This window comes from Microbispora bryophytorum, assembly GCF_043197435.1.
GTDB lineage: Bacteria > Actinomycetota > Actinomycetes > Streptosporangiales > Streptosporangiaceae > Microbispora > Microbispora bryophytorum.
Genome location: NZ_JBICTF010000003.1, coordinates 604,315 through 661,985 on the forward strand (window position 1 = coordinate 604,315; position 57,671 = coordinate 661,985).

The 57,671-nt window shown below is 72.7% G+C and carries 43 protein-coding genes (2 of these 43 only partly in view); 23 read left to right on the forward strand and 20 right to left on the reverse strand.

The window, feature by feature from the left end; all coding sequences use genetic code 11:
- Positions 1 to 71, forward strand: the final stretch of a protein-coding gene (locus tag ACGFIB_RS12090) for a ThuA domain-containing protein (RefSeq protein ID WP_393370968.1). The gene continues 721 nt to the left of window position 1, outside the view; only the last 71 of its 792 coding nucleotides appear in the window; its start codon lies off the left edge, out of view; its stop codon occupies positions 69 to 71.
- 161 nt (positions 72 to 232) lie between these two features.
- Here the strand turns inward: ACGFIB_RS12090 and ACGFIB_RS12095 are convergent, their stop codons facing one another.
- Positions 233 to 1,738, reverse strand: coding sequence for an aldehyde dehydrogenase family protein (locus tag ACGFIB_RS12095; protein ID WP_393370971.1), 1,506 nt, complete (start codon positions 1,736 to 1,738; stop codon positions 233 to 235).
- A 38-nt stretch (positions 1,739 to 1,776) separates the two neighbouring features.
- Positions 1,777 to 4,767, reverse strand: coding sequence for a helix-turn-helix transcriptional regulator (locus ACGFIB_RS12100; RefSeq protein ID WP_393370974.1), 2,991 nt, complete (start codon positions 4,765 to 4,767; stop codon positions 1,777 to 1,779).
- A 383-nt stretch (positions 4,768 to 5,150) separates the two neighbouring features.
- Between ACGFIB_RS12100 and ACGFIB_RS12105 the strand changes: the two genes are divergently transcribed.
- Positions 5,151 to 6,287: a glycoside hydrolase family 11 protein gene (locus ACGFIB_RS12105; RefSeq protein ID WP_393370978.1), complete on the forward strand. Its 1,137-nt coding sequence runs from the start codon at positions 5,151 to 5,153 to the stop codon at positions 6,285 to 6,287.
- 217 nt (positions 6,288 to 6,504) lie between these two features.
- Positions 6,505 to 6,948 carry a fumarylacetoacetate hydrolase family protein gene (locus ACGFIB_RS12110; protein ID WP_393370981.1) on the forward strand — a complete coding sequence of 148 codons (444 nt, stop codon included), beginning with the start codon at positions 6,505 to 6,507 and terminating at the stop codon, positions 6,946 to 6,948.
- A 378-nt stretch (positions 6,949 to 7,326) separates the two neighbouring features.
- Here the strand turns inward: ACGFIB_RS12110 and ACGFIB_RS12115 are convergent, their stop codons facing one another.
- From ACGFIB_RS12115 to ACGFIB_RS12125, 3 genes are all read right to left on the reverse strand, one after another.
- Positions 7,327 to 10,110, reverse strand: coding sequence for an arabinofuranosidase catalytic domain-containing protein (locus ACGFIB_RS12115; protein ID WP_393370984.1), 2,784 nt, complete (start codon positions 10,108 to 10,110; stop codon positions 7,327 to 7,329).
- A gap of 411 nt (positions 10,111 to 10,521) precedes the next feature.
- Positions 10,522 to 11,145, reverse strand: coding sequence for an NADPH-dependent F420 reductase (locus tag ACGFIB_RS12120; protein ID WP_393370987.1), 624 nt, complete (start codon positions 11,143 to 11,145; stop codon positions 10,522 to 10,524).
- A 315-nt stretch (positions 11,146 to 11,460) separates the two neighbouring features.
- Positions 11,461 to 12,195 (reverse strand): SDR family NAD(P)-dependent oxidoreductase, encoded by a 735-nt coding sequence (locus ACGFIB_RS12125; protein ID WP_142570130.1) that lies wholly within the window; start codon positions 12,193 to 12,195, stop codon positions 11,461 to 11,463.
- A gap of 138 nt (positions 12,196 to 12,333) precedes the next feature.
- On the opposite strand from ACGFIB_RS12125, the gene ACGFIB_RS12130 reads away from it, so the two are divergent.
- Positions 12,334 to 12,975: a TetR/AcrR family transcriptional regulator gene (locus ACGFIB_RS12130; protein WP_393370991.1), complete on the forward strand. Its 642-nt coding sequence runs from the start codon at positions 12,334 to 12,336 to the stop codon at positions 12,973 to 12,975.
- Between the two features lie 51 nt (positions 12,976 to 13,026).
- Here the strand turns inward: ACGFIB_RS12130 and ACGFIB_RS12135 are convergent, their stop codons facing one another.
- Positions 13,027 to 13,191, reverse strand: coding sequence for a hypothetical protein (locus ACGFIB_RS12135; RefSeq protein WP_393370994.1), 165 nt, complete (start codon positions 13,189 to 13,191; stop codon positions 13,027 to 13,029).
- Positions 13,191 to 14,411 (reverse strand): MFS transporter, encoded by a 1,221-nt coding sequence (locus tag ACGFIB_RS12140; RefSeq protein WP_393370997.1) that lies wholly within the window; start codon positions 14,409 to 14,411, stop codon positions 13,191 to 13,193. The genes ACGFIB_RS12135 and ACGFIB_RS12140 overlap by 1 nt, the downstream gene beginning before the upstream one ends.
- A gap of 415 nt (positions 14,412 to 14,826) precedes the next feature.
- Between ACGFIB_RS12140 and ACGFIB_RS12145 the strand changes: the two genes are divergently transcribed.
- Both ACGFIB_RS12145 and ACGFIB_RS12150 read left to right on the forward strand, forming a co-directional pair.
- Positions 14,827 to 15,450, forward strand: a complete 624-nt coding sequence (locus tag ACGFIB_RS12145) for a helix-turn-helix domain-containing protein (RefSeq protein ID WP_393370999.1) — start codon at positions 14,827 to 14,829, stop codon at positions 15,448 to 15,450.
- A gap of 127 nt (positions 15,451 to 15,577) precedes the next feature.
- The gene (locus tag ACGFIB_RS12150) at positions 15,578 to 16,519 is read left to right on the forward strand and encodes a methyltransferase (RefSeq protein ID WP_393371002.1); all 942 of its coding nucleotides are present in this window, start codon (positions 15,578 to 15,580) and stop codon (positions 16,517 to 16,519) included.
- Positions 16,520 to 16,555: 36 nt separating this feature from the next.
- On the opposite strand, the gene ACGFIB_RS12155 is transcribed toward ACGFIB_RS12150, so the two are convergent.
- Positions 16,556 to 17,101, reverse strand: a complete 546-nt coding sequence (locus tag ACGFIB_RS12155; RefSeq protein ID WP_357244299.1) for a DinB family protein — start codon at positions 17,099 to 17,101, stop codon at positions 16,556 to 16,558.
- Between the two features lie 180 nt (positions 17,102 to 17,281).
- Here ACGFIB_RS12155 and ACGFIB_RS12160 point away from each other — a divergent pair, with 180 nt between their 5' ends.
- The 7 genes from ACGFIB_RS12160 (at position 17,282) to ACGFIB_RS12190 (ending at position 26,809) form a co-directional block, all read left to right on the forward strand.
- Positions 17,282 to 18,274: an SWIM zinc finger family protein gene (locus ACGFIB_RS12160; protein WP_223853298.1), complete on the forward strand. Its 993-nt coding sequence runs from the start codon at positions 17,282 to 17,284 to the stop codon at positions 18,272 to 18,274.
- Positions 18,271 to 19,656 (forward strand): DUF5691 domain-containing protein, encoded by a 1,386-nt coding sequence (locus ACGFIB_RS12165; protein WP_393371004.1) that lies wholly within the window; start codon positions 18,271 to 18,273, stop codon positions 19,654 to 19,656. Before ACGFIB_RS12160 ends, ACGFIB_RS12165 begins: the two co-directional genes overlap by 4 nt.
- The gene (locus ACGFIB_RS12170) at positions 19,653 to 20,720 is read left to right on the forward strand and encodes an ATP-binding protein (protein ID WP_191052246.1); all 1,068 of its coding nucleotides are present in this window, start codon (positions 19,653 to 19,655) and stop codon (positions 20,718 to 20,720) included. Before ACGFIB_RS12165 ends, ACGFIB_RS12170 begins: the two co-directional genes overlap by 4 nt.
- Positions 20,721 to 20,832: 112 nt before the next feature.
- Positions 20,833 to 23,190, forward strand: coding sequence for a DUF5682 family protein (locus tag ACGFIB_RS12175; protein ID WP_393371008.1), 2,358 nt, complete (start codon positions 20,833 to 20,835; stop codon positions 23,188 to 23,190).
- Positions 23,190 to 24,323 carry a VWA domain-containing protein gene (locus ACGFIB_RS12180; RefSeq protein WP_393371010.1) on the forward strand — a complete coding sequence of 378 codons (1,134 nt, stop codon included), beginning with the start codon at positions 23,190 to 23,192 and terminating at the stop codon, positions 24,321 to 24,323. Before ACGFIB_RS12175 ends, ACGFIB_RS12180 begins: the two co-directional genes overlap by 1 nt.
- 29 nt (positions 24,324 to 24,352) lie before the next feature.
- The gene (locus tag ACGFIB_RS12185; protein WP_357256715.1) at positions 24,353 to 25,705 is read left to right on the forward strand and encodes an MFS transporter; all 1,353 of its coding nucleotides are present in this window, start codon (positions 24,353 to 24,355) and stop codon (positions 25,703 to 25,705) included.
- 108 nt (positions 25,706 to 25,813) lie between these two features.
- Positions 25,814 to 26,809 (forward strand): enolase C-terminal domain-like protein, encoded by a 996-nt coding sequence (locus ACGFIB_RS12190; RefSeq protein ID WP_142570201.1) that lies wholly within the window; start codon positions 25,814 to 25,816, stop codon positions 26,807 to 26,809.
- Between the two features lie 152 nt (positions 26,810 to 26,961).
- Here the strand turns inward: ACGFIB_RS12190 and ACGFIB_RS12195 are convergent, their stop codons facing one another.
- Positions 26,962 to 28,548: an LCP family protein gene (locus ACGFIB_RS12195; protein WP_393371014.1), complete on the reverse strand. Its 1,587-nt coding sequence runs from the start codon at positions 28,546 to 28,548 to the stop codon at positions 26,962 to 26,964.
- 99 nt (positions 28,549 to 28,647) lie between these two features.
- On the reverse strand, positions 28,648 to 30,153 hold the full coding sequence (locus ACGFIB_RS12200) for an alpha/beta hydrolase family protein (protein ID WP_393371016.1): 1,506 nt from the start codon (positions 30,151 to 30,153) through the stop codon (positions 28,648 to 28,650).
- Between the two features lie 127 nt (positions 30,154 to 30,280).
- On the opposite strand from ACGFIB_RS12200, the gene ACGFIB_RS12205 reads away from it, so the two are divergent.
- Both ACGFIB_RS12205 and ACGFIB_RS12210 read left to right on the forward strand, forming a co-directional pair.
- Positions 30,281 to 31,381 carry an exonuclease SbcCD subunit D gene (locus tag ACGFIB_RS12205; RefSeq protein WP_393371018.1) on the forward strand — a complete coding sequence of 367 codons (1,101 nt, stop codon included), beginning with the start codon at positions 30,281 to 30,283 and terminating at the stop codon, positions 31,379 to 31,381.
- A gap of 37 nt (positions 31,382 to 31,418) precedes the next feature.
- On the forward strand, positions 31,419 to 34,922 hold the full coding sequence (locus ACGFIB_RS12210; protein WP_393371021.1) for an AAA family ATPase: 3,504 nt from the start codon (positions 31,419 to 31,421) through the stop codon (positions 34,920 to 34,922).
- A gap of 180 nt (positions 34,923 to 35,102) precedes the next feature.
- Here the strand turns inward: ACGFIB_RS12210 and ACGFIB_RS12215 are convergent, their stop codons facing one another.
- The 5 genes from ACGFIB_RS12215 to ACGFIB_RS12235 form a co-directional block, all read right to left on the reverse strand.
- Positions 35,103 to 36,098 (reverse strand): calpain family cysteine peptidase, encoded by a 996-nt coding sequence (locus tag ACGFIB_RS12215; RefSeq protein WP_393371024.1) that lies wholly within the window; start codon positions 36,096 to 36,098, stop codon positions 35,103 to 35,105.
- A gap of 170 nt (positions 36,099 to 36,268) precedes the next feature.
- Positions 36,269 to 37,570, reverse strand: a complete 1,302-nt coding sequence (locus tag ACGFIB_RS12220; RefSeq protein ID WP_393371027.1) for a hydroxyacid-oxoacid transhydrogenase — start codon at positions 37,568 to 37,570, stop codon at positions 36,269 to 36,271.
- Between the two features lie 119 nt (positions 37,571 to 37,689).
- On the reverse strand, positions 37,690 to 38,226 hold the full coding sequence (locus tag ACGFIB_RS12225; RefSeq protein WP_393371030.1) for a hypothetical protein: 537 nt from the start codon (positions 38,224 to 38,226) through the stop codon (positions 37,690 to 37,692).
- Between the two features lie 8 nt (positions 38,227 to 38,234).
- On the reverse strand, positions 38,235 to 38,993 hold the full coding sequence (locus ACGFIB_RS12230; RefSeq protein ID WP_393371033.1) for a MerR family transcriptional regulator: 759 nt from the start codon (positions 38,991 to 38,993) through the stop codon (positions 38,235 to 38,237).
- A gap of 41 nt (positions 38,994 to 39,034) precedes the next feature.
- Positions 39,035 to 39,754: a M50 family metallopeptidase gene (locus ACGFIB_RS12235; protein ID WP_393371037.1), complete on the reverse strand. Its 720-nt coding sequence runs from the start codon at positions 39,752 to 39,754 to the stop codon at positions 39,035 to 39,037.
- Between the two features lie 241 nt (positions 39,755 to 39,995).
- Here ACGFIB_RS12235 and ACGFIB_RS12240 point away from each other — a divergent pair, with 241 nt between their 5' ends.
- A complete protein-coding gene (locus ACGFIB_RS12240; protein WP_223853263.1) occupies positions 39,996 to 41,087 on the forward strand; it encodes a magnesium and cobalt transport protein CorA in 1,092 nt (363 codons plus the stop codon).
- 47 nt (positions 41,088 to 41,134) lie between these two features.
- On the opposite strand, the gene ACGFIB_RS12245 is transcribed toward ACGFIB_RS12240, so the two are convergent.
- Complete coding sequence (locus ACGFIB_RS12245; RefSeq protein ID WP_393371040.1) at positions 41,135 to 43,063, reverse strand: ABC1 kinase family protein; 1,929 nt, start codon at positions 43,061 to 43,063, stop codon at positions 41,135 to 41,137.
- 161 nt (positions 43,064 to 43,224) lie between these two features.
- A complete protein-coding gene (locus tag ACGFIB_RS12250) occupies positions 43,225 to 44,553 on the reverse strand; it encodes a hypothetical protein (protein WP_393371043.1) in 1,329 nt (442 codons plus the stop codon).
- A gap of 204 nt (positions 44,554 to 44,757) precedes the next feature.
- Between ACGFIB_RS12250 and ACGFIB_RS12255 the strand changes: the two genes are divergently transcribed.
- Positions 44,758 to 46,974, forward strand: coding sequence for a thiamine pyrophosphate-dependent enzyme (locus tag ACGFIB_RS12255; protein WP_393371046.1), 2,217 nt, complete (start codon positions 44,758 to 44,760; stop codon positions 46,972 to 46,974).
- A 272-nt stretch (positions 46,975 to 47,246) separates the two neighbouring features.
- On the opposite strand, the gene ACGFIB_RS12260 is transcribed toward ACGFIB_RS12255, so the two are convergent.
- Entirely contained in the window at positions 47,247 to 47,849 is a 603-nt protein-coding gene (locus ACGFIB_RS12260; RefSeq protein WP_229689672.1) for an SACE_7040 family transcriptional regulator, read from the reverse strand.
- 46 nt (positions 47,850 to 47,895) lie between these two features.
- Here ACGFIB_RS12260 and ACGFIB_RS12265 point away from each other — a divergent pair, with 46 nt between their 5' ends.
- The 4 genes from ACGFIB_RS12265 to ACGFIB_RS12280 all read left to right on the forward strand — a co-directional run bounded on the left by ACGFIB_RS12265 (position 47,896) and on the right by ACGFIB_RS12280 (position 53,693).
- Positions 47,896 to 49,470, forward strand: a complete 1,575-nt coding sequence (locus ACGFIB_RS12265; RefSeq protein WP_357256693.1) for a carboxyl transferase domain-containing protein — start codon at positions 47,896 to 47,898, stop codon at positions 49,468 to 49,470.
- Between the two features lie 74 nt (positions 49,471 to 49,544).
- Positions 49,545 to 51,500 carry an acetyl/propionyl/methylcrotonyl-CoA carboxylase subunit alpha gene (locus ACGFIB_RS12270; RefSeq protein WP_357257443.1) on the forward strand — a complete coding sequence of 652 codons (1,956 nt, stop codon included), beginning with the start codon at positions 49,545 to 49,547 and terminating at the stop codon, positions 51,498 to 51,500.
- A complete protein-coding gene (locus ACGFIB_RS12275) occupies positions 51,491 to 52,543 on the forward strand; it encodes a hydroxymethylglutaryl-CoA lyase (RefSeq protein ID WP_457852311.1) in 1,053 nt (350 codons plus the stop codon). The genes ACGFIB_RS12270 and ACGFIB_RS12275 overlap by 10 nt, the downstream gene beginning before the upstream one ends.
- A gap of 1 nt (position 52,544) precedes the next feature.
- Positions 52,545 to 53,693: an acyl-CoA dehydrogenase family protein gene (locus ACGFIB_RS12280; RefSeq protein WP_142570232.1), complete on the forward strand. Its 1,149-nt coding sequence runs from the start codon at positions 52,545 to 52,547 to the stop codon at positions 53,691 to 53,693.
- A 108-nt stretch (positions 53,694 to 53,801) separates the two neighbouring features.
- Here ACGFIB_RS12280 and ACGFIB_RS12285 read toward each other — a convergent pair whose 3' ends face one another.
- Complete coding sequence (locus ACGFIB_RS12285) at positions 53,802 to 54,167, reverse strand: YybH family protein (protein ID WP_142570234.1); 366 nt, start codon at positions 54,165 to 54,167, stop codon at positions 53,802 to 53,804.
- Between the two features lie 95 nt (positions 54,168 to 54,262).
- Between ACGFIB_RS12285 and ACGFIB_RS12290 the strand changes: the two genes are divergently transcribed.
- Together ACGFIB_RS12290 and ACGFIB_RS12295 are read left to right on the forward strand one after the other, a co-directional pair.
- A complete protein-coding gene (locus tag ACGFIB_RS12290) occupies positions 54,263 to 55,147 on the forward strand; it encodes a LysR family transcriptional regulator (protein WP_393371052.1) in 885 nt (294 codons plus the stop codon).
- Positions 55,148 to 55,229: 82 nt separating this feature from the next.
- Positions 55,230 to 55,673 (forward strand): GNAT family N-acetyltransferase, encoded by a 444-nt coding sequence (locus ACGFIB_RS12295; protein WP_357027291.1) that lies wholly within the window; start codon positions 55,230 to 55,232, stop codon positions 55,671 to 55,673.
- A 100-nt stretch (positions 55,674 to 55,773) separates the two neighbouring features.
- Here the strand turns inward: ACGFIB_RS12295 and ACGFIB_RS12300 are convergent, their stop codons facing one another.
- Positions 55,774 to 57,671: the 3' portion of a hypothetical protein gene (locus ACGFIB_RS12300; protein ID WP_393371056.1), read on the reverse strand. It continues 385 nt past the right edge of the window; the window shows 1,898 of its 2,283 coding nt (coding positions 386–2,283); its start codon lies off the right edge, out of view; the stop codon is at positions 55,774 to 55,776.

Consider the following 57,671-nt stretch of genomic DNA (forward strand, 5'->3'; position numbering starts at 1 on the left):
AGCACCTGCTCGGCGGCATCAAGATGACCGCTGGTGTGACGAACTTCCCCTGCGACCCCGACGGCGACTGACCGCTCGCGAGGAACGCCCCATCGCGTGACGGGCGCCGGGATGCCGATCATCTGAGGCGCCCGAGCGAGGCGGACGACGAGCGCGCCGTCCGGTGCCCGCACCGGACGGCACGCCCACGCGTTCAGGACCGCGGGCCGCCGGGCGGCGAGCGGTCCTCGGGTCAGAGCCGGAAGCCCAGGTCGGGCGTGATCTCCGTCACGTCCATCTGGGCCTTCTGCAGGCGGCCCGAGTAGTCCCAGTTCATCGCCTGCCAGCGGGTGAACTGGTCGAGTACCCACATGCCGCTCTGCCTGCTGCCGTTGCCCGACTTGCCGTTCCCGCCGAACGGCAGGTGGGCCTCCGCGCCGGAGGTGGAGTTGTTGACGCTGACCATGCCGGCCGACACGCCCTCGCAAAACCGGAACACCGCCTTCGGGTCGGTGGTGTAGATGGACGACGACAGGCCGTACCCCGGCCGGTTGGCCAGGTCGATGGCCTCGTCGAGGGTGGAGAACGTCGTCACGCCCACGATCGGGCCGAACGTCTCCTCCAGGAACAGCCGGTCGCCGGGGCGGACGCCGTCCACCACCACGGGGTGGTAGTAGAGGCCCTCGCCGTCCATCCGCCCGGCCGGACCCGGCAGCACGGTGTGGTGCGGCTGGATCCAGCCCAGATACTCCTCGTATCGCTCGGCGAACTTGTGGTCGAGCAGCGGGCCGTACAGCACGTCGCCGTTCGGGTCGCCGACCTTCGCGTCACGCACCGCCTCGGTGAACCGGCGCAGGAACTCGTCGTGGACGTCCTCGTGGACGATGACCGTGCCGAGGGAGGTGCACCGCTGACCGGCGGTGCCGAAGCCGGAGAACAGGGCGCCCTCGGCGGCGAGGTCGAGATCGGCGTCCGGCATGACGACCATCGGGTTCTTGCCGCCGAGTTCCAGACAGGGCGACTGCAGGTGCCGCCCGCACAGCTCGCCGACGGCCCGGCCGACCGCGCTCGATCCGGTGAAGCCGACCTTGTGCACGGTGCCCTCGCCGAGCGCGCGGTCGAGACCCGCGTACGTCTGATCGCCGTCGGCGAAGACCAGGTTGAGCACGCCGTCGGGCAGTCCGGCCGCCGCGAACAGCCGGTAGAGCGCGTGCGCGGAGGCCGCGGCGTATTCGGCGGGCTTCCACACCACCGCGTTGCCGCACAGCAGCGCCGGAACCAGATACCACGAGGGGACGGCCACCGGGAAGTTGCCCGCCGTCACGACCGCCGCCACGCCGACCGGGACACGGAAGGTGAACAGGCTCTTGTCCGGCATCTCCGACGGCACCGTCTGCCCGTAGAGGCGGCGGCCCTCGCCGAGGAAGAAGTCGCAGGTGTCCACGATCTCGCGGACCTCGCCCAGCGCCTCGGCGTACGGCTTGCCGATCTCCTCGGTCACCAGCCGGGCCAGCGCCTCGGTGTTGGCCTCGACCAGGCGGCCGATCGAGGCGATCACCCGTCCGCGCACCGGCGCGGGGACACGCGCCCACTCCCGCTGGGCCGCCGCCGCGGCGCGGCAGGCGCCGGCGAAGTCGTCCGCGCCGGCGAGCAGGACCGTCGCCACCGTCTGCGCGGGTCGCGCCGGGTTCACGGACTTGTACGGCGTGCCCGAAGGCAGCTCCTCACCCGCGACGACGGAAACGATCTGCAGAGCCACCGCTGACCTCCGGAATTGTTGCTGGTTCCAAGCCTCGATTACACAGTATTTCCGTCCGCGGCGCCCGGCGACAGGCCCTCCTGCAGTGCCACCGCGGCGGCCTGGGTGCGGCTGGTCACGCCGAGCTTGGCCAGGATGTTCGAGACGTGCACGCTGACCGTCTTCTGCGAGATGAACAGCCGCTCGCCGATCTCCCGGTTGGCCAGGCCGCCCGCGACGTGCGCCAGCACCTCCCGCTCGCGCGCGGTGAGCGCGGACAGCCGCGCCGGCTCCCGTGCCGCTCCCGGCTGCTCACCGGCGGCGCCGCCCCGCGTGTCTCCGGCGTGCGTGTCGCCGGCGCGGGCGTCACCGGCGTGGGTGTCTCCGGCGTGGGCGGCGGGGGAGGCGGCGGGAACGGTCGCCGTCGGGTCGGGGAATCCGGCCCGCGTTCCGACCGCTCTGAGCGTCTGGAGGAAGGGCCGGGCTCCCAGCGCGGCGGCTGTGTGCACTGCGCGCTCCCACTCGGCGCGGGCCGCCGCGCGGTCACCCGTCCGCAGCAGGCTCTCGGCCAGGCGCCACCGCGACCGCGCCTCCTCGTAGCGGAAGCCGAAGCCGAACGCCGCGGTCGCGCGCCGCCAGACCTGCGGATCCTCCGTGCCGTGCGCGCGGTGCCACTCGGCCTCGGCCCGGGCCAGCCAGGCCATTCCCTCCGGCCCCAGCCGGCCCCGAGGGCCGTTCGGCCCGTTCTCCGCCGCCCACCGCGCCCGGCGTAGCAGGTCGTCGCAGGGCTCGCCGGTCCGGCCGAGGTCGGCCAGCGCCCACAGGCCGGTGGCCGCGATGCGGATCACACTGGGATCGAATGGCTCCAGCGCCGCGACGACCGCGTCGACGTGGTCGAGTGCGGTGAGCGGGTCGCCGCGCCACAGCGCCTGCTCGGCCGCCATGCCGCGCGCCATGTAGCCGATCAGCTCGTCCGACCAGAAACGGGACAGCCACCGCAGCCGCTCGTCGGCCACCGGGCGCCCCCGGCCCACCTCGACGAAGAGGGCGAACGACGACAGTTGCGCCTCGGCCCTGGTGCCGACGCGGACGCCGAACCCTCCCGCCAGCCGCTCGGCGGCGTCCCAGTCGCCGTCGGCGTAGTGCACCAGGTAGTGCAGGAAGCGCAGGTCGGTGCCGAACGTGCTCCAGGTGAGCCCGGTCTCCCCGGCCAGCCGTACGCCGTCCTCGGTGATGCGGGCGGCCACCGCGAGGGCGCCGTTCTCGTACTGGATACGGGCGAGGTTGAAGCGTGCCCGCAGGTCGATGGACAGGTCGCCCGAGGCGCGGCGGGTGGCGCGCGTGAGCAGGTCGACGGCGTGCTCGACGCTGCTCCCGAACTCCTCCTCGATCAGGGCGAGCGAGACGAGGGCGCTGGCCTCCGCGTCGCGGGCGCCGGTCGCCTCCGCGACCTCCAGCGCCCTGGACGCCGTCGCCGCCGCCTCCTCCTCGTGGTACTGCCGGAAGATTGCGCGGGCGTAGGTGGCCAGGGCCCTGGCCAGCAGCGGGCTGTGCGGTGCCGCGTCCACCGCCTCGCGGGCGGACGCGACCGCCTCGGCCTCGTCGCCGCCCGCGTCCGCCAGATAGTAGGACAGCCGTTCGCCGGTCTCCGCGATCAGGGCCGGGTCGCTCGCCTCGCGGCGGATCCGCCGCACCTGCTCCGCCGCCCGGTGGTAGTCGCCGGCCGCGGCCGCCGCCGCGGCGCTGGCCAGCGCGATCCTCGCCCGGTTCTCCCCGGCCAGCCGTTCGGCGTCCGGCACCTGGTTCCAGACCTCCAGCGCGCGCTCGAAGTGCCGGTGCGCCTCCGCCGGCGCGCCGAGCCCGGCGGCCAGCCGTCCGGCCTCCACCGACGCCCGCAGCGCGCCCGGGAGGTCGTGCCCGGCGAGATGGTGATGGGCCAGCTCGGCGGGGGAGCCGCGGCGTTCGGCGAGCAGCGCGGCGAACGCGGTGTGCAGGCGGGTCCGCTCGCCCGGCAGCAGGTCGTCGTAGACGGCCTCCTGGAGGAGCGCGTGCCGGAACGTGTAACCGTCGCTGCCCGCCGTGAGCAGCCGCTGGGAGACGATCTCGCGCAGCGCGTCCTCCAGCGGCAGGTCGCCGAGCCCGGTCGCGTCGCGCAGCAGGTCGTGGCCGACCCGGCGGCCGGCCACGGCGGCGACCCGCAGCACCTGCCGGGCGGTCTCCGGCAGGGTTTCCACCCGGGCGAGCAGCAGGTCGGCCAGCGTTCCGGGCAGCCGCGCCCGTTCGGCGCCGGCCGCCAGGAGCTCCTCGGCGAAGAACGGGTTGCCCCCGGCGCGCTCGATCACGGTCGTCAGGCCGCGTCCCGCCACCGGTTCCGCGGGGCCCTCGCCGTACTGGTCGAGGACGGCGAGATACTCGGCCATGTCGTCGTCGCCGAGCGGGGGCACCTCGACGGAGGTGACCAGCGGCAGCCGCCGCAGCTCGGCCAGGACCGGACGCAGCGGGTGGCGGCGGTGGAGGTCGTCCGTGCGGTAGGTGCCGACGAGGCAGACCCGCTCGCGCTGCAGCATGCGGGTGAGGAAGACGAGCAGGTCCCGGGTCGAGCGGTCGGCCCAGTGCAGGTCCTCGAACACGAACAGGACCGGCTGTCGCCCGGCCACCTCCGACAGCATGTCGAGCACCGACCCGAACAGGCGCTGCTGGGCGAGCCCCCCGGTGGTCCCCTCCGTAGGGCCCGTCTCGTCGCCGGGCAGCAGCCGCCGCAGCGCGGGACGGGCCGTGACGGCCGGACCGACCGGCCCGCCGGCATCGGCGGCGGCGCCGCGCAGGGCGTCCGCGAGCGGCAGATAAGGAAGGGCGTCACCGAGCTCGGCGCACTGGCCGGTGAGTGTCACGAAGCCGCGCCGCTGCGCGAGGTCGCACAGCTCGGTCACGAGCCGGGTCTTGCCGATCCCCGCGTCGCCGCCCACCAGGGCGACCCCCGCGAGCCCGGCCGCGGCGGCGTCCAGCACGCCGACGAGCCGATCGAGCTCCGCGGAACGCCCGATCAGCACCCTTTGCGGCGTACGCGCAACCACGCAGGTGAGTATGACACGCGACCCCGACAGAACCGCTCCCGCGCGTGCGCCCGCCGCCGCGGCGGGCCTCGAAGCGTAATCCGCAAGCCCGTGAACTTTTCAGCGTCCGCCGAACCGGTCAGGGGCGGTTCGAGCGCATCGCCGTGCCTATCCACCAGGCTGAATGCTTCTCGTCGTGCAATGCCGGATGAAGGGCACTTTTCGGAATCATTTCGGGTGCCGTTGACGACTCGGCGAGGTCGCCCGATACTTTCGCCAATACGCCGATACTTTCGGCGTCGTGACGACGGCGAGGTGGCCCCGGCTTCCCCCGCCCACGGTGCTTGTCCCCCGTCAGCCCTCACGAGGAGGAAGCGCGCATGCTCGACGCCCCCACTCACTGGCCGGGCCGCAGACGCGGTCGCGTCAGGCTGTTCATCGCCCGCGTCTGCGCCGTGGCGCTGGCCGCGGCCGTGGCGATGCTGCCCGGCGTCGCCAACGCGGCGGTCACCACGAACCAGACCGGCACCAACAACGGCTACTTCTTCTCGTTCTGGACCGACAGCCAGGGCACGGTCTCCATGGAGTTGGGGTCCGGCGGAAACTACAGCACCTCCTGGCGCAACACCGGCAACTTCGTCGCCGGTAAGGGCTGGAAGCCCGGCGGGCGCAGGACCATCAACTACTCCGGCAGCTTCAACCCCTCCGGCAACGCCTACCTGGCCGTCTACGGCTGGACGCGGAGCCCGCTGGTGGAGTACTACATCGTCGACAACTGGGGCACCTACCGGCCTACCGGCACCTTCAAGGGCACCGTGACCTCCGACGGCGGCACCTACGACATCTACCAGACCACCCGCTACAACGCGCCGTCCATCGACGGCAACCAGACCTTCAACCAGTACTGGAGCGTCCGCCAGCAGAAGAAGACCGGCGGAAGCATCACCGTCGGCAACCACTTCGACGCCTGGGCCCGCGCCGGCATGTCGCTGGGCAACCACGACTACCAGATCCTCGCCACCGAGGGCTACCAGAGCAGCGGTAACTCCAACATCACCATCGGCGGCTCCTCCGACGGTGGCGGTGGTGGCGGCGGCGGTGGCGGCGGTGGCGGCTCCACGCCGCCCCCGAGCGGCGGTGGCGGGCCGATCAAGAGTGTCGCCTCCGGCCGGTGCGTCGACGTGCCCAACTCCAGCACCTCCGACGGCACCCAGGTGCAGCTGTACGACTGCAACGGTCAGAGCAACCAGCAGTGGAACTACACCTCCTCCCAGGAGCTGCGGGTCTACGGCAACAAGTGTCTGGACGCCGCGGGCACCGGAAACGGCGCCAAGGTCCAGATCTACAGCTGCTGGGGTGGCGACAACCAGAAGTGGCGCCTCAACTCCGACGGCACCATCACCGGCGTTCAGTCGAACCTGTGCCTGGACGCTGCCGGACAGGGCACGAGCAACGGCACCCAGCTCCAGCTGTACTCCTGCTGGGGCGGCAACAACCAGAAGTGGACGCGGAGCTGACGCCCGGGGCCACCGTCCCCGTCTGCTGATTCTTTCCTTCTGGTGAGGGGGGCTCCGGTGCGGCGGCATCCGCCGCACCGGAGCATTTCCCCGACGGGCCTTCCCGTGCCGATCTCGGTGAAGGGCTGTGGGAACCGCCCGCGCGGGAGCGGGGCCTTCCCGTGCCGGGCCGGGCTCATCCCACGATGCGCGCGGCAATTGCCGTTGAGAAACACTCGTGGCCGTCTGCGCCAACGGGGAGATCGCCGGTTACGCCATCTGCGACGACGTGAGCTCCCGTTCCATCGAGGGCGAGAATCCGCTGTGCCTCCCGCCGGCGAAGGTCTACCTCGGCGGAACCGCGCTGGGGCCGGGCATCCGCCCCGCCTGGGAGATGCCGGACCCCTACGCCCTCGGCATCCGTCTCGGCATCGCACGCGGCTCCCGGGAGATGTGGACGGGCTCGGCGAGCACCGGCCTGCTCCACCGGCGCATCGACGACCTCCTCGAACACCTCCTGCGCGCCGACCGCTACCCGTACGGGGTGGTCCTGGCCACCGGCACCTGCCTCGTGCCCGAGTCGGACTTCACGCTGAGGCCGGGCGACGAGGTGCGCATCGAGATCGACGGCCTGGGCCGACTCGTCACCCCCGTGGGCGTGGTCACCGACATCGGCCCCTGAGCCCGAGAGCCCGCCGGCTCGGCGTTGCGATCACCATGGCGGCGACGTAGTTCGGCAGGGTCGGCTCACCGCCCGGCAGCGTGGTGAAGCCGTACTGCTCGCACCAGGACTCGAAGCGTCCTCAAGCACGGGGGAAACCAGGCACGGTGGAAACCAGGCACGGGGGAAACCGCGTACGACCTGGTCCGCTCCAAGTAGGTGCGGACGCTGGTGCGCCAGTGGCGCCTGCACGCCATCGCCTACCCGCCCGGGCTATGAGGCCGTCCAGGACGTTCTTCAGGAGCGTACCGGGATGTTCACTCGCCACACCCCACCGAAGTGGAATCCGGTGCCCGCGGGTGGACCGCGGGCACCGGATGCGATCAAGGATCGATCGGGCTACTTGGTGTTGGGCCCGCCCGGCGTCGGCACGGTGCTCGTGACGAAGTCGTGGCAGAGGCTGTCGGCGTCGGTGCCGTCGGGCCAGCGGGCGTTGCTCCGGCCTGCGCCGGCGGCGGCGCCGGCCACCACGGCGATGCAGCCGCCCTTGCCCTGGTCGGCCTCCATGACGGCGAGCTCGGGAGTGGCGATGGTTCCGTTGCCGCTCGAACTGCTCTGCTGGGAGCCGTAGACGACGGCGTCGACGACCACGTGGCCTCGTTCGTCGAGCAGCGCGATGGAGCCGGCGCTGGTGGACAGGGCGCTCCCGAACCACTGGTCGGGCACCGGCGTTCCCTGGTAGCCCGCCGTCGTGACCAGGGGGTTGACCACGGCCGTGCCGGTCGGGTGGGCCTTGACCGGCTTGTCGAGCGTGAGGCCGCCGCCCAGCGCCTGCACCGGCACGCCGCTCGTGTGCGGGTGACGGGTCGGCGGCGAGAAGCTGATTCCCGTGCCGGGGTCGGACACGTCGACGCCCGACACGTGGGCGAGCCGCAGCGGCGCGGCCAGGTCGACGCCCGTGCCGCTCGCGCCGGTAGTGCCGACGTTCGCGACCGTGACGGTCTCCTTGTTCTCGCCGGTGTCCACCGTCAGGGTGTCGCCGACGGTCATGTTGGCGTCGGCGGCGACCTTGATGTTGGTCGCGCCCTCGGCCGCGTCGGCCGACAGGGTCGTCTGCGTGGCCGCCTTGCCGACCGCGGTGACCGTGGCCAGCTCGTAGTCGTCGCCCGAATCGATGCCGATCCTGTCGCCGACGGTGAATCCGGTCGCGTTCGTGACGGGCACGTTGGTCGAGTGGGCGGGGATCGTGATCCACGGCCCGGTGGACACGGGAACGAACAGCGTCGTCGCCGGGCTGGCCGCCGTCCCGACCGACTGGATCGTGCGGGTCTCCCGCTCGCGGCCGGTGTCGATGTCGATCTGCTGGCCGGCCGCGAAGCCGGTCGTGCTCCTGACGTTGACCGTGGTGTCCTCGTGGTTCGCGGGGGCCGCCAGCCCGGAGCCGGCGAGGCCCAGCAGGTAGTAGGCGCCGCTCGCGAGCCGCGTCCCGGGCGGGATCTTGGCCAGCGTGGTGCCGGGCGAGCCGCTCGGCGTGGTGGTCAGGGTCCAGCCGGAGATGTCGACCTCGTTCGCGGAGGGGTTGTAGAGCTCCACGAACTGGTCGGTCGAGTTGGTGCTCGTACGGAACCGGACCTCATTGATCTTGATGGGGATCACGTTGCGTACGGCTTGCTCGGTTTCCGCGGACTGGCGGCCCTTCACCGGGCCGGAGGGGTTCGTCCACTCGGCCCTGCCGGTCAGGTAGCCGGCGTCGGTCCTGTCCGCGGAGGTGACCGTGAAGGTCGCGCTCACGCTCTCACCCGGTGCGACCGACGGGAACGTCGCCGACTTGTCGGGGGTGTCCTTGACCGAGGCGGTCCATCCCCCGGGGGCGGACAGGCTCAGCTTGACGCCCACCGCTGCCGAGCCCGTGGTGTTCGTGAACGTCTCGGTGACGTCCTGCGCGGAGCGCGGGGTGAACGTGGTGGCCCGCGACAGCGCCAGACGCGTCACGTCGTACTTGGCGGCCACGATGTTGGCCTGCACCGCGTCCGTGGTGGCCTCCGACGGGTAGCCCTTCGTCATCACCCCCTCGTAGAAGGTGCCCGACGAGCCGTTGCCGTTGTCGCCGCCGGTGCCGAGGAGGACGGCGCCCTTCTTGTGCATGGGGTAGTAGCTGCTGTTGGTCAGCGAGCCGGGACGGATTCCGCTGTAGAAGGTCGTCAGGGGGCCGTCCTGGGCGTTGCCGCCTCGCAGATCCCACTGGTTCCCGCCGCCGCCGTCGACGACCGCGGTGACGAACCGCCAGGAGTCGACGGTCGGATCGGCCGGGTTCTGCTTCGCGTTGTACCCGGAGAACAGGCCCGCCTCCATGTCGGCCATGATCCACGGGCCGGGGCCGCTGCCGCTGCCCCAGGCGGTGGCGGTGCCGAAGTACGTGGTCTCCATGGTGCCGGTGCCCACGGCGCGGCTGTTCGTCGAGGAGTTGCCGTAGTCGAAGCAGCAGCCGCTGTCATAGTGGGTGCCGTCGATGACGTAGTAGATGCCCTCCGGCTCGTCGGCCTTCGCGAGGCCGGTGGCGTCGTTGTTGCGGTACCCCATGCCCGGCATGATGTACACGCCGTAGGCCTTGTGGCCGCTGATCGTGATCGGCGCCATGTCCGCTATCGAGAGGGTGTCGTAGCCCCCGACGGCCGGGCCGCGGAACGTGCCGGGAGGAGCCTGATAGAGGGCGTTGCCCAGGCCGGACTGGTCGTAGATCTTGGTGATCACGCAGACCACGTGATCGCAGAACGCGTCCTGGGCCGCCGCGTCGGCGTATCCGCCGGCGTCCGGGGAGGGGTGGGCGGCGGAGCGTACGACGCCGATGTCCCTGGTCGCGTTGTCCGAGGTGCGCATGACCTGGTAGAGCGGGCCGTTGTAGGAGGCGTACAGCGCGCGCGTGGTGCTGTGGGCGGTCACGCAGGGCGTGCCGCCGGCGGCGTAGATGTCACAGGGTCCCTGCGGCCGATCCGGGGCGCCCGGCGGCTGGCCCGGGGCGCCCGGCGGCTGGCCCGGGGCGCCCGGCGGACGGTCCGGACCGGCGGGCGGCGCCGCCTGCGCCTGCGGCGTCACCGCGAGCGCGCCGCCGATCAGCGCCAGTGCGGTCGCCGTATGAGCGGCCAGGGTTTTGAGGCGTCCGCGTCGGATGGGGGGTCTGAACATGTTGGATCAACTCCTACATGCGTCTTGCTCGACTGAGTCGAACGTGCGGGGGGTGCGGCCTGCCGATGTTCGGTCAGGCGACCGCGGACACCGTCACGCGGGCATGGACGATCCCGCGCCGGACGTCTCGGTCGGCACTCGGCAGGACATCCGCCGGCGCGAGTTGTTAGCGCTAACAAAAGCAATCGCGTCAACGGGGTCGTGGGTGGCGGAGGGGAGTCGGGAGCGGGGTTGAGCTTGATCAACTGCTGCTCACTATGGCACCGGCCGAAGGTAACGTCAAGGTTACATACGCAATATCGGGCCGGTCCTTTCCCGGCCGTCCGCCCGCCGGAACGCGAAGGACCGGCGGGCGTTCGCCGATGTCAGGGCACACGCCGCCCTGTTCGCCGACTGCTCGGCCCCGGGGGCTCAGCCGGTGAATTCGTCGACGCCGAGGGCGAAGTCCCAGTGGCCAACCGCGTTGCCGGCGAGGGCCACCGTGACCAGGCCCATTCCTTCCAGCCAGTGCGCCGTCTTCAGGCCGCCGACGTCCAGCGGGCGCAGCCCGAGGCTCTCGATGAATGCCGCCACGTCCGCCTTGGCCTGCGCATCGTCGCCGGCGATGAAAACGTTGGGCCGGCCCTTCTCCAGGACATTGCGGAAGATGGTGTTGAAAGCCTTGACCACGCTGGCGGTGGCCGGGGCAACCTTGGCGACTTCCTGCGCGATCGAGGTCTCCCCGCTGTGGGCCAGTCCGTCGAACGAGGCGTTGAAGGGGTTGCTGATGTCGACGATGACCTTGCCCGCGAGGGCGTCCCCGTACTCGGTGACGACCGGAACGACACCGGCGTACAACAGGGCCGCGATGACGATGTCCCCGGCAGGGACGGCGCCCCACTTGCCCGTCGTGGCGCCGCCGCCCAGAGCCTTGGCCAGGTCATCGGCCTTGGACTGATCGCGTCCCATGACCTCGACGGTGTTGCCGCCCGCCAGTGCGAGCGTGCCGATGGCGCGGGCCATGTTCCCCGTACCGAGGAGGGTGATGCTGCTCATGAGGTGTGCTCTCTTCCTGTTCGCGAGATGTCGCTCTGTCTCGTTCATGATCGTTACGCACCCTCGGTGCGCAGTTTCCCAGGGCTGTGTGCCGACGAGACGCCGTGCACCGTCATCTCGGTGAGCGCGATCCGGCCCCACACCTCGTTGGTCGACTCGATCCCCACGCCGGTGGTGCCCTGCCAGGCGCTGAGCTCCTGTCACGCCGTGGCCGGCGCGTGCGGGTGCCGGCCGATCAGCCGTCCGTGTTCGTGATCAGCTCGTCGCGGCGACGGGGTCGCTGCGCGGTGTGCCCACGGCATTCCTGGTGGTGGTTCAGATGGCGGTGGTGCCACCGTCGGTGACCAGTTCCAGGCCGTTGACGTAGCTGGAGTCGTCGGAGGCGAGGAACAGGGCGACGGTGGCGATTTCTTCGGGGCGGCCCATCTTCCCGCGGGGGATGAGGGACTCGAATGCGGCCTTGGTCGCCTCGTCGAACAGTTCTTCCTGTTTGGCGGTGGCGACCTGGCCGGGGGTCAGGACGTTGACCCGGATCTTGCGGTCGCGCAGTTCGTTGAGCCAGACGCGGGCCCAGGCCTGCTGGACGGCTTTGCTTCCCGCGTAGAGGCTCCAGCCGGGGAAGGAGCCGAGGGAGGCATTGGATCCGGTCATGAGGATCGAGCCGTTGTCGTTGATCAGCGGCAGTGCCTTCTGCACAGTGAACAGGGTGCCGCGCGCGTTGAGCCAGAAGGCGCGGTGGAACTGTTCCTCGGTGATCTCGCCGAGGACGGCGGGTTCGCCCATCCCGGCGCTGGCCCACAGCACGTCGATCGAGCCCTTTTCCCGCTTGACGGTGTCGTACAAGCGGTCCAGGTCGTCCAGTTCGGCCGCGTCGCCCTGGACGGCGGTGACGTTGCGGCCGATCAGCCTGACAGCGTCGTCCAGTGCTTCCTGCCGCCGGGCCTGGATGAAGACGTGCGCTCCTTCCGCGACGAACAGTTTGGCGCCGGCCAGTGCCATACCGGTGGATCCGCCGGTGATCACCGCTACCTTGCCGTCGAGCTTTCCCACGATCACTCCATTGAATTGACGGGTAGTCGAAACAGCTCGGTCCTATATACACCGGGCTGTGTACGTAACGTACGCGACGGCTGGTCGGGGCGCAAGCTACGTACACCGGTCTGTACCGAACCGGTTTATGCTGGAGGTATGACGGAGTTGGAGAAGGGCCCCCTGGGCCGGCGCCGTGGCAGGGGCGCGCGCGAGCGCATCCTCAGCGCGTCACAGCAGCTGTTCCGCGATCAGGGAATCAACCGCACCGGCATGGACCAACTCTGTGCCGCGGCCCAGGTGTCCAAGCGCACGGCCTACCAGCACTTCACCAGCAAGGACGAACTCGTCGCCGAATACCTGCGCCGATTCGATCCCGACGTCATGCCCGGAGTGTTCGACCGCACCGACCTCACGCCCCGCGAACGGCTCCTCGCCGCCTTCGAGATGCCCGCGTCCACGCCCCTGTGCCCCTACATCGCGGCGGCCGTCGAGCTTCACGACCCCCAACACCCCGCATCCCAGTACGCACGCGACTACAAGACCGCCATCGCCGCGCGGCTCACCGAAACCGCCCGCGAAGCGGGCGCCACCAACCCCGAGCAACTCGGCGAACAACTGGCGCTGCTCATCGACGGCGCCTCGGCCCGCACCCGAGTCCTCAACGGCGATTCCTTTCCCACCGCCGCCGCCATCGCCGCCGTCCTCATCGACAACGCCATCCCCGCGCCATCTCCTCGGCAGCCGAGCGATGACCGCGGAATTACCGGGTCTGCTCCCGTTCCGGTCGGAGGCCAATGACGGCCTGATCGCGCCTCGTCGGCCGCTCGTGCGTGCTACGCCTGCATGTGCTCAGGGCGCTGTGCGGCCGTCGGGCTGTAGGGGTTCGGGCTGTAGGGGGGCGGTGTTCTTCGTGCCGCGCAGGGCGACGTGGACGAGCAGTGCGGCCATGACGACGGCACCGATCCACATGGCCTGCCGCCAGCCGTCGACGAAGGACTGCTGCGCCGCGTGCATCAGGTCCCGTGCGTGGCTGCCGGCCTGTGGCGCGACCTCGATGGCGTTGGCGATGCCTTCACGAGCGGTGTTCGCGACGCCCGTAGGTATGCCGTCGAGCTTGCTGTCGATGGTGCTGCGGTGAACAAGGCCATCAGGGCCAAGCCGAGGGTGGCCAGGACGACGCCCACGGCCATGGTGGAGCGGGTGCCAATCCTGGCTGCCATCTTGGGCGCCAGGCCGGAGGTCACCATCATCATGACGGCCATCGGCATCATCGCCACGGTGGACAGCAGCCCGGACCAGCCGAGTACGGCCTGGAAGAACGGGAAGAGGACGACGGCGATACCGGCCTGGACGCCGAAGACGACGAGCAGGGTGATGGAGCCGCTGGCCAGTCCGCGCTCACGGAAGAGGCGTACGTCCAGCAGCGAGGCGTCGCGGCGGTGCAGCTCCCAGGCCACGAAGGTGATGGCGGCGATGACGCCGACGGCCAGGCTGATCAGAGTGATGGGCGCGGTCCAGCCGCGTTCGGGGCCTTCCTGTAGGACGAAGACGAGACCGATCACGGCGATGGTGGAGACCAGTGCGCCGATGGCGTCGAAGGAATGCGCGGAGCGTTCGCGGGAGTTGGGCACGGACTTCAGCGTCATCGCCAGCGCGATGACGACCAGGACCACGGGCAGGACGAACAGTCGGCGCCAGTCGGCGACGTCGACCAGCAGGGCGGAGAGGAACATGCCCAGGATGCCGCCGCCTCCGGCGACGCCGGTCCACACACCGATCGCCTTGCCTCGTTCCTCCTCGGGAAAGGTGGAGGTGATGACGGCCAGCGTGATCGGCATGATCATCGCGGCGCTGATCCCGGCGGCCACGCGGGCGGCGATCATGACCCCGGCCGACGGGGCCAGGCCGGCGACGACGCCGGCGGTACCGAAGACGATCAGCCCGGTGATCAGCATGGGCTTGCGGCCCAGACGGTCACCCAGCGCGCCGAGCGGCAGCAGCAGTGCGGCCAGGGCCAAGGTGTAGACATTGATGATCCACAGGACAGTGGTCTGCGAGGCGCCGAACTCGACGGCCATGTGGGTCTGGGCGACGTTCAGTCCGGACACCGAGGCGATGACAGCCATCAGCGCGATCGAGACGGTGATCAGGATCGCGCGCAGCTGACGCGGGTCCGGCGTACCTCCGCCGCCGGCCGGCGCGGCCGCCTCCAGAGGAGGCTGATTGGTACTCATGGTTTCCTTCCTGAAAGGGCATGCGGAATCAGCGCCGGGACAGGACCGGTCGCCAGGTTGGTGAGATGGGGACCTGCTCACCGCGCGGACCGCTGGACGGCGGTCCGCGGTTCTTCACGGTCCGCGCGGTTCTTCAGCAGCGGGGCTTATGTCAGCCGGTGGTCTTTCAGGCGGCGGCGAGCGCGGCGTCGATGTCCGCGGCGGCCGGCAGGGCGTTGATGTGGGAGCCGGCCAGGGCGTTGTTCAGGTCCGCGGCGCCGCCGTCGATCACTACACTTCCACGGTCTCGGTGGGCAGTGTGTCGCTCCCGTAGCGGGAAGTCTGCGCAGACATGTCGCACCTTTCGTCGTACGTGGCCCCCCGTGCTGGACCATCTGTATTCGACGTTAAAGGCGCTTTGCAGTCAGGGCATACCATGTTGCCCATGACGCAAGAAGATGGTCAGCTGGACAGTCTCGTACGCAAACGGATCCGCGCGCTGCGCGTCGCCCAGGGCTGGTCGCTGGAGGAGCTGTCCGCCCGCGCCAACCTCAGCCAGTCTTCACTGAGCCGCATCGAGAACGGTCAGCGCCGCCTGGCTCTGGATCAGTTGGTCACCCTCGCTCGCGCGCTCGACACCACCTTGGACCAGCTCGTGGAGAACGCCGCCGACGACGTCGTCATCAGCCCGATGATCGACGGCGCCCACGGCCTGATGCGCTGGCCCATAAAGGGCGACCCCGGTATGAGCGTGATGCGTCAGCGGATGACCGACCCTCCGCCCGACAACCCGGCCCGCATGCGCGCCCACCCCGGCCGCGAATGGCTGGTGGTGCTGTCCGGCGCCGCCGTCCTCATGCTCGGCCACCGGCGCTTTCGCATCGAGACCAACCAGGCCGCAGAGTTCCCCACCATGATGCCGCACGCCATCGGCGCCGAAGGCGGACCGTGCGAGATCATCGGCATCTTCGACCGAGACGCCCGCCGCGGTCACCAGAAAGACGCCGGCGCCGACGGCTCCGAAGCCGGCCGCGGAGGCGTCCAGGGTCTCTGCGAATAGCGGGCTACAGTCCGCCGGGCCCTCGGCGCATGGTAGATCTTGCGTGCCGGGCAGCACACCACGCCACCTTCTTGCGTATTCCGCAAGTAGTCGTGCGGTAGGCGCATGACGGGCTTACGGTATCGCCATGCCCCAAACGCACCAGCACACCGCCCACAGTGGCGAAGGCGGCCACCACCCGAGCCACCACCCTGGCCCCCACCCTGACCCCCACCCTGACCCCCACCCTGACCATCGCCACGGCGGCCACCAAGAGCACAGCGATGGCGAGCAGGCGGAGATCCTCGACCTGGATGCCGAGGTGCTCGCCGAGCACATAGCGTCCATCACCGCCTGGCTGCCGCTGAAGAGCGAGCCGCGCCGGATCGTGGACCTGGGCTGCGGCACCGGTGCGGGCACCTTCGCGCTTCTCGAGCGCTTCCCCGACGCGCACGTCACGGCTGTCGACAGCTCGGCCGGGCACCTCCGGCTCCTGCGCGAGAAGGCATGCGCCCGCGGAGTCGAGGAGCGCGTACGGACTGTGCAGGCCGACCTCGACACCAACCACTGGCCCGACCTCGGCACGCCGGATCTGGTGTGGGCCTCGGCCTCGATGCACCACATGGCCGACCCCGGCCGCGCCCTCGCGAGCGTCCACGACCTGCTCGCCCCCGGCGGCCTGTTCGCCGTCGTCGAGCTCGCGGATTTCCCCCGCTTCCTGCCCGCCCACGCCCCCGAGAGCCGGCCCGGGCTCGAAGAGCGCGCCCATGCCGCGACCGGCAGCTTCCACGCCGAGCACGTTCCGCACCGCGGCGCCGACTGGGGCCCGATGCTGACAGCCGCCGGTTTCACCGTCGAGGACGAGCGCACCATCATCGTCAACATCGAAGGTGGGCGCAGCGAGGCGATCGGCCGCTACGCCGTGGGCGGCCTGCGGCGCATCCGCCGTGTCGCCGCACCCGTCCTTAGCCCCGAGGACCTCGCCGCACTCGACGAGCTCCTGGACACCAACAGCCCGAACAGCATTCTGCGCCGCGAGGATCTCGCCGTACGCACCGAGCGCACCGTCTGGGCGGCCCGCCGCGCCTGACACCCGGCAAGCGCCGGTGACCGCCCGGCTCTGTCCTCAGTGGCCGGTGGCGCCGTCGATCCGCTCGCGGAGCAGGTCGGCGTGCCCGTTGTGACGCGCGTACTCGGCGACCATGCCGACGAGGATGCGGCGCAGCGAGATCGGCTGCCCGGTGGCGCGGTGGACACCGGTCTCGTCCAGTGAGCGGGCGGCGGCGACGATCTCGCGGGAACGCTCGCACTCCGTCCGCCACACGGCGAACGCCTCCTCGACGTCCCCGTCCAGATCCTCGAAGTCCTGGTCGGGGTCGTCGTCCGAGTAATACAGGAGCGGGACGTCCTCACCGGCGAACTGGATGCGGAACCACCAACGCTCCACGCTCCCGAGGTGCCGGAGGATCCCGTGGAGACTGAGCCCGGACGGCGGCGCCCCCTTGTCCGACAGCCGATCCTCCGGAAGACCCGAGCACTTCAGCGCGAACGTCTCGCGGTGCCAGTCGAGGAAGGCCGTGAGGATCTCCCGCTCGTCGCCGACGAGGGGAGGGGTGGACCGGGAGTCGTCGTCCCACTTCTTCGAGTAGTTGGCCTCGGGAATCTCGCTCATGGGCCCGACCCTGCCAGACGTCGCCGACATTTCCGCCGAGTGCCGAGTGCCGAGCGCCGAGCGCCGAGACCGAGAGCCGGACACTGGTGCACGCCGGACGCCGTCTTCCCGGATGGTGAGCTGGCCCGACTTCACGAGCGCGCCTAATTGTCGGAGCGCGTGGTTAGTCTGCGGCGCGTGATGGAACGGCGGAGCCGGGAGCAGGTGCCGGCGGCGGCTCCCGATGGGACGGCCGGCGCAGGCACGGGGGGACGTTCGGTGCCCGGGCGCACCCAGGCAGAGCAGCGGGAGAGCAGGGTCGCCGCGGGCCTGTCGGAGCTGGAGCGGTGGCTGGCCGACCAGATCGGGCAGGGGATCGCGCAGGCACGGCAGACGGGGCCGTCCGACTGGGACGATCTCGCCAGGCGGCTGGTCGACGCGCAGGCGCCGGGTGTGGCGGGGACGGTCAGCCGGCTCCCACGGGTGCTCGGCGCGGAGGACTGGCCGGGCCTTCTGCTCGGGGAGTACGCGCTGCTTCATCTGCTCGCGGTCGCCCATCGCCGTGCCGCCGCGCTGCCCGAGCCGTTGCGGCAGACCGTGCGGGCGCGGGTCGGCTTCCCTGTCACCAGGGAGTCCGTCCTGGCCACCCCGGCCGTGCGGGACCACTGGGATGTCGTCGGCCGCCGGGACGAGGAGCAGGACCGGCTGCTCGCCCGGCGCGTGTGGCTGGCAGGGCGGACGACGGGCCGCCTGGCGATGGTGCTGTCGTTCTCGCCCGCCGGGCAGCCGCTGGAGTCCTTTCCGCCGCCGGGCGCTTCGATCGACGCCGACGTGGTCTTCTATCCGGGGGCGGCGCCGCTGCGCGCCCTGGTCGCCGAGCGGCGGGGCCTCGTCGAGGCGGGGCCGCCCCCGGGGACGAAGGTCTCCCAGGTGCCCGCGCTGATCGCGGAGGTGCTCGCGGCCGATCCCTGGACCGATTCCTGGCCGCTGGTGCTCGACGGAGTCGTCCCCTGCCCGGACGCGCTCGCGGACGACGAGGGGAACGCGCTGCCGCTGCATCCGTCCGCGGGCGTCCCGTGGCGGCTGCTGGCCGTCTCCGGCGGACGGCCGGTGACGGTCGCCGCCGAATGGACGCCGCGCGGGCTGCTCCCGCTGACGGCGTGGAACGAGGACGGCGGGGTGGTGCGGTTATGACGCGGGCCGTCTCCGGCGGAGGGGAGGCCGGGCGGGTTTCGTGGGCGGATCTGGTGTCCACCGCGCTGGTCGGCGCCGACCGCCGCGCAGTCCCGCCGGAGAGCCTCCTGGAGCAGGCCGCCGAGCAGGCGGTCCGGATGCGCGCGGGCCGGCGGCCGGGCAGGGGCAGGCCGCCGGCTCCCGCGGCGGCGGAGACGCTGCCGCTCGTGCCCGGGGCCGCCGCGGACCGGCTGGCCCGGATGCTCGCGGGTGAGCAGGGCAGGCTGCTGACCGAGTGGCTGGAGACGGCGGCCGCGCGGCGGGTGCGGGTCCCGGCCGAGATGATTCCCGGGCTGCTCGACCTCGGGGCGCGGGACCGGTCGATCCGCGCCTGCCTGGGGGCGGTCGCCGGAGCCCGGGGCCGCTGGCTCGCCGGTCTCAACTCCGACTGGGCCTACCTGCTGGCGGAGCCGGCGCACGTGCCGCCCGACGAGGTGTGGGAGCTCGGCACGAGCGGCGACAGGCGTGCCTTCCTCGCCGCGTTGCGGCGCCGCGACCCCGCTGCCGCGCGGGAGCTGCTCGAACGCGGCTGGATCGCGGAGACGCCGGAGGACCGGGCCGCCTTCGTGACGATCCTCGCCGACGGCCTCGGCATGGCCGACGAGCCGTTCCTGGAGGCGGTGCTCGACGACCGGCGCCGCGAGGCGCGGCAGGCCGCCGCCGACCTCCTCACCCGCCTGCCGCGCTCGCGGCTGGCCCTCCGCATGACCGCACGGGCACGCCGTTTCGTGACCAGGCACGGCTCCGGGCTCCGGGCGGAGCCGCCACCGGCCTGCGACGCCGCGATGGAGCGCGACGGCGTCAGGGCGCGGCCACCCGCCGGAATGGAGACGCGGGGCTGGTGGCTGCAGCAGGTGGTGTCGCACACGCCGCTGTCGTTCTGGCCGGGTCACCTCGGCATGCCGCCGGACGAGATCGCGGGGGCCCGGGTCGGTGACTGGGAGCGGGAGGTCCGCATGGGCTGGACCAGGGCCGCCATCCTGCAGCGGGACCCGGCGTGGGCGCGTGCCCTGTTCGCGGCCGAGCCCCTGACCGACCTGCTGGCCGTGCTCCCGCCGGAGGAACGGTCCCACCGGGCCGCCGAGCTGGTGTCCGGCCATCCGGTGGACGGCCAGATGGTCATGATGCTGGGCGGCGTGCCGCGGCCGTGGGGGCACCGGCTCGCGAGGACCGTGCTCAAGAAGATCGTCGAGACCACGCGGACGCAGCCGTGGAACGCCGGCGAGCTGATCCGGCTGGCGGGGGAGCGGTTCGACCCCGCGATGCACGAGCACGCCGGGGACGTCCCCGAACTGGCCGCGACCCTGCGGTTCCGCTTCGACATGCTCAAGGAGCTCGCATGACCAGCGTTCTGCGCCCGCACGCGGAGGACCAGTTCGCCGACGAGCTGGTGATCCTCGCGAAGACCGACGACCGGCCACGCCCGCCGGGCTGGCGGCTGTCGCCCTGGGCGGTGACGACCTACGTGCTGGGGGACGGCGGCCGGATCACGCCGAAATACATCGGCCCGCGCAGGATCGTCGAGGTCGCGGTGGCGACGCTCGCCACCGACAGGGCGCTGCTGCTGCTCGGCGTGCCCGGCACGGCCAAGACCTGGCTGTCCGAGCATCTCGCCGCGGCGATCAGCGGCGACTCGACCCTGCTCGTGCAGGGCACCGCCGGCACGGCGGAGGAGGCCATCCGCTACGGGTGGAACTACGCGCGGCTGCTGTCGGAGGGCCCTTCCCGAGGGGCGCTGACGCCGAGCCCGGTCATGCGCGCGATGGCGGAGGGACGGCTGGCCCGGGTCGAGGAGCTCACCCGCATGCCGTCCGACGTCCAGGACGCCCTGATCACCGTGCTGTCGGAGAAGACGCTGCCGATCCCGGAGCTGGGGGAGGAGGTGCAGGCGGCCAGGGGCTTCAACGTCATCGCCACCGCCAACGACCGCGACCGCGGGGTCAACGACCTGTCGAGCGCGCTGCGCAGGCGGTTCAACACCGTCGTGCTGCCGGTCCCCGCCACCACGGAGGAGGAGGTCGGCATCGTGGCCCGGCGCGTGAGGCAGCTCGGCCGCTCCCTGGAGCTGCCGGAGACCGTGACCGGGCTGGAGGAGATCCGCCGCGTGGTGACGGTCTTCCGGGAGCTGCGCGCGGGTGTGACCTCCGACGGGCGGACCAAGGTCAAGTCGCCCAGCGGAACGCTCAGCACGGCGGAGGCCATCTCCGTCGTCACCAACGGGATCGTGCTCGCCGCCCACTTCGGGGACGGCGTGCTGCGCCCGGCCGATATCGCGGGCGGCATCGTGGGGGCGGTGGTGCAGGACCCGGTGTCCGACCGCGTGGTCTGGCAGGAGTATCTGGAGACGGTCGTCCGCGACCGCGACGACTGGCGCGACTTCTACCGGGCCTGCCGCGATGCCGGCTGAGATCGCCGCCGGCGCGTCGTCCGGGCCCGGGTCGCCGGTGCCGGAGGTGCCCGCGCCGGGTTCGCCCGTACCGGGTTCGCCCGCGCAGGGTTCGCCCGCGCCAGGTTTGCCCGTGTCGGAGGTGCCGGTGCCGCGACTGTCGGTGCTGGGGGTGCGGCACCACGGGCCGGGATCGGCCAGGGCCGTGCGTGACGAGCTGAACAGGATCAGACCCGATCTGGTGCTCGTCGAGGGCCCGCCCGAGGCCGACGGCCTGGTGGCGCTCGCCGCCGACCCCGGCATGCGCCCGCCCGTCGCGCTGCTGGCGTACGTGCCGGGGGAGCCGTCGCGGGCCGCCTTCTGGCCGTTCGCGGAGTTCTCGCCGGAGTGGCAGGCCATCGCCTACGCGGCCAGGGCGGGCGTCGAGGCGCGGTTCTGCGACCTGCCCGCCGCGCACAGCCTCGCGCTCGACGCCGACCCCGTACGGCGCGATCCCATCGGCGAGCTCGCCCGCGCGGCCGGGTACGACGACCCGGAGCGGTGGTGGGAGGACCTGGTCGAGCACCGGGGCGAGGCCGGGACGCTCGACGTGGTCGCCGAGGCGATGCGGGCCGTGCGCGAGGGGCACGTCGCGGAAGGCGCCGAGGCCCGGCGTGAGGCGTACATGCGCAGAACGCTGCGGAACGCGGCGCGAGAGGGCTTCGCCCGGATCGCGGTGGTCTGCGGCGCCTGGCATCTGCCCGCGCTGTCCCCGCCTGTCCTGACCCTGCCCGCGCCCGTGCCGCCCTCGCCTACGCCGTCCCCGCCTACGCCGTCCCCGCCTACGCCGTCCCCACCCGTGCTGCCCTCGCCCGTGCCGCCCTCGCCCGGAGGCCGCGCCCGCCGGAGCGGCCCGCCCGCCGGGTCAGGCTCGGACGCGCCGGACGGGCCCGGACGAGCGCCCTCCCCGGCCGAGGACGAGCGGCTGTTGCGCGGCCTGCCCAAGGTCAGGGTCGAGATGACGTGGGTGCCGTGGACCCACGGACGGCTCGCCGCGGGAGCGGGCTACGGCGCGGGCGTCGCCGCGCCCGGGTGGTACGAGCACCTGTTCACGGCGCCCGACCACCCGGTGGAGCGCTGGCTCGCCCGGGCCGCCGCGATCCTGCGGCAGGAGGATCTGCCGGTCTCCTCCGCGCACGTCATCGAGGCCGTACGGCTGGCGGAGGCGCTGGCGGCGCTGCGCGGCAGGCCGCTCGCCGGGCTGTCGGAGGTCACCGAGGCGGTCAGGGCGGTGCTGTGCGGCGGCGACGAGCTGCCGGTCGAGCTGGTCCGGCGGCGGATGGTTGTGGGGGAGCGGCTCGGGCGGGTGCCGGACGCCACGCCGATGGTGCCGCTGCGGCGGGACCTGCGCGACGAGCAGCGGCGGCTGCGCATGAAGCCCGAGGCCATGGCCGGGGAGCACGACCTCGACCTGCGCAGGCCGCTCGACCTCGGCCGAAGCCGGCTGCTGCACCGGCTCGCCCTGCTGGACGTGCCCTGGGGGACGCCGCGGCGGGCCCGGAGCAAGGGGACGTTCAAGGAGTCGTGGTCGCTGGAGTGGCGTCCCGAGCTCGACGTGGCCCTCATCGAGGCCGCCGTTTGGGGGATCACGGTCGAGGCGGCGGCGTCGGCACGCGTCCGCGACCTCGCGGGCGGCGCCGGCCTGCCCGAGCTGTCCGCTCTGGTCGAGCGCTGCCTGCTCGCCCACCTGCCGGACGCGCTGGCGTACGTCCTGGGGCGGATCGAGGACCGGGCGGCGCTCGACGGCGAGGTGCGCCATCTCATGGGGGCGCTGCCCGCGCTCGTGCGGGCCCGCCGGTACGGGGACGTGCGCGGCACCGAGGGGCTCGGGAGCGTCACCGAGTCGATGCTCGCGCGGATCTGCGCCGGGCTGTCCCCCGCCCTCACAGGGCTGGACGAGGACGCGGCCCGCGAGATGGCGGCGCTGATGGACGGCGTCCACACGGCGGCCGGGTTGATGGGGAGCGGCCGGTGGCTCGCGACGCTGGCCGGGATCGCCCGGCGCGACGACCTTCCGGGGCTGCTCGACGGCCGGATCGTGCGGATCCTGTTCGACGCCGAGGCGCTGGAGGACGACGTGGCCGCCCGCATGGCGCGCTCGATGTCACCCGGCAACCCCCCGGCCCGGTCGGCGGCCTGGATGGAGGGCTTCCTGTCCGGGGGCGGCCTGCTGCTCGTCCACGATTCGCGCCTGCTCGCCACCGTCGACGCCTGGCTCACCGGTCTGTCACCCGAGGCGTTCGTGGACGTGCTGCCGTTGCTGCGGCGCACGTTCGGCGCGTTTCCGGCGCCGGAACGGCGGATGATCGGCGGGCGGATCCGCTCCGGCGCCGATCCGCGTCCCGGTTCGCCGGGCGCCGACGAGGGGGCGGACTACGACGACGGGCTGGCGGCGGGGGCCGTGCGGACCGTGCGCGACATCCTGGGACGAGGGACGGGCGGGAGGCCCTGATGGACGGCGAGGACGAGCGGCTGCGCCGCTGGCGGCTGGTGCTGGGCGGCGCGGCCGAGGGGACCCTGGAGGGCGCGGACGCCCGGATGGACGCCGCCCTCACGGCCCTCTACGACGGGCAGGAACGGCGCGGCGCCGGCCTCGGCGCGTCCGCGCCGCGGGTGGCCCGATGGCTGGGGGACATCAGGGAGCACTTCCCCGCGGGCGTCGTGCGGGTCATGCAGAAGGACGCCGTCGAGCGGCTCGACCTGACCCGGCTGCTGCTGGAGCCCGAGATGCTGGAGGCCGTCGAGCCCGACGTGCACCTGGTGGGCACGCTGCTGTCGCTGGGCAGGCTGCTGCCGGAGCGGGCCCGCGAGTCGGCCAGGGCCGTCGTCCGCACGGTCGTGCGGGAGCTGGAGGCGCGGCTCACGCGGCGCACCCTGACGGCCGTCAGCGGCGCGCTCGACCGCTCGGCGAGGACCCACCGGCCGAGGAGGGTGGCCGAGGTCGACTGGAACCGTACGATCCGGGCGAACCTGCGCAACTACCTCCCCGAGCGGAAGACCGTCGTGCCGTCCCGGCTGGTCGGGTACGCGCGCGGGCAGCGGGCCGTCCAGCGGGAGGTCGTGCTGGCCGTCGACCAGAGCGGTTCGATGGCCGCCTCGGTGGTGTACGCGGGCGTCTTCGCCGCGGTGCTCGCCTCGATGCGCTCGCTCAGGACCTCGTTCGTGGCCTTCGACACGGCCGTGGCCGATCTGACCGACCGGCTGGGCGACCCCGTCGATGTGCTGTTCGGCACCCAGCTCGGCGGCGGCACCGACGTCAACCGGGCCGTGGCCTACTGCCAGAACCTCGTCACCCGGCCGGCCGACACGATCTTCCTGCTGGTCAGCGACCTCTACGAGGGCGGGCCGCGGGAGCAGATGCTGCGCAGGATCGCCACGATGACCGCCGCCGGGGTCCAGGTGATCGTGCTGCTCGCGCTGTCGGACGAGGGGACGCCGCAGTACGACCACGACAACGCGGCGGCGCTGGCCGCGATGGGCGTGCCGGCCTTCGCCTGCACGCCGGACGCCTTCCCCGATCTGATGGCCGCCGCCATCGAGCGCCGGACCTACGACCAAGGTCGCGTTTACACGCCAGGACGGTGATTTGTAATGTCCGCAATATGTCTTCGGTAATGACCGCTCCAGCCGTCTTCAGCCAGCGTTACCGTGCCCTGAGCGTCGGGATCGTGGCCCTGGTGATGCTCGTGGCGTTCGAATATCTGGCGGTGGCCACCGCGATGCCCCTGATCGGCCGGGAGCTGAACGGCTACCACCTGTACGGCCTCGCGTTCAGCGGCGGCATGGCGGCCACCATCATCGCCACGGTGGTCGGCGGGCGCTGGAGCGACGCACGGGGGCCGTTCCCCGCCCTGTGGACGGGAGTGGCGGGATTCGTCGCCGGGCTGGCCGTCTCCGGGTTCGCGCCCGACATGGAGGTCTTCCTCGTCGGGCGCTTCCTCCAGGGCCTCGGCGGCGGCATGTTCAACGTGGCCCTGTACGTCCTCGTCGCCCAGGCGTACCCCTCCGCCATGCACCCGCGGGTGTTCTCCGCGCTGGCCGCGGCGTGGGTGCTGCCGTCCGTGGTCGGCCCGGCCGTCACCGGCTTCGTGGCGGAGACCTGGAACTGGCGCTTGATCTTCCTGGGCGTGGCGGTGCTGTCGGTCCCCGCCGCGCTGATCATGTGGCGGGGACTGCCCGCCATGGCCGGGCAGCCGAGAGAGGCGATGGGCCGGGCCTTCCTGCCCCGGTTCGCCTGGGGCGTGTGCGCCGCGATCGGCGCGGCCCTGCTGCAGTACGGCAGCGGCGCGGCGGGTGCGGGGATCGTCCTGGCGGTCGCCGGCGTGGTGATCCTCGCGCTGGCGCTGCCGAGACTGCTGCCCAAGGGGACGCTGCGCGCGGCCCGCGGGCTGCCCACCGTCATCGCGCTGCGCGGCCTGGCGGCCGGATCGTTCTTCGCCGCCGAGGTGTTCGTCCCGCTGATGCTGGTGCAGGAGCGGGACCTGAACACGGCCGAGGCCGGGCTCGCGCTCACCGGAGGGGCCCTCGCCTGGTCGCTCGGCTCGTGGATTCAGGGCCGCAGGCCCCACGCGCGTGCGCTGACCATCCGCGTCGGCGCGACGCTGATCGCCACCGGCATCTGCGTCACCGCTCTGATCGTCATTCCGGCCACGCCGGCCGTCGTGGTCTTCGCGGGCTGGGTCGTGGCGGGCCTGGGCATCGGAATGGTCTTCCCGACGTTGTCGGTGCTGGTCCTGGAGCTGTCCGCGCCGGGGGAGGAGGGCCGCAACAGCGCGTCGCTGAGCATCGGGGAGTCGGTCTTCTCCGTCGTCGCCGTCGCGGTCACAGGGGCCGTGTTCGCCGCGTACGGGGGCCGGCCGTGGGTCTACGTGACGTGCCTGGGTCTGCTCGTCGTCATGGCGGGCATGGCCACTGTCGTGGGCGGCCGTTTCGAGCACCGCCGCGAAGCGGGCACCATGGAGGTCTAGGAAATCCCGGAGATCCCGCCGTGGACCAGGCCGGCCGGACGCAGCGCACCCGAGGCGCCGCCGGGACGGCCTTCGGCGGGATCCGGGGGAAGAGACGAGGGGATCCGAGTGCCGCGTGTCCGAGAGCTGGAGGTCTTCCGGATGACCCTGCCGTACGGCAGGCGTCCGGAGACCGTCCTGATAAAGATCACGGACTACGGCGGCATGGTCGGCTGGGGTGAGGCCGTCGATCCCGCCGAGGCCGGCCCGCTGGAGCGGGGCGTGCCCGCGCTCATCGGCCTCGACTGGGAGCACCCCTCGGAGCTGGGGGAGATCCCCGGTGGCGCGGCCGGCGACATGGCGTGCTGGGACCTGTGGGGTCGCATGAACGGCGTCCCGCTCTCCCACGCCCTCGGCGGCAGCCGTACGTCGCTGATCGCGACCGTCAGGCTGACGGCTGACCGCTCGCTCGAGAGCATGGTCGCCCGGGTGAACCGGCATGTCTGCGCGGGCTACGGCCACGTGACGCTCGACGTCCATCCCGGCTGGGACGTCGAGCCGCTGCGCGCCGTGCGCGCCGCCTATCCCGGCCTGGCCATCGCGGTGGACGGGCGCGGCGCCTACACGGAGATCGCGCAGCTGGAGGCGCTGGACGCCTACGGGGTGGTGGCGATCGAACGCCCCTTCAAGGACCTGCTGACCAGCGCCGACCTGCAGGACCGAGTGTCGGCCTCGGTCGCGGTCGAGGTGACCTCCGTGTCCGAGCTCGACGAGGCGGTGAGCCTCAAGGCGGGCCGGGCACTGCTGCTGCGCCCCGCGAAGTTCGGCTCGCTCGGCGCCGTACGGCTCGCGCACGACCGCGCGGTGGAGGCCGGGTGGGACATCGTCTGCGCGGGCGGCCTCGGCGCGGGGCTGGCCCGGGCCGCGACGGTCGCCGTCGCCAGCCTGCCCGGCTGCTCCCTGCCCAGCGACGTGGCCGAGCCGCCGCGAAGCGCCCAGGTGGTGCTCCCGCCGGTCGGCGCGTCCGGCGGGGTCGTCGCCGTGCCGCTCACCCAGCCCGGTCTCGGGCACACGGTGGACGAGGACCGGGTGCGCCGCATGGCCCGCGAGTCGTTCCGCGTCTGACAGCGGTGACGTAGCCGAGCCTCCCGGCGCAGGCCGGCCCGGCGTCCGCAGTCGGCACTCGCGCGCGGTCACCGGCACTCGTACGGTCACCGGCACTCGCGCGCGGTCGCCGGGACTCGTGCGGTCACCGGCGCCGGCGAGAGCGGACAGGCTCAGCGCGCCATCGCCGTGTGCGGCGCCCCGCAGCCGTCGTCGATCGGGCTGGGCGTCCCCGGCGAGAGCACCGGCGTGGGGGACGGCGACGGCAGGGAGTGCCGGTGCCGGTGCGGCCGCAGAGCAGTCGAGGGCGAGGAGCCGGACGGCGTGCCGGAAGGGCCGGCCTGGGCGTTGCCCGACGCGTTGCCCGACGCGTTGCCAGACGCGTTGCCAGACGCGTCAGCGGAGGCGTGGACCGAGGCGCGGATGGCCTTGGCCGTGAGCAGCCGGATCCGGTCCCAGTCGGGATAGGCGGTGTTGATCAGGGGCGGCACGAACTGCAGGCTGGTGATCGGAGCGTGCTTCACCTTCCAGGCCAGCGGCACCAGGTGCTCCAGCATGGGCCGGGGCACGTCGGTGCTGATCATCCTGCGCGTGGCCGCCGCGATCTCGGTGAACCGCGTCAGCACCGTGGCCGGGTCGGCCTGGGAGAGCAGGGCCCCGAGGACACAGCGCTGCCGGTGCATCCGGTCGAAGTCGTCGCTGAAGGTGCGGGAGCGGGCGTACCACAACGCCTCGTCGCCGTTCAACCGCCGGATGCCCGCCCTGACGGTGCCCTCGTTGTGCAGGCCGTACACGATGTCGCGGTCCACCGCCACCACGAGCCCGCCGAGGGCGTCGATCATCTTCGCGAAGCCCCAGATGTTGACCAGGGCGTACCAGTCGATCCGCAGGCCCAGAATGTGGCCGACCGTCTCCTTGAGGACCTCGGCGCCCATGTGCCGCCGCCCGCCGAACAGCTCGGGATGGTCGTCGGCGTACTGCCACACCGAGAACAGCAGGTCCTCGCGCCAGCCGGGGTGATACTCCGGAAGCTGGAACCCGAAGGGGAACCGGGCGGCCATGGCGCTGCCCGGGGGAAAGCGGACGTGCTCCAGGTTGCGCGGCAGGCTGAGCAGCACGGTGTTGCCGGTCCGCACGTCCACGCTGGCGACGTTGATGCTGTCGGTGCGCATCCCGATCCGGTTGTCGCCCCAGTCGCCGCCGAGCAGGAGCACGTTGACCCGGTCGCGGCCCGCCCACGGGTCGTCCCGGCGTACGGCGCCGCCCGCTTGGGCGGTCCCGCCCGGCGCGGCGAACATCGCGTCGATGGTCTGCTCGGACACGCGGACATATCGGGCGGCGACCGCGAACGGCGCCGCGACGACGACCGCGAGCACGCCCGCGACCAGCCCGGTGATGATCTGCCCCTTGCGGGGCAGCCGTCCGGGGCGCAGGACGACGTACGAGCGGACGACCAGCCAGAACCAGGCGACGGCACAGGCCGCGAACACCAGTGAGATCTGGCCCAGCCAGCCCAGCGCGCGCCCGGCGAGGCCCGCGTCCGCGCCGACGGCCACGCACGCGACGGCGACGACTCCGGTCAGGTAGCCGCCGAGCAGGAGCAGCCCGGTGCGCCACCGGCCCGCCCGCAGGTGCGCCGCGCCGGGCAGCACCGCCGACAGCGCCACCCAGCCGATGAGCGCGGCGGCTCCGAACACCGGCCCGCTGCGACGCGTCGCCGGCGGGGCACCGTTCCGAGGCGCCAGATCAGGGGTGACCACGCGTCAATTGAAGCGACACCGGCCGCGGAAAACTCGTGACCGCCCCGAGCCGGAGCAGTTCATACCCGGATTTGACCGAGGCTCGACCGGGGGCATGACCTACCAGGGGAAGGCGAACAGGCCGTAGTAGGCGGCGGTCAGCAGCAGCAGCGCGGTCCCGCCGAGCACGCCGGCGAGCACGCTCCTCTGCCAGAGCGTCGGCTCCCAGCCGTCCCGCAGGCCGCCGATCACCGCCGCGAACGTCGTGACCGTCTGCACGAGCATCAGGATGGCGAGCAGGCGCACGACCAGCCATCCGGCCTGCACGGCGGGCCACGCACCTGCCTGGTTGACCGAGAACAGCACGATGAGCGTGATGAACGCCAGGACGGCGGCGAGCTCCCCGAGGCCGGTCCAGGCCATCCGGCGCAGCCGCCGCCGGATGGCCGGCCACAGCTGCGCGTTGACCTCCACCCTGGCCTGCAGCCGCAGGTCGCGCCCGCGCAGCCGGACGACCATCTCGGTCACCGGCGCCGCGACGTAGCCCACCGCGGCCAGGCACAGCGCGAGCCACAGGAACGTGCTGTCCCCCCACCACGGCGCGGCCGGCACGTCGGCCGCCTCGAAGCGCTGCACCGGCGTCGCCCCCGCGATCGCCACCGGGGGCCTCGCCGTGCGCGGCAGGTCCTTCATCCAGTTGACCAGCGTGGGCAGGTAGTCCGCCGCGAACCGCCCGCCGCGGATCCGCATGGCGTGGTCGGCCCCGGCGAGGAAGCGGATCGTGTAGTCGGTGTTGCCGCCCTCGGCCAGGGCGCCGGTGAGCGCCTCGGTGCTCTCCACGAACGGGATGGACGGGTCGTCGGTGCCGTACAGCGCGAGGACGGGCTGGGTGATCCCGCGCAGGGCCGGCGCCCCGTCGTAGCGCAGGAAGTCGAAGCCGACCCCGCCCATCGCCCGGGTGAGCAGGTCGCGTACGCCGGTCGGGGCGTGCAGGCGCAGCAGTTGCTCGTTCAGCGCCCAGGCGACCTGGCGCAGCGGTGAGACGTTCGGAGAGGAGACCAGGACGACGAACGCGGCCTGCGGATCGCGCTCGGCGGCGATCGGGACGACCCAGCCGCCCTCGCTGACGCCCCACAGGCCGGCTCGCGCCGGGTCGACGTCGTGCCGCCCGCGCAGCACCTTCAGCATGCGCAGGGCGTCGTCGGCGAGCAGGCCGAAGTCGCGGCTGCGGAAGGAGTAGCCCACCGTCCGCTTGTCGTAGGCCAGCGTCACGACGCCCGCCCGGGCCAGCCACTCGGCCTGCTGGGTGAACTCGCCGCCGTCGCCCGACCCCGAGCCCTGCACGAACACCATCGCGGGGTGGCGCCCGGGGGACAGGGGCGTCCTGATCGTCGCCTTCAGCGTCTCGTTCTGCGCCGGCACGAGCAGTGTCTCGGTACGGAACCGGTCGGTTCGGGTGACCGGCCGCGCCTCGGCGGCGGGCTGAGGAGGTAAGTCGCGAAACTGGGGCGAAGCGGACATAGGTGGGGGATCGAAGGCCGGCGGGGAGAGCACGTGGCCGACGGTGGCGAGCACCACCATCAGCACACCGGCGATCACCCCGAGAGTGCCCCGGCCGACGTTCATGAGGCCGCTCCCCCATGCGTACTCGTGATACCGAATCCAGGCTAAGTCATTACTCCTTGTTTGCGTCATGCACCAGAGGGGTGGTTGAGGCCGCGTTTGTCGGTGGGACCTGTTAGCTTCCTGCGACATGCGTGTCCTGCACAGCTCCGACTGGCATCTCGGCCGGTCGTTCCACCGCGAGAGCCTGCTCGGCGCCCAGGCCGCGTTCGTCGACCACCTGGTCAAGACCGTGCGGGCCGAGCGCGTGGACGTCGTGGTGGTCTCCGGCGACGTCTACGACCGTGCCCTGCCGCCCGTCGACGCGGTCGCGCTGTGCAACGAGGCACTGGCCAGGCTCAAGGCCCTCGGGGTGCACGCCGTGCTGATCAGCGGCAACCACGACTCCGCCGTACGGCTGGGCTTCGGCGCCGACCTCATGGAGCGGGTGCACCTGCGCACCGACCCCGGCAGGGCCTGGGAGCCGGTCACGATCGGCGACGTGGCGTTCTTCGGCATCCCCTACCTTGAGCCCGAGCTGGTCAGAGGGCCGTGGGAGCTGGCCGAGCGCAGCCACACCGCCGCCGTCACGTACGCGATGGACCGTGTGCGTGCGCATCCGGCGGCGCGCAGGGTCGTGCTCGCCCACGCGTTCGTCACCGGGGGAGAGGCCAGCGACAGCGAGCGGGACATCAGCGTCGGCGGGGTGTCGCACGTGCCGTTGAGCGCGTTCTCCGGGGTCGACTACGTGGCGCTGGGGCACCTGCACGGTCGTCAGGTGATGAGCGAGACGGTCCGCTACAGCGGCTCGCCCATCGCCTACTCCTTCTCCGAGGCCGGCCACACCAAGGGCTCCTGGCTGGCCGACCTCGACACCGGCCGGACGGAGTTCGTCCCCGCCCCCGTGCCCCGGCCGGTGAGCACGGTGCGGGGCCGCATCGACGACCTACTGACCGACGGCCGTTTCGAGCGGTATGAGGACCACTGGCTGCAGGTGACGCTGACCGACCCGGTGCGGCCGCGCGAGGCGATGGAGCGCCTGCGCCGGCGCTTCCCGCACACGCTGGCGCTCGCCTTCCAGCCGGACGGCGTGGTGGACGGACCGGCGGGCCGGGCGAGGATCGACGGCCGGGCCGAGATCGAGGTGGCGCTCGACTTCGTCCGCGAGGTGCGTGGCGAGCCCGCGGACGACGACGAACGGCGTCTGCTGCAGGAGGCGGTCGAGGCATGCCGTATCAAGGAGAACGCGTGAGCCGCCCACCCGGCCGGCGGACGAGTGAGGAGGGCCGGTGAGGCTGCATCGGCTGCGCCTGGTCGCGTTCGGGTCGTTCCCCGGGACGGAGGAGGTCGACTTCGACGCGCTCGGCGAGGCGGGCCTGTTCCTGATCCACGGGCCGACCGGCGCCGGCAAGACGACCGTGCTCGACGCCGTCTGCTACGCCCTGTACGGCAGGGTGCCCGGCCAGCGGGAGAGCGCCAGGAGCCTGCGCTGCGACCACGCGCCGCCCGATCGCGGGCCGTCGGTCACGCTGGAGCTGACGATCCGGGGCAGGCGCCTGCGCATCACCCGGTCGCCCTCCTGGATGCGGCCGAAGCTGCGGGGCTCGGGCCTGGTCGAGGAGAAGGCCAAGGCCCGGATCGAGGAGCTGACCGAGCCGGGCGGGCAGTGGATCGTGCGCAGCACCCGCAGCGACGAGGCCGGCGACTTCGTGAACACGCTGACGGGCATGACCGCGGCCCAGTTCTGCCAGGTCGCGATGCTGCCGCAGGGCGAGTTCGCGAAGTTCCTGCGGGCCGGCGGCGAGGAGCGGAGGGAGCTGCTGGAGCGGCTGTTCTCCGTGCGGGTGTTCGGCGACGTGGAGCGGTGGCTGGCCGACCATCGCACACGCACGTGGCGGGACGCGCAGGAGCGGGGCCAGCGGGTCGAGTCGGTGCTCGACCGCATGCGCGGCGCGGCGGGCGACGACCTGCCGCTGCCCGGGGACGCCGACGACCCCGCCGCCTGGGCGGGGGAGGTGCTCGGCCTCGCCCGCGGCGCGCTCGCCGACGCGGTCGCGGCCCGCGGGGCGAGCCAGGAGGCGCTGCTGGCGGCCCGCGCCCGTCTGGAGGAGGGCCGGGCGCTGGCCGACCGGCAGCGCAGGCACGCCGCCGCCCTCGCCCGGCGGCAGGAGCTCGACGCGGCGGCGGACGAGCGGTCGGACCTGGAGGCGATGCTCGACGAGGCCGCCCGGGCCGATCGGGTGGCGCCGCTGATCCGGCAGGCCGCCCAGCGGGCGGAGGCCGCCGCCAAGGCGCGGCGGGTGGCCGCCGACGCCGTGCTCCGCGCGCTTCCCGGCCGCGGGCTGGGGCGCCACGGAGACTCGGGTGTGGAGCGGCCGGATACAGAGCGGCCGAACGAGCGGATCGACGCAGAGCGGATCGACCTGGGGCGGGTAGACGAGCGAATCGACACGGAGCGGCCGGACTCGGAGCGGCCGGATCCGGAGCGGCTGGCCGTGCTGGAACGGGAGCGGCGCGACGAGGTCGCCCGGGTGCGCCAGATCCTCCCGGAGGAGGCCCGCCTGCGGCAGGTGCGAACCGAGCACGCGGACGCCGAACGCGGGCTGGCGGAGCTGACCGAGGAGGAGGCGGAGCTGACGCGGCGGCTGGCGGCCCTGCCCGCCGAGCGGCTCGACGCCGAGGAACGGCTCGCCCGGTCGCGTACGGCGGCGGCGAGCCTGCCGGGCCTGACGGCAGCCAGGGACGCCGCGCTCCGGCTGTGGGAGGTCACCGGGCAGGCCGAGCTGCTGGACGCCGAACTGGCGCGGCTCGCCGAGGACGAGGCGCGGGCGCTGGCCGCGCGGGCCGAACTGCCGGAGTTGCTGGCCGGCGCCGAGGAACGGCTCAGGGGCTTACGCGACATGGCCGCGCGTGTCCCCGCGCTGGAGGCCGCGGCTCATATGGCGCAGGAGCGGCTGGATGCCGCGCGGTCGCGCGACACCTTCACGGCCGACCTGGAGCAGGCCGAGCACGACCGGCGCGCCGCCGTCGACCTGGCACAGGAGCGTCGCGACCGGCTTCAGGAGGTCCGCCAGGCCAGGATCGACGGTATGGCCGCCGAACTGGCGGCCGGCCTCGTGGCCGGGGCGCCCTGCGCCGTCTGCGGCGCCACCGAACACCCCCGTCCCGCCGCGCCCGCCGCACGGGCCGCGACCGCGGACGACGAACTGGCGGCGCAGGAGGCGTTCGAGGCCGCGCAGCGGGCCCGCGAGGAGGCGGAGGCGAGCGTCGCCGCCCTCTCGTCGCGGCTCGGCGACGCGGCGGCGCGCGCCGCCGGCCTGTCTCAGGAGGACGCGTCCGCCGCCCTCGCCGACGCGCGCGAGGAGCTGGCGCGGCTGCGCGCGGCCGAGACGGCGGTCGCGGCGGGAGAGGCGGAGGCCGGGCGGCTCGCGGCGGAGCTGGAGTCGGCCCGCGAGCGGGCCGCCGAGCTGACCGGGCTGCTGACCGAGACCAGGACCAGGCGGGAGGCCCTGCTCGCGGAGGGGAGGCGGCTCGCCGCCGGTCTGGAGGGCGACCTCGCGACGGCGGAGGCCGACCTGGAACACGCCCGGTCCCTGGCCGCGGCCGAGGAGGAACTGACCGCCCGCGCCGCCCGGCTCGCCGCCGAGCTGGAGGATCTGGGTGCGCGGGCCGCGCGCACCGGTGCGGCCCTGGCCGAGGCGCGCGCGCACAGGGACGCGCTGGAGGCCGACCAGCGCCGGCTGGCCGAGGTGATCGACGCGGCCCGGGGCGAGGACCCCTCGCTCGCCGCCCGCCTCGACCGGTTGGGCGAGGAGGCGGACCTGCTCAGGGAGGCGGCCGAGGCGGCGGCCTCGGCCGCCGCCGCCGACCGCGAGAGCGAGACGGCACTGGCCGAGGCGGCCAGGGCCGCCGGCGGGGAGGGGTTCGCGAGCGTGGAGCACGCGGCGGCCGCCGTGCGCACACCAGAGGACCGGGAGGCGATGTCCGAGCGCCTGGGACACCTGGACGCCGAGCGGGCCACGGTCGAGGGGCTGCTCGCCGATCCCGAACTGGTCGCCGCGGCGGCCGAGCCTGCCGCGGACCTGCCGGAGCTGGAAGCCGGCCACGAGCGGGTCGAGCGGGACCACACCGCCCGCACCTCGGCGCGCGACCGGGCGAAGGGCAGGCTCGACCAGCTCACCGGGCTGGCCAGCGAACTGGACGCGGCGCTGCGCGCCTACCGGCCCGCGGAGGAACGGCACCGCCTGGCGCGCCGGCTCGCCGAGCTGGCGACCGGCACGTCCGGCGACAACCGGTGGCACATGAGGCTGTCGGCGTACGTGCTGGGCGAGCGCCTCCGCCAGGTCGTCGACGCGGCGAACGAGCGCCTCGACCGCATGTCGAGCGGGCGCTACCTGCTGCGGCACGACCTGAACCGGTCCGCGGGCGACCGGGGCCGGTCGGGCGGCGGGCTGGGGCTGCGGGTGCTCGACGCGTGGACCGGCGTCGAACGCGACCCCGCCACGCTCTCCGGCGGGGAGAGCTTCATCACCTCGCTCGCCCTGGCGCTCGGCCTGGCCGACGTGGTGACCGCCGAGGCGGGCGGCGCGGAGATCGGCAGCCTCTTCGTGGACGAGGGCTTCGGCACCCTCGACGACGAGACGCTCGACGACGTGCTCGACATCCTCGACGGCCTGCGCGAGGGCGGCCGGGCCGTCGGCGTGGTCAGCCACGTCGCCGAGCTTCGGGTGCGCATCCCCGCCCAGCTTCGGGTGGTGAAGGGCCGTTCCGGTTCCACCCTGTCGCACCGCTGAGCTCAGCCGCCGGAGCCGCCGCCGCCGGGGCCCGCCGGAGCCCCGCCGTTCGGACGGAGTCCCGCCGTTCGGACGGCGCCCGGCCGCGCTCCTCATCCCCCGCGCGACGGCGCTCGGGAGGGCGGAGGACGCCCCGGGACGGCGGAGGACGTCCCGGGACGCGGGAGGGCGGAACGTACGTCAGGTGGGGAGGCTGTAGGCGTACACCCACATGAACTTGCCGAAGAACGTGTCCCAGGGGAAGAACAGGGGCCAGACCTCGCTGTCGGCGACGAAGCCGGGGGCGGTCGAGACGTGGCGGGGCGTGGCCCATCGGGCGAGGAAGTCACCGGTGCGGCGGGTGTTGGGATCGCTGACGACGACGCCGTCCTCGCTGACGCGGATGATGGCGTAGTTGTGCCTCTTGTCCTGGATCGTGGTCGTCATCGGCATGTTCTCGGCATGGAAGCGCATCATCTTCTCCCGCCACGCCACAGGATCCGGCTTCGCGTTGTTCAGCAGCTGGATCTTGCTGGACAGGGGCGCGGTAAGGCCCAGGGCCAGCATCACCGGCTCCTCCAGGGCTCCGGCGAGCTTCCCGTAACCGCCCCACATGACGGCGAAGGCCTTCTCGAAGATCGCGGGCCAGACGGGGAACGAGGTGTCCTTCGTGTCGTTGCCCCGCAGGCAGTACAGCAGCTCGGATTCCTTCGACAACCGGTTCACCGGCAGGGCGCCGGAGACCCGGAACACCTCCGGTCTCTGGCTCGACGCCGGCGCCTTGTCGGGAGCGGGAGCGCGCTTCAGCGCGACCCCGTACGTGTCGGGGCCGCCGGACAGCGCCGAGGTCAGCAGGGCCGGCTGGGCGACGGCGATCGCCTGCAGGGCGGAGATGACCCGGCAGTCGCCGATCAGCCCCTGGTTGACGTCGGAGGGGAGTGGTGTTCCGGAGAAGGGCGCGTTCGTCAGCGGCAGGAAGCCGCTGGCCATGGTCTCGGTCTCGGCGACCATGGGCTCGGGGATGCCCTCCTTGAGCAGCGCGACGAGGTCCTCGTCGGCGAGCTGGACCGTGGTTCCCGCCGCGGCCCAGTCCTGCTTGACCACTCGTACGCAGCCCGGTTTCGGCTTGTCCACGACGATGATCTCCGACACCGTCAGCTCGACGGGCGAACCCGACAGCGATTGGCCCTTGATCATGCGGCCACCGGGAAACCGGACCCGGCTCGGAAGGGACGTAAGGGGCTGGTCGGTCATAAGACACCGCCTTGTGTCGTCCTATGGGCCCTCATGGTCTATGCGCAGGTCAGAGGGGTCAACCGTGAAGGATTCTCGCGTTGCCCCCTGGGCCGGACGGACACGCGCGCCGCTCACCAGAGGGACAGCGAACGGGTCAGGATGCCGGCGAGGTCCTCCTCCCGGACGGGTCTGGGGGAGGTGGTGAGCAGCCGCTGCTGCTTCATCGCCCCCTCCACCAGCGCCGGCACGTCGGCCTGCGCGTAACCCACGCCGCCGGTGCCGTTGGGTATGCCGACGTCGCGCATCAGCGCGGTCAGCACGCCGGGCAGGAACTCCGCCGGCTCGTCCGGCACGGCCGCCGCGGGATCGAGCAACGCGGCCGCGCGCAGGTGCCGCGCCGGGTCCGCCTCGAAGGTGAACCGGAACGCCTCCGGAGCGGTCAGCGCCACGGCTATGCCGTGCGGCACCATCGGCTCGCCGCCGGGATAGCCGCTCGGGTGGAAGTCCTTCACCCGGCCCGCGATCGGATAGGCGTTGGCGTGCGGGATGTGCACGCCCGCGTTGCCGAACCCGAGCCCCGCGAACGTCGCCGCCAGCGCCATCGCGCCCCTCGCCTCCGCGTCGTCGCCGTGCCGTACGGCGGTGCGGAACGAGCCCGCGAGCAGCCGGATCGCCTGCTCCGACCACATGTCCGCCACCGGGTTCGACCCGCAGTAGGGCACGCGCTCCTCCGGCCGCCTGCGCTCGTAGGAGGTGTACGGCCGGGCGGTGTAGCTCTCCAGGGCGTGACAGAGGACGTCCATCCCCGCCGCGGCGGTCACCTCGGGTGGTTGCGTCATCGTGAGGTCCGGGTCCACGACGGCCAGCACGGGACGGAGGCGGGCGTGGCTGATCCCCGTCTTGACCTTCAGGCCGAGCACGTCGAGCACGCAGATCGTGGTGCTCTCCGAGCCGGTGCCCGTGGTCGTGGGCACCGCGACCAGCGGCTTGAGCGGCCGGGAAGGGGCACGCCCGGCGCCGATCGGCGCGTTGACGTAGTCCATCAGCTCGCCCGGATTCGTCGTCAGCAGGTTGACGGCCTTGGCCGTGTCGATGCTCGACCCGCCGCCGACGGTGACGAAGGCGTCCCACGGGCCGCTCGCGCGGGCGTGCCCGATCGCCGCGAGCAGGCTCTCGTCGGTGGGCTCGACGTGCACGCCGTCGTACACCTCCGCGTGCATGCCGAACCCGGCGATCTGCTCGGCGATCCGCGCCGGGGCGCCGGTGGCCGCCACTCCGGCGTCGGTCACCACCAGCACACGGCGCACGCCGTACTGCCCGAGGTCGAAGCCGATCTCGGCGGACGCGCCGGGGCCGAACTTCAGGGCGGGCGCGCCGTACGTGAAGACGGACTCGGGGTTGCTCGGCACGATCACGATCGTTGGGCCTTTCACTCGCGGGGTCATGAGCGGGGTCTTGAGGGCACAGACCGGGACGCCTGCCACGTCCAGTCTCACCGAGCAGGTCACCGAGCAGGTCACCGAGGCGGTCGGGGAGGCGGTCAGGGAGGCGGTCAGGCAGCGCGCTCGCCCATGGTCGTCGTGGTGAGCGCGGCGACGGCCCGCACCGCCGCCGCCGGGTCGTCGGCGAAGAACCGCACCCGCCGCACGGCCGCCGCCGAACCTACGGCCGTCGTCCAAGGGCGGCGCGGGCGGGGCACCTCGATCGGTTCGCGCAGCTCGACCACGATGTTCGTCTGGGACGAGACCGCGAGGGCGAGTTCGCCGTCCGACAGGCGCACGAGTCTCTTCTCGTCGTAGCGGCGGTCGATCCGCGCCGACGCGACGAGCCCCGCCGGGATGTCCAGACCGAACAGCCGGCCGTACCGCAGGCGCAGCCCGTCCGGCGTCACCGTGTGCGGCCGGCGGGCGCAGCTCACCATGACGCCGAGAACGCCGAGGACCGACGACGCGTCGAGTGCCAGGATCACCAGGCGCGGCACGTCCGGCAGCCCGAAACGGCGCAGCAGCAGGTCCATGGCCACGGTCTCCAGGACCAGCACGAAAAGCATCGCCGCCATCGTCGGCGTCTGCTCCCGGCTGTACCCCACGGCGTGCCTCACGACGACGGCCCGTCCGTCAGCAGCGCCGTGGCCTGCCGTACGACCTCGGCCTGCGCGGGGGACAGATCGGCGAGGAACGCCTGGGCGAACGGGTCGTCGGCGCCGGGCATCGCGCGGGCCAGTGCGGCGGCGAGCTCGGGGGGCAGGTGGGCGGCGAAGTCGGCGGCGAGGGCGCCGACGCGGGGATCGGCGGGGTCGGCGCGGTCCAGCTCCGCCAGCCTCCGATACAACGCCTCGGCCCGGGCCAGCGCCTCCGGCGTGGTCATGGGCCGCATCAGTTCCAGCAGGCGGTCCCGGTCCTCCGGCTCCGCCGCGGTGTCGAGGAGGGCGAGCAGCTCGGCGTCGGCCGCTGCGAACGGCGAGTCGCGCACGGGCTCCAGGCACCGCAGGAACTCGGCCATCTGCGGTGAGACGGCTCCGTCCGGCGACGGCGACTCCTCGCTCAGCAGCACGGCGAGCCGCTCGCGCCTGACCCGGATCGCCGCCTCCTGCCGGGCGAGGTCGGTGTCCAGCTCCAGCAGTATCTCCCGCAGCTCCCGGGCGGAGTCGCCGGCCAGCACGTCGCGCACCTCGTCCAGCGACAGGCCCAGCTCGGTCAGCCTGCGGGCCCGGGCGAGGCGGAGCGCGTCGCGCAGGCCGTACTCGCGGTAGCCGTTGACCCGCCTCGGCGGCTCGGGCAGCACGCCCTGGTGGTGGTAGTGCCGCACAGCACGGGTGGACACCCCGGCCAGCGCGGCGAGTTCTCCGATCTGCATGCCCTCATTAGAGACGTTGACGTCGCGTCAAGGTCAACGGCTCACAGAGGCAGCCAGCGGGCGGTGAGGAGATAGCCGCCGTAGACGAGCGCGGCGGCGGAGACGAGCAGGAACAGCAGCACCCAGAACGTGCCGGGCACGCGGGTCAGCCGGGCGAGCTGGTCGGCGTCGGAGTCCGGGGCGCGGCCGAGGCGGCGCTTGGTCTGCAGCTCCAGGATCGGCCGCACACCGCCGAGCAGCAGGAACCACGCGGCGGCGTACGCGCAGGCCGACTGGACGTGGGGTGGGGCGAACCATGACAGCGCGAAGACCGCGCCGCCCACGGCGAGCACCGACACGGCGCCGAAGAAGTTCCTGATCATCAGCAGCATGCACGTCAGCAGCGCGAGCACGGCCCACAGCAGCATCGTGATCCGCCCGCCGGAGACCAGCCAGGCCGATCCGAGCCCGATCAGGGAGGGCGCGACGTACCCCGCCGCGGCCGTGGCGATCATGCCGGGGCCCGTCGGCCTGCCCTTGGTGAGCGTCACGCCCGAGGTGTCCGAGTGCAGGCGGATGCCCCGCAGCTTGCGCCGGGTCAGCACCGCGACCAGCGCGTGACCCCCCTCGTGCGCGATCGTGATCAGGCCGCGGGAGATGTGCCACGACGCCGGGTAGGCGACGACGCCGAGAGCGGCGAACCCGGATATGACGACAAGCCAGAGCGGGGGCGCGATCTGGGTGGCGCTCAGATGGTTCCACAGGGGCTTCAGGGGGTTCACCCCCGGAATCGTACGGCCCGGCGCACCGGCCCGCGCTCCCGTGCTCTCTGCGTTCCTGTGCTCCCCTGCTCCCCCTGCTCCCCCTGCTCCCCCTGCTCCCCCTGCTCCCCCTACTCCCCGGGCTCCCCGTGCTTCCGTCCCCGATCCGTACGGTCCACGCCCGAGTAAGGGTGACGATGGTGGTTACCTTCTACGTGTGGCTGAGCGGCGTATGCGTGGACTGCGCGGATTGAGTGGGCTGATGAGGGCGAAACCGGAGCATGCTCCCGAGCACTCCATGGACCCCCGTGCGAACGAGGGGGAGACGTTCAAGCAGAGCGTGATCGACAACGCGGTGTACGTCGACGGAGAGCGCGTGGACTCGCCGCTGTCGCTGGGCGACGCGATCGCCTCGCTGCGCTCGCGGCCTAGGGCGATGGCGTGGATCGGCCTCTACCGGCCGGAGGAGACCGAGCTGATCAAGGCGGCGGAGGAGTTCGGCCTGCACGAGCTCGCCATCGAGGACGCCATCGTCGCCCACCAGCGGCCCAAGGCCGATCGGTACGGCGACACGCTCTTCGTGGTGCTGCGGGCGGCGCAGTACCTCGACAAGCCCGAGAAGGTCGCCTTCGGCGAGCTGCACGTCTTCGTCGGCCCCGACTTCGTGCTGACCGTGCGGCACAGCGAGGCGCCCGACCTGTCCAAGGTGCGCCGGCGCATGGAGTCGGACCCCGACCTGCTCCGCCAGGGGCCGCAGGCCGTGCTGTACGCGATCCTCGACGCGGTCGTGGACGGCTACGCGCCGGTGGTCGCCGGGCTGCAGAACGACATCGACGAGATCGAGGTGCAGGTCTTCGGCGGCGACCCGGCCGCGCCCCGGCGCATCTACAGCCTGTCGCGGGAGGTCATCGAGTTCCAGCGGGCGACCAGCCCGCTGGTCCCGATGCTCGACGGCTTCATCGCGGGCTCTCCCAAATACGGAGTGAACGAGGAGCTGCAGCGCTACCTGCGTGACGTGTCCGACCACGCCATCACGGTCACCGAGCGGGTGGCCGGCTTCCGGCAGATGCTCCAGGACATCCTCGTCGTCAACTCCACACTCGTCAGCCAGCAGCAGAACGAGGAGATGACGAAGCTCACGGCGGCGAGCATCGCCCAGGGCAACGAGGTCAAGAAGATCTCGGCGTGGGCGGCCATCCTGTTCGCCCCGACGCTGGTCGGCACGATCTACGGGATGAACTTCGACCACATGCCCGAGCTGCACTGGGTGCTCGGTTATCCCGTGGCGATCATGCTCATGGGCGTCGTCTGTCTCACGCTCTACCTGGTCTTCAAGCGCCGCGACTGGCTCTGAGCCCCCCGGCGCCGCGGATTCACGAGCGGATTCACGAAGAGCGCGGTTCACTCCTCCCGGCGCTCACGGAAGATCGCCACGAGCACGCGCAGCGCGAGGACGGCGCTCACCACCAGCAGGTTGTAGCCAATGAGCTGATAGAGAGTGACGGTGGGGGTCACCCGCGGCCCGCGCTCCGAGTCGAGCAGCAGCACGGCCATGATCCCCGCGGTGGCCGCCAGCACCGTCAGGAGTGCCTGGTGCAGCAGGCCGGTCATGTGCCGCCGGTCCCGGGCGTCGGCGAACAGCCGCACGTTGACGCTGAACCTGCCGCTCTCCGCCGCTCCGACGATGCGGTCCACGCTGCGGGGCAGCCGCCGCAGCAGGGGCAGCAGCCGCACCGCCTCCTGGGCGACCGCGGTGCGGATCTCCTCCCGGCCGCCGGGCGCGGACAGGCGGCGGCCGGCGAACTCCCGCGCCTCCTTCACGATGTCGAATCCGGGCGCGAGGCCGGTGAGCGTGCCCTCGATCGTCCCGAGCGCCCGGAACACCGCCGCCACCTCCGGCGGCACCGACAGCTTGTGGGCGAAGACCAGGCGGAACAGGTCGGCGAACATCCGGGAGTCCGGGACGATGCCGGGCACCAGGTGGCGGGCCATGAAGCGGCCGATCTCGCGCTCCAGCTCACGCTCGTCGATCTCGTCCGGCCGGGGCACCAGCTCCAGCAGGGCGTCGCCGACGCCCGCGGGGTCGGCCAGGTCCAGCGCGGCGAGCAGGCGCTGGAGCGCGGCCCGCAGAGCGCCGTCGAGACGCCCGACGGACCCGTAGTCCAGCAGGGCGACGCCCCCGCCGGACAGCAGCATGATGTTCCCCGGATGAGGGTCGGCGTGGAACACCCCGTTCAGCAGGATCTGCTCCAGCAGCGCCTGCAGCACGGCCCTGGCGACCTCCTCGCGCTCGGCGGGGCCGAGGCCGGCCTGGCCGGTGGCCAGCGGAACACCGTCCAGCCGCTCCATCACGAGGAGGCGGCGGCCGCCCAGCCGCGGATGGGGCACCGGGGACCGTACGGCCGCGTCCTTCGACGTCGCGGCGACGGCGGCCATGTTCGCCGCCTCGACCCGGAAGTCGAGCTCCTCGCGCAGCGCCTCGGCGAACCCGCGGGCGAGGTCGCCGACGCCCACCCCGCGGGCCCAGCGCGTACGCCGCTCCGCCGTACGGGCGAGGCGGGCCACGATGTCGAGATCCCTCTCCACCACGGGGGCGATCCCGGGCCGCTGGACCTTGACCACCACTTCCTCTCCCGATCGCAGCCGCGCGAGGTGGACCTGCGCGATCGACGCCGCCGCCAGCGGCTTCCGCTCGAACGAGGCGAAGACCTCCTCCACCGGCCCGCCCAGTTCTCCGGTGACGACGCGCTCGATCTCCTCCCAGGGTGCGGGCTCGACCCGGTCCTGCAGCAGGCGCAGTTCCCCGATGAACTCGGGCGGCAGCAGGTCGCCGCGGGTGGACAGGATCTGCCCCAGCTTCACGAACGTGACCCCGCCCTCGTCGAGCGCCTCGCGCAGCGAGCGGGCCAGCCGTAAGCGGCTGGAGGGGGCGCCCAGGTCGGGGTCGCGGCCGCGCAGATACGGGCCGAGGCCGTGGCGGATGAGGATGCGGGTGATGCGCAGATAGCGCCGTGATCGTCCTGCTCGCCGCCGGATGCCCGCCACCGCCTCCAAGGGGCTCGGGATCGATCCCGTCGGCACCAGGGCCTCGGCGATCGCCAGGAACACCATCGAGGCCAGCAATGAGCAGGCGAACGCGAGAATGATGAACCACAGCGGGGTGATTCCGGCCTGGTTCCCCACCACCGGGCCGACCAGGGCCTGCGAGACCGGGCCGACCAGGAGGACGGCGAGGGCGGCGCCGAGCAGTGTGCGGACCGTCCCGAAGCGCAGGCCGAGAAGCCGCCGGGCGGCCAGGGCGAAGGCCGCGACCATCACGACGGCCGTCACTGCGAAGGCGATCAATATCAGCGCGTCCAACCGTCGCCCCCGATGCAGTGCTCGCAGTGTTCACGGTGATCGGCGAAACTTTAACCGCCCCGGCCGACAGACGATCAAGGACGTGAACCGGCCCGGGGCGTGGGCACGCCCCGGGCCGGCTCACTGATCTTCTAGCGCTTCACGCGCACCCAGTCGATCCGGCTGGTGGAGCGATCGGTCTCGCCGTTCCCGGCGAAGACGACCTTCCAGTAGCCGGACGCCGAGGCCGTGGTCTTGCCCCAGAACTTGCCGGTGCTGTTCGTCCACAGCGTCTTGACGTAGTGCCAGGAGCCGCCGGCCTTCTTGAACCACACGGTCACCCTCTGGTGGCCGTAGCCCTCCCAGCCGTGGTCCCAGGCCTGGAGCGCGCCCCGGAAGGTGAGGTACCGGTGATACCTGACCGGCTCCGGCGCGGCGTTGAACTGGACGACCCGGGTGTGGGCCTTGGCCGGAGGCGTCGGCCGGGGCACGCGGACCGTCACGTCGTCGGTCGCGCTCGCCGAGTAGCCCGCTCCGCCGGCGCCCTCGAACTCGGCCCGCCACGAGCCGGAGGTCCTGGCCGTGACGTCCACCGAGAAGCGGCCGTAGGAGTCGGTCCGGTCGGAGGTGACGTACTGCCAGTGGTAACCGCCGGCCGGCTTGAACAGGATCTTCACCTGCCGGCCCGGGTAGCCGCTCCAGCCGGCGAAGCCGGAGATCTCCAGCCGGCCGCGCAGGTGCAGGGTCTTACCGGCGTCGACGGGCTCGGGGGAGGCGTCGAATCCGGTGATCCGGGTGCGGCTGGCCTGGGCCCTGACGTCGACCCGGTCGCTGTCGCTCGTCGCGGGCTCGGCGTCGGAGGCGCCTTCGAACTCGGCGCGCCACCAGCCGCTCCTGTCCGCGTTGCGGTCGACCGAGAAGCGGCCGTGCCGGTCGGTCGTCACCGAGCCGACCCGGCTGTAGGAGCCGCCGACCGGCTTGAAGGCGACGTACACCCGCTGCCCGTCGTACGCCTGCCGGCCGCCGCCGTCCCGGTAGGTCAGCGCGCCGGTGAGCCTGATCCGGTCGCCCCGGTCGACGACGTCCGGCGCCGCGTCGAAGTCGAGATCGGTGGTCCAGTGGACCTGGAACTCCTTGCTCGCGGTGCGGCCGCCGGCCCACACCTGGAGCTTCCAGGTGCCCGGCTCGTTGCTGAAGGTGAAGTCGTGCTTGGCCGTGTAGGCGCCGTAGCCCGCGGGGCCGGGGTGCAGGGTGACGGTGCGGCCGTCGCGGTCGACGAGCCTCGCCGCGCCCTTCTCGGACGCCTTGTAGGTGAAGGTCGCCGTCGTGCCCGCGCCGGCGGAGACGACGACGGGACTGGGGGAGACGGTCAGGTCGCTGGGACCTGCCGTCGTCGCCGCGCCGGCGGTGGCCGGGAGCGCGACGAGGGCCGCCCCTCCCAGAGCCACTGCCGCGATCACGGCGTGAATGCGTTTCAACATTCCGGTAACCATCCTTCCCGGTGGTTGAACGCGGCATGAGGGTGCCACGTCATTCATAACGAGTAGACGGGCGAATGCCCGTGACGGTTTAACGCTCTGACTTATCGTCATCGATTCGTGTCAAAGCGTGTGATCCATAAGCGCTGCCGTACGGAGTTGTCGCTGTGCGGGACGGAGCGTGCATCGTGCGACATAATCGGCCGTGTGGTGCGGGACGCTGTGGAGACCCATTTCGCCGATGCCGTCGGGGCGCTGACCCCCGGACCCCCCCGGGATCCGGGCCTGCCGGTGCGGCCGGGCACGGGCCTGACAGGGGCGCGGTGCCGAGAGCTGTTCGCCGTGCAGCTCGGCAGCCGGCTCCTCGACGTCGCCGCCCGCCTCATGCGCGAGCGCGACGAGGGCTTCTACACGATCGGGTCGTCGGGGCACGAGGGCAACGCCGCCGTGGCGGCCGCGCTCCGCGTGGACGACCCCGCGCTCCTGCACTACCGGTCCGGCGCCTTCTACCTGACCCGTTCGGCTCAGGCCGGGCGGCTGGCCGAGGAGGGGCTGCGCGACGTGCTGCTGGGAATCGCGGCGTCGGCCGAGGAGCCGATCGCGGGCGGCCGGCACAAGGTGTTCGGCCACCCCAGCCTCGCCGTCGTCCCGCAGACCTCCACGATCGCCAGTCACCTGCCGCGCGCGGTCGGCGTCGGCTTCGCGATCGAGCGGGCACGCATGCTCGGGCTGCCCTCGCCCTGGCCGGGGGACGCCGTCGCCGTCTGCAGCTTCGGCGACGCGTCGATGAACCACGCCTCCGCGCTGACCGGGCTGAACACCGCCGCGTACGGCCGCTTCCGAGGGCTGCAGATCCCGGTGCTCTTCGTGTGCGAGGACAACGGCCTCGGCATCAGCGTGAAGACGCCGCCGGAGTGGGTCGCGCAGGCCAGGCACCCCCTGCTGGAGTACTTCCAGGCCGACGGCTGCGACCTGGCCGAGACCTACGACGCGGCGCTGCGCGCCGTCGAGCACGTGCGCGTCAACCGCGCCCCGGCGTTCCTGCATCTGCGCACCGTCCGCCTGATGGGCCACGCGGGGTCCGACGTGGAGATCGGCTACCGCACCCGCCGGGAGATCGCCGCCGACCTGGACCGCGACCCCCTCGTCCGTACGGCACGGCTGCTCGTGGAGGCGGGCCTGGCCGCGCCCGACGAGCTGCTCGCACGCTACGAGGCCGAGCGCGACCACGTGCTGAAGCTGGCGTCGGAGTGCGAGCGGCGACCCCGGCTCACGACGGCGGCGGAGGTGATGGCCCCGCTCGCGCCGCGCCGTCCCGAGGCGGTGGCCGCCGAGGCCCTGCGGTCGGCGCCCGTCGAGGCGCGCGAGCGCGCCTTCGCCACGCTCCCGGAGCAGGAGGGCAGGCTGACGGTCGCCCAGGCGGTCAACCGCGCGCTGGCCGACGCGATGGCGCTGGACCCCGGGGTCCTGGTGTTCGGGGAGGACGTGGCCCGCAAGGGCGGGGTGTACGGCGTGACGCGCGGGCTGCTGCGCAGGTTCGGGGCCGAGCGTGTCTTCGACATGCTCCTGGACGAGCAGGCGATCCTCGGGCTCGCACTCGGGGCGGGGGTGTCGGGGCTGCTGCCGGTGCCGGAGATCCAGTATCTGGCCTACCTGCACAACGCGCTCGACCAGATTCGCGGCGAGGCGTCGACCATGCAGTTCTTCTCCCAGGGCGCGTATCGTAATCCCCTGGTTGTACGAGTCGCCTCATATGCCTACCAAAAGGGCTTTGGGGGACATTTTCATAATGACAACTCAATTGCCGCATTGCGCGATATTCCCGGCGTGATCGTCGCGTCTCCGGCGCGGCCCGACGACGCCGCCGCGATGCTGCGCACCTGCCTGGCCGCCGCCCGGGCGGACGGCAGCGTCTGCGTGTTCCTCGAACCCATCGCGCTGTACCACACACGTGATCTCTACGAGGAGGACGACGGCGGCTGGCTCGCGCCGTACGTGCCACCGGCGCGCTGGGCCGAGACGCACGTTCCGGTCGGCCGCGCCCGCTCCTACGGCGACGGCCGCGACCTGACCATCGTCACGTACGGCAACGGCCTGCGGATGAGCCTGCGGGCGGCGGTCAAGCTCACGGCGGAGGACATGGGCTGCCGGGTGCTCGATCTGCGGTGGCTGTCGCCGCTGCCGGTCGACGACCTCATGCGCGCGGCCGAACTGACCGGGCGCGTGCTGATCGCCGACGAGACCCGCCACAGCGGCGGCGTCTCCGAGAGCGTGATCGCGGCGCTCGTCGACAACGGCTTCCGCGGCCCGATCGCCCGGGTGACCTCACAGGACAGCTTCGTGCCGCTCGGCCCGGCCGCCGACACCGTCCTGCTGTCGGAGTCCGACATCGAACGCGCCGCCCGCAAACTCCTCGCGGCGTGATCTTGTAGTTTGCCGCACGTACGGCTCCTGACCTGCCTGTCTCTATTTCGTGATCTTGCAAAAAATCCGGCCTATGACTTGTGGGCTGGGCCTTCCTGCTCCGTGATCTTGTAGTTGCAAGATCACGGAAGGCGTACGCGCTGGCAGGTGGGGGCGGGCGCCGAGGACTGCAAGATCACGGGAGGGGGCTCGGCAGGTCAGAGGCCGGCGTGCGACAAACTGCAAGATCACGCACGGGGGGAGTGCGGGTCGCACCACCTCTATGCGACAAACTACAAGATCACCCCCAAGGGGGAGAGGGCGGCGCGGGCCATGGCGCCGAGCAGATCGGCCATCGCCTCGGGGGTGAGCTCCCCTGCGCTGCGCGGAGTGGAGTTGAGCAGGCCGAAGACGGCGTGCGTGGCGGCGCGCAGCCGCGCGGGCGGGCACGCGGGGTGCAGTTCGGACAGCACGGTCACCCACTCCTCGACGTAGAGCCGCTGCAGGCGCCGGACGGCCCGGCGGGCCTGCTCCGGCACGTTGTCGAGCTCGCGCTCGTGGACGCGGATGAGCGCGGGGTGGGTCAGCGCGAACTCGATGTGCCCGGACAGCAGCGCGTCGAGCGCCGCGTCCGCGGTGTCGGGGTCGGCGGTGGTGGCCAGCCGTGCCCCCTGCTCGCGCAGCCGTTCGCTGATGTCCAGCAGCATCTCGGTGAGCAGGGCCTCCTTGCCGCTGAAGTGCCGGTACAGCGCCGGCCCCGAGACGCCCACGGCCGCGCCGATGTCCTCGATGGACACGCCGTGGAAGCCGCGCGCGGCGAAGAGGCCCGCGGCCGCTTCGAGGATCTCGGCCCGCCGATTGCGGGTAGGGGTCTTCACGGTCCTCTCGGTCGTCACGGCACCATGGTAGACGGAGTTTGTTAATGATGATTAACATCCGAGTATGAGCACGAGTGACTGGCCGGTGCTGGAGAGCCGGTGCGACCCGGGCGGCGAGCCGTACAAGCGCAACGCGGAGGCGAACGAACGCCTGGTGGCGGACCTGCGGGACCGGCTCGCGGCGGCGGCGCGCGGTGGGTCCGAGCGGGCCCGGGCCAGGCACGTCCAGCGCGGCAAGCTGCTGCCCAGGGACCGCGTCGACACGCTCCTCGACCCCGGCGGGCGCTTCCTGGAGCTGTCCCCGCTCGCGGCCACCGGCATGTACGACGACCAGGCCCCGGCCGCCGGGATCATCACCGGCGTGGGGCGGGTGAGCGGACGCGAGGTCGTGGTCGTGGCCAACGACGCCACCGTCAAGGGCGGCACGTACTACCCGATCACGGTCAAGAAGCACCTGCGCGCCCAGGAGGTCGCCCTCCACAACAACCTGCCGTGCGTGTACCTGGTCGACTCGGGTGGCGCCTTCCTGCCGAAACAGGACGAGGTCTTCCCCGACCGCGAGCACTTCGGCCGCATCTTCTACAACCAGGCCACCATGTCGGCGCGGGGCATCCCGCAGATCGCGGCCGTGCTCGGCTCCTGCACCGCGGGCGGCGCGTACGTCCCGGCGATGAGCGACGAGGCCGTGATCGTCCGCAACCAGGGCACGATCTTCCTGGGCGGGCCGCCGCTGGTCAAGGCCGCCACCGGCGAGACCGTCACCGCGGAGGAACTGGGCGGCGGCGAGGTCCACGCCCGCGTCAGCGGCGTCACCGACCACCTCGCCGAGGACGACGCGCACGCCCTGAAGATCGTTCGGGACATCGTCGCGTCGCTCGGCCCGAGAAGTCCTCGTCCGTGGGAGGTGGGCCCCGCGGAGCCGCCGCTCCACGACCCGCACGACCTGTACGGCATCGTCCCCCAGGACACGCGCCGGCCGTACGACGTGCGCGAGGTGATCGCCCGCATCGTCGACGGCAGCCGGTTCCTGGAGTTCAAGGCCGAGTACGGCCCCACCCTGGTCACCGGGTTCGCCCGGATCCACGGGCACCCCGTGGGGATCGTGGCCAACAACGGTGTCCTGTTCGGCGAGTCGGCGCTCAAGGGGGCGCACTTCATCGAGCTGTGCGACCGGCGATCGATCCCGTTGGTGTTCCTGCAGAACATCAGCGGCTTCATGGTCGGCAAGGCGTACGAGGCCGGGGGCATCGCCAAGCACGGCGCGAAGATGGTGACGGCGGTCGCCTGCGCCCGGGTGCCGAAGTTCACCGTGATCATCGGCGGTTCGTTCGGCGCGGGCAACTACGCGATGGCGGGCCGCGCCTACTCGCCGCGCTTCCTGTGGATGTGGCCGAACGCCCGCATCTCGGTCATGGGCGGCGAGCAGGCCGCCACCGTGCTCACCATGGTCGGCGACGCCGACGCCGAGGAGATCCGGGCCCAGTACGAGCACCAGGGCAACCCCTACTACTCGACCGCGCGCCTGTGGGACGACGGAGTGATCGACCCGGCGGACACCAGGACCGTCCTCGGCCTGGCGCTCGGCGCCGCCGCGAACGCCCCCCTCGAACCCGTCGGCTACGGCGTCTTCCGGATGTGAGGCAGCGACATGACGCGTTCACCGGCTCCTCGTCCGCTCCTTGGGCGGCTGACCCGTCACGGGGTGCGGTCGTGATGTTCTCCAGTGTCCTGATCGCCAACCGGGGCGAGATCGCCGTCCGGATCATCCGCACGCTGCGCGCCCTGGGCGTGCGGGCCGTCGCCGTCCACAGCGACGCCGACCGTGACGCGCGCCACGTGCGCGAGGCCGACCTCGCCGTACGGCTCCCGCGCGGTTACCTCGACATCGACGCGATCGTCGAGGCCGCCCGGGTGAGCGGCGCCGAGGCCGTCCACCCCGGGTACGGCTTCCTCGCCGAGAACGCCGAGTTCGCCCAGCGCTGCGCGGCCGAGGGCCTGGTGTTCGTCGGCCCGCCGGCCGGGGCCATCGAGGCCATGGGCGACAAGATCCGGGCCAAGGAGACCGTCGCCCGTGCGGGTGTGCCGGTCGTGCCCGGGGGCGCGGAACCACACGACGACCTGGCCGAGGTCGCCGGGCGCATCGGCTTCCCCGTGCTGATCAAGCCGTCCGCGGGCGGGGGCGGCAAGGGCATGCTGCGGGTCGAGTCCGCCGACGGCCTGGCCGCGGCCGTCGAGTCGGCCCGCCGTACGGCGACGGCGGCCTTCGGGGACGGCACCCTGCTGATCGAGCGGTTCGTGGACCGGCCGCGGCACATCGAGATCCAGATCATGGCCGACGGCCACGGGAACGTCGTGCACCTCTGCGAGCGCGAGTGCAGCCTGCAGCGGCGCCACCAGAAGATCGTCGAGGAGGCGCCCTCGCCGCTGCTCGACGACGAGACGCGGGCCCGCATGGGGGCGGCGGCGGTGCGGGCCGCCCGGTCGGTCGGCTACGTCGGCGCGGGGACGGTCGAGTTCATCGTCCCCGGCTCCCGTCCCGGCGACTTCTTCTTCATGGAGATGAACACGCGGCTGCAGGTCGAGCACCCGGTCACCGAGATGGTCACGGGTCTCGACCTGGTCGAACTGCAACTGCGGATCGCCGCGGGGGAGTTGCTGCCGTTCGGGCAGGACGAGGTGCGCCTGCGCGGCCACGCCGTCGAGGCCCGCGTCTACGCCGAGGACCCGGCCCGCGACTTCCTGCCGACCGGCGGCCGGATCCTGGCCCTGCGCGAGCCCGCGGGGGAGGGCGTGCGGTTTGATTCCGGGCTGAGCGGCGGGACGGCCGTGGGCAGCGACTACGACCCCATGCTGGCCAAGGCGGTCGCCTGGGCCCCCGACCGGGCGGGCGCGCTGGCGGCCCTCGGCCGTGCGCTGGCCTCGACCGTGATCCTCGGGGTCACCACGAACATCGGGTTCCTGCGCGCGCTGCTGGCCGACCCCGAGGTCGCGGCCGGGCGGCTCGACACCGGGCTGGTCGAGCGGCGGCTCGGCGACCTGGTGTCCGGCGAGGTGCCGGACGAGGTTCTCGCCGCCGCCGCGCTCGTCTTCCACGCCGGGCCCCACGGCCACGGCCGGGGGCGGGCGACGGACGACCCGTGGGACGTGGCGGACGGGTGGCGCGTCGGAGAGCCCGCCTGGACCGTGCATCGGCTCGGCGTGCCCGTACGGGTGCGGGGCACCGGAGGCGACGCGGAGATCGAAGTTAACGATCGTTCACTTGGCCGGGCTCGGCTGGAGTGGGCCGGCACCGATGAGGTGGCGGTCACTCTCGGCGGCGTCACCCGGAGGTACGCGGTGGCCCGGAACCGCGACACGGTGTGGCTGGGCGAGGGCGGCCGCGCATGGCCCGTCACCCGGCACGATCCCGGCGACCCGACGGACCGGCAGGGCGGGGCGCTCGCCGGCGACGGGGTCGTACGCAGCCCGATGCCGGGAACGGTGCTGCTCGTGAAGGCGGCGGAGGGCGACCGGGTCACCGCGGGACAGCCGCTGGTCGTCGTGGAGGCGATGAAGATGGAACACACCCTGACGGCGCCGGCCGACGGCGTGCTCGCCGAGCTGCGGGCCCGGCCGGGGCAGACGGTGGAGCTGGACGCGGTCGTGGCGAGGGTGACGCCGTGCGAGTGACGATCTACGAGGTCGGCCCGCGCGACGGCCTGCAGAACGAGTCCGCCGTCGTGCCCGTCGAGGTCAAGCGCGAGTTCATCGGCCGGCTCGCCGCGGCCGGGCTGACGACCATCGAGGCGACGAGCTTCGTCCACCCCACGTGGGTGCCCCAGCTCGCGGACGCCGCGGAACTGCTGGAGAGCCTGCCGCGGGTGCCGGGAGTCCGCTACCCGGTGCTCGTGCCGAACGAGCGGGGTCTCGACCGCGCGCTGGAGCAGGGGGTGACCGACATCGCGATCTTCGGCAGTGCCACCGAGTCGTTCGCCCGGCGCAACCTGAACCGGACCGTCGAGTCGCAGTTCGAGATGTTCGCCCCCGTCGTGGAGCGGGCTCTCGCCCACGGCATGCGGGTCAGGGCGTATGTGTCGATGTGCTTCGCCGACCCCTGGGAGGGACCGGTCGCGCCCGAGCAGGTCGCCCGGGTCGGGCGCAGGCTGCTCGACCTCGGCTGCTACGAGCTGTCGCTCGGCGACACGATCGGCGTCGGCACACCCCGGCACGTCGAGGCGCTGCTCGACGCCTTCGCCGAGGCCGGGGCCGGGCCCGACCGGCTGGCCGTCCACTTCCACGACACCTACGGCCAGGCCCTCGCCAACACGCTCACCGCGATCAAGCGGGGGATCACGGTCGTGGACTCCTCCGCCGGCGGCATCGGCGGCTGCCCGTACGCCAAGAGCGCCACCGGCAACCTCGCGACCGAGGACCTGGTCTGGATGCTCGACGGTCTCGGCGTCGAGACCGGGTTGGACGTCGGGTCGCTGACGGCCACCAGCCTCTGGCTCGCCGAGATCCTGGGCCGGCCGAGCCCCTCCCGCGTCGTCCAGGCTCTGGGCAGGGAGTTTCCCGCGGATCTCGCCGTAGCGAGGATCGACCGGGCGGATGCATCGCAACGCGGAGGAGGAGCCCGTAGCGGAGCCATGGGCGACGACGACAACGAAGCGAGGCGCCGCCTGGGCGACCGCAGTAGGCGAAAGATCCAAGGGAAACGACCGGAGGAGAGTTGAGATGCTCAATGACGAGCACGTCGAACTGCGCAAGTCGGTCGAGGAGTTCGCCCGTGAGGTGGTGGCCCCCGTCATCGGGGACTACTACGAGCGGTGCGAGTTCCCCTACGACATCGTCCGCAAGATGGGCGCGATGGGCCTGTTCGGCCTGCCCGTCCCGGAGGAGTACGGCGGCATGGGCGGCGACTACTTCGTCCTGTGCCTGGCGTTGGAGGAGCTGGCCAGGGTCGACTCCTCGGTGGCGATCACCCTGGAGGCGGCGGTCTCGCTGGGCGAGATGCCCATCCTGCGGTTCGGCACGGACGCCCAGAAGCAGCGGTGGCTGCCGAAGATGGCGGCGGGGGAGATCCTCGGGGCGTTCGGGCTGACCGAGCCCGGCGGCGGGTCGGACGTGCCGGGTGGCATGCGCACCACGGCCGTTCTCGACGGCGGCGAATGGGTGATCAACGGCTCGAAGGCGTTCATCACCAACTCGGGCACCGACATCACCGGTGTCGTCGCCGTGGCGGCGATCACCGGCCGCAGGCAGGACGGCAGGCCGGAGATCTCCACGATCCTCGTGCCGTCGGGCACGCCCGGCCTCACCGTGTCGGAGAAGTACTCCAAGGTCGGCTGGTCGGCCTCGGACACCCGGGAGCTGTCGTTCACCGGCTGCCGGGTGCCGGAGGAGAACCTGCTGGGCGAGCGCGGCCGGGGCTACGCACAGTTCCTCCAGACGCTGGACGAGGGCCGGGTGGCCATCGCCGCGCTGTCGGTGGGTCTCGCCCAGGGCTGCGTGGACGAGTCCCTCCGGTACGTGCGGGAGCGCCGGGCCTTCGGCCAGGAGATCGGCCGCTATCAGTCCATGCAGTTCAAGATCGCCGACATGGAGGCCAGGGTGCACACGGCCCGCCTGGCCTACTACCACGCCGCCGAGCGCATGCTGGCCGGTCTGCCGTTCAAGAAGGAGGCCGCCATCGCCAAGCTCGTCTCGTCCAACGCCGCGATGGACAACGCCCGGGACGCCACGCAGGTCTTCGGCGGCTACGGCTTCATGAACGAGTTCCCCGTCGGCCGCTTCTACCGGGACGCGAAGATCCTGGAAATCGGCGAGGGGACGAGCGAGGTGCAGCGCATGCTCATCGCCCGCGAACTCGGCCTGCCCGCCTGAACTGGTTCCGCCTGATCTCGTCCCGCGTGAACTCGTCCCGCTAGCACCCGCGTGAACCGTCCCGCCTGGCGTTCCCGCCTCGTGGCACACGCCCGGCGGGTTTCTGGATCAGCGGGCGGGCGGCTGGAACTCCGGCTGGTCGAGCACCCGCAGCCAGCTCCCGTCAGGCTGGCGCCGTACGACCTGGGCCCGGGCGCCGGCGCCGTCCCCCGGCGGGGTCGAGGTCAGCGCGATGTCGCCGCTGACCAGGGTCGGCAGCGGTTCCTCGGGCTCGAAACGGGGACGGTTCGCCAGCACCTTCTCCCACAGGGCGCGGATCGCCTCGCGGCCGACCGTCACGCCGCCCGGCGGGTAGGCCAGCACCGCGTTCTCCTCGTACAGCGCCGCCACTCCGGCCGCGTCCCCGGCGTTGGACCGCTCGACGAACAGGCGGGTGATGTCCTCCGGCCGCATGGCCTTCTCGTACTCCGGCATGGGTTCCTCCCGAAACTCTCGTACGGCCTCCAGCCTGCCGAGGCGCTCGGCAGAAGTCCAACAGATGAACCGGATGGCAACTAGAATCAGCAGTTATGGAACTGCGCCAGCTGGAGTATTTCGTCGCGGTCGCCGAGGAGCGCAACTTCACCCGCGCCGCCGAGCGGGTGCACATCAGCCAGTCGGGTGTCAGCGCCCAGATCCGGCAGCTCGAACGCGAACTCGGAGCCGAGCTGTTCGACCGGTCCGCGCGGAGCGTCACGCTGACCGTCGCGGGGAAGGCCGCGCTCGACCACGCCCGCGCCGCGCTCGCCGCGGCCGGGGCGCTGGGACAGGCGGTGGGCGAGGTGACCGGCCTCATCCGGGGCCGGCTCACCGTCGGAATGATCGTCGGCTGCACCGTCACGCCGCTGTTCGACGCCCTCGCCGTCTTCCACCGGGCCCATCCGGGGGTCGAGATCTCCCTGCTGGAGGACAACTCCGACCGGCTCGTCGAAGATGTGCGCTCCGGCGCCCTCGACCTGGCGCTCGCCGGGCTCGCCGAGGCCCCGGACGGCCTGGAGACGCTGACGGTCATCAGCGAGCGGCTCGTCGCCGCCGTCCCCGCGGACCACCCCCTCGCGGGCCGGGACGGAATCACCCTGGGCGACCTCGGCTCGCACCCGATCGTCTGCATGCCGTACGGCACCGGCCTGCGCACGGTGTTCGACCGGGCCTGCGCGGCCCGGGGCGTCCAGCCGGTGATCGCGCTGCAGGCCGGGGCGGCCGACGCCGTCGCCGGCCTCGCGGCCCGGGGGCTGGGCGTGGCCGTCCTCAGCGAGTCGATGGCCGCGGCCCACCGCGACCGGCTCACCGCGCTCACCATCGAGGACGCCGGGGCGCCCGCCCTGCTCGCGCTGGTGTGGCGCGGGGGGCAGGGCCCGGCCGTACGCGAGTTCGTGCGGCATGCCCGGCGGTCCTTCGCCGTCACCGCCGGCTGAGAACCGGCTCCCGCCTGCCGCCGGGTTCGCGGGGTGAGCTTGGATTGGACGTATGTGCCCGGACACTCCTAGAGTCCCTTTCATGACGTCTGGTGATCTCCAGCTCAGAAGGGCCGAGAAGACCGACGCGGACGAGATCTTCGCACTCGCCCGTGAGTTCGCGGTGACGTTCCGGCCCGAGCGTGCGCCGTTCGACGCCGCGCTGCCGCAACTCCTGGAGAACGAGGACGCCTTCCTCCTCGTCGCCACGGTCGACGGGACCGTACGCGGCTACCTGCTGGGCTTCACCCACCTCACGCTGTTCGCCAACGGCAGGGTCGCGTGGGTCGAGGAGGCGATGATCGAGGGCGGCTACCGCCGCCACGGCATCGGGCGGCGGCTGCTGGAGGAGTTCGAGACGTGGGCGCGCTCACGGCAGGCCGGATACGTCGCGCTGGCGACCCGGCGGGCCGCCGAGTTCTACGGCGCCCTGGGCTACGAGGTGTCGGCCACCTACTACCGCAAGATGCTCAGACCGAAGATGTGACCTGTGCCCGCGGCCTGAACTGAGGGCGGGGGACCCCGCCCTCGCGGGCTGGACGAGATCCCGCGCGCGCCCCGCCGTAGGCCGCTCGCGCGCGGTGCCGTCAGACGGCCGAGGTGAGCTGGGCGTCCAGGCGGTAGCCGTCCACGGTCACGTAGACCGAGTCGCCGGGCCGCGCGTTCAGCCGCATCAGAACCGGCTGGAGCGAGTCGAACACCGGCTGCCGGTCGCGCCACACCAGCACGACGGCGTTGTCGCCCGGGCCGGTGACCGACAGTAGCGTCCCGGGGCGCATGCCGAGCTGGGCGGCGTACCCCTCGGGGACCGCCACAGGCTCGCCGCGCAGATGGCCGCTGGTGACGTCGATCCGCTGCCAGCGGCGCGGGTCGGAGGCCGGGCTGGACGTCGGGCGGGGGTTCGGCACCAGATGCGGCCGGGGCACGCCCCCCGAGAAGCTGCCGCCCGCCAGGTTCCCGTTCAGATGGCCGCCCGGGTTCCCGTTCGCGGTGCCGTTCGCGGTGCCGTTCAGGTTGCCGCCCGGGTTTCCGTTCGGATTCCCGTTCGGGGTGCCGTTCACGTTGCCGCTCGTGAGCGCGGTGAGCGCGGCGAGCGCGGTGGCGGCGTCGGGCCCGTTGTTGGCCTGCGAGGGGATCGGGATCCCGCCGCGGCCGTGATGGTGCCCGTTCGCGCCCGGCGTACGGCGGGGGAGCGGTGCGGGCTTCGCCGTCGGGTCGGGGCCGTGCCGGGTGGGCAGGGAGCCGGGTTCGGACGGGGAGCCCGGCCGCGGCATGGAGTCCAGCCATGCCTTGGCGGAGTGGGCGCGGATGCCGAGTTGGCCGAGCAGCTCCACGACGTCGGCGTCCGCGGGCTTGCTCGCCAGCAGTTGGCGGGTCTTCTCCCGCAGCCCCGCCAGGTCGCCGACCACGAGCCAGCCGTCCTGCAGGCGGCGGTCGGGCATGAGCGTCACCAGCACCCGCCACAGCGGCGTGTCGAGGGCCGGGACCTCGATGGGGTGGGACGGGTCCGCCGCGATGAGCTGTTCCTGGGTGGCCGCGGCGCCCAGCCACTCGGTGAGCCCGAACAGATGGCCGGTGAGCGGCGCGGAGTCGGGGGAGCGCAGCCACAGCAGCACCCGCTCCTCGGCCGTGCGCTGGGCCTGGGAGAGCAGTTCGCGGTCCACGTTGAGGTTGTGGGCCAGCGTGCGCAGGCTCACCGGCTCGGCGGCGAACAGCCGCTCGGCGGCGACCGCCCTGACGAGCGGGTCCCAGCCGCGGAACAGGCCCTCGACCACCGCGACCATCGGGTGCGCGCTGAGGTCGGTCGGCGGCCGCTCCCGTGCCGCCTCGGGCGCCGGCTGGGCGGGGGCGGCCGCGGGCTGCGAGGGCGAGGTCCCGGACTGCCGGGCGAAGGGCTGGGTGGCGGGTTTGACCGGCCCCGAGACCGGCGCCGGCGCGGCGGGCGACGGTGCCGATGTCGGTGCCGGAGACGGTGCCTGGGCCGGTGTGCCCTGCCCCGGCCGGCCGGGCGCCTGCCCCTGCGGGGCGGGTGCCTGAGCGGCCTGCCCGGGCGGCGGCGTGGCCGGCAGTGCGGACGGCGGCGCGGACGGTGCGGTCGGCCGGGCGAACGGCTGCGAGGTGGTTCCGGGGGCGGCGGCCTGAGGGAACGGCTGTGATGCCGCTCCGGGCGCGGCCTGGGGGAGCGGCTGAGAGGAGGGTCCGGCCTGGGGGAAGGGCTGCGAGGTGGTTCCGGGGGCGGCGGGCTGCGGGAACGGCTGTGATGCCGTCCCGGGCGCCGCCTGGGGGAACGGCCGCGACGTCGTCCCCGGCGCGGCCTGCGGTGCAGGCCCGGAGGCCGGCCCGGCCTGCGCCTGAACCTGTGCCTGTGTCTGTGGCTGGACCTGTGGTTGGGGCGCCGCCTCGCCTCCCGTGAGCGCCGGAGCGGACAGCCCGGACGCCAGCTGGCTTTCCAGGCGGCCGAACACCTCCCGGAACACCGTGGTCA

Bases quoted from the DNA above. Each gene is read 5' to 3' on its own strand.
- ACGFIB_RS12105 (WP_393370978.1), top strand. From the start codon at position 5,151: ATGCTCGACGCCCCCACTCACTGGCCGGGCCGCAGACGCGGTCGCGTC.
- ACGFIB_RS12115 (WP_393370984.1), bottom strand. From the start codon at position 10,110: ATGTTCAGACCCCCCATCCGACGCGGACGCCTCAAAACCCTGGCCGCT.
- ACGFIB_RS12120 (WP_393370987.1), bottom strand. From the start codon at position 11,145: ATGAGCAGCATCACCCTCCTCGGTACGGGGAACATGGCCCGCGCCATC.
- ACGFIB_RS12130 (WP_393370991.1), top strand. From the start codon at position 12,334: ATGACGGAGTTGGAGAAGGGCCCCCTGGGCCGGCGCCGTGGCAGGGGC.
- ACGFIB_RS12135 (WP_393370994.1), bottom strand. From the start codon at position 13,191: ATGCACGCGGCGCAGCAGTCCTTCGTCGACGGCTGGCGGCAGGCCATG.
- ACGFIB_RS12140 (WP_393370997.1), bottom strand. From the start codon at position 14,411: ATGAGTACCAATCAGCCTCCTCTGGAGGCGGCCGCGCCGGCCGGCGGC.
- ACGFIB_RS12145 (WP_393370999.1), top strand. From the start codon at position 14,827: ATGTTGCCCATGACGCAAGAAGATGGTCAGCTGGACAGTCTCGTACGC.
- ACGFIB_RS12150 (WP_393371002.1), top strand. From the start codon at position 15,578: ATGCCCCAAACGCACCAGCACACCGCCCACAGTGGCGAAGGCGGCCAC.
- ACGFIB_RS12155 (WP_357244299.1), bottom strand. From the start codon at position 17,101: ATGAGCGAGATTCCCGAGGCCAACTACTCGAAGAAGTGGGACGACGAC.
- ACGFIB_RS12160 (WP_223853298.1), top strand. From the start codon at position 17,282: ATGGAACGGCGGAGCCGGGAGCAGGTGCCGGCGGCGGCTCCCGATGGG.
- ACGFIB_RS12165 (WP_393371004.1), top strand. From the start codon at position 18,271: ATGACGCGGGCCGTCTCCGGCGGAGGGGAGGCCGGGCGGGTTTCGTGG.
- ACGFIB_RS12170 (WP_191052246.1), top strand. From the start codon at position 19,653: ATGACCAGCGTTCTGCGCCCGCACGCGGAGGACCAGTTCGCCGACGAG.
- ACGFIB_RS12180 (WP_393371010.1), top strand. From the start codon at position 23,190: ATGGACGGCGAGGACGAGCGGCTGCGCCGCTGGCGGCTGGTGCTGGGC.
- ACGFIB_RS12185 (WP_357256715.1), top strand. From the start codon at position 24,353: ATGACCGCTCCAGCCGTCTTCAGCCAGCGTTACCGTGCCCTGAGCGTC.
- ACGFIB_RS12200 (WP_393371016.1), bottom strand. From the start codon at position 30,153: ATGAACGTCGGCCGGGGCACTCTCGGGGTGATCGCCGGTGTGCTGATG.
- ACGFIB_RS12205 (WP_393371018.1), top strand. From the start codon at position 30,281: ATGCGTGTCCTGCACAGCTCCGACTGGCATCTCGGCCGGTCGTTCCAC.
- ACGFIB_RS12215 (WP_393371024.1), bottom strand. From the start codon at position 36,098: ATGATCAAGGGCCAATCGCTGTCGGGTTCGCCCGTCGAGCTGACGGTG.
- ACGFIB_RS12230 (WP_393371033.1), bottom strand. From the start codon at position 38,993: ATGCAGATCGGAGAACTCGCCGCGCTGGCCGGGGTGTCCACCCGTGCT.
- ACGFIB_RS12240 (WP_223853263.1), top strand. From the start codon at position 39,996: ATGAGGGCGAAACCGGAGCATGCTCCCGAGCACTCCATGGACCCCCGT.
- ACGFIB_RS12250 (WP_393371043.1), bottom strand. From the start codon at position 44,553: ATGTTGAAACGCATTCACGCCGTGATCGCGGCAGTGGCTCTGGGAGGG.
- ACGFIB_RS12265 (WP_357256693.1), top strand. From the start codon at position 47,896: ATGAGCACGAGTGACTGGCCGGTGCTGGAGAGCCGGTGCGACCCGGGC.
- ACGFIB_RS12270 (WP_357257443.1), top strand. From the start codon at position 49,545: ATGTTCTCCAGTGTCCTGATCGCCAACCGGGGCGAGATCGCCGTCCGG.
- ACGFIB_RS12280 (WP_142570232.1), top strand. From the start codon at position 52,545: ATGCTCAATGACGAGCACGTCGAACTGCGCAAGTCGGTCGAGGAGTTC.
- ACGFIB_RS12285 (WP_142570234.1), bottom strand. From the start codon at position 54,167: ATGCCGGAGTACGAGAAGGCCATGCGGCCGGAGGACATCACCCGCCTG.
- ACGFIB_RS12290 (WP_393371052.1), top strand. From the start codon at position 54,263: ATGGAACTGCGCCAGCTGGAGTATTTCGTCGCGGTCGCCGAGGAGCGC.
- ACGFIB_RS12295 (WP_357027291.1), top strand. From the start codon at position 55,230: ATGACGTCTGGTGATCTCCAGCTCAGAAGGGCCGAGAAGACCGACGCG.